The organism is Cupriavidus sp. F041 (assembly GCF_057814235.1).
Genome location: NZ_JBVASY010000002.1, coordinates 4,577,511 through 4,618,840 on the forward strand (window position 1 = coordinate 4,577,511; position 41,330 = coordinate 4,618,840).

Consider the following 41,330-nt stretch of genomic DNA (forward strand, 5'->3'; position numbering starts at 1 on the left):
TTGTGAATATCGTCATTCTCGCTGCAGGCATGGGCAAACGGATGAACTCCGCGTTGCCCAAGGTACTGCATCCTCTCGCTGGCCGGCCATTGCTCGCGCATGTGATTGATACGGCACGTAAATTGTTGCCGACGCGGCTTGTAGTGGTGGTGGGACACGGCGCCGATCGCGTGCGCGAAGCCGTTGGCGCGGAAGACGTCGCCTTCGCCCTGCAGGCCGAGCAGCTGGGAACCGGTCACGCCGTGGCGCAGGCGCTGCCGCTGCTCGATGACAGCCAGCCCACGCTGGTGCTTTATGGCGACGTGCCGCTGACCGAGCCGTCCACGCTGCAGCGCCTGGTGGCCGAGGCCGGCAACGGGCGCTTCGGCATCCTGACCGTAGAGATGGATGATCCCGCCGGCTACGGCCGAATCGTGCGCGAAGACGGCCGCATCGTGCGCATCGTCGAGCAAAAGGATGCCAGCGAACAACAGCGCGCCATCCGTGAGATCAATACCGGCATCATCCTGGCGCCCACTGGCCACCTGCGCCGCTGGCTGTCCACGTTGCGCAACGACAACGCCCAGGGCGAGTATTACCTTACCGATATCGTCGAGCGCGCGGTCGCGGACGGCGTCGAGGTGGTCTCGGCACAGCCCGCCGCGCTGTGGGAAACGCTTGGCGTCAACAGCAAGGTGCAACTCGCCGAGCTCGAGCGTATACACCAGCGCAGCCTGGCGCAGCGCCTGCTGGAAGCCGGCGTGACGCTGCTGGATCCGGCGCGGATCGATATCCGCGGTGAACTCACCTGCGGGCGTGACGTCACGATCGATGTCAATTGCGTGTTCGAAGGGCGCGTGCACCTCGAAGACGGCGCGCATATCGGCGCCAACTGCGTGATTCGCAACAGCACCGTGGGTGCCGGCGCACGGGTGCAACCGTTCTGTCATTTCGAGGACGCCAGCGTCGGCGCGGAAGGCCGCATCGGCCCGTACGCGCGCCTGCGCCCCGGCACGGTGCTGGCCGAGGACGTGCATATCGGCAACTTCGTCGAGGTCAAGAACAGCCAGATCGCGGCGCACAGCAAGGCCAATCACCTTGCCTACGTGGGCGACGCCACAGTTGGCTCGCGCGTCAATATTGGCGCTGGCACCATCACCTGCAACTATGATGGGGCCAACAAGTACCGCACCGTGATCGAGGACGATGTCTTTATCGGCTCCGATACGCAGCTGGTCGCCCCGGTGACCGTGCGCCGCGGAGCCACCATTGGCGCCGGCACCACGCTGACCAAGGAAGCGGCGGCGGACAAGCTGACGCTGTCGCGCGCCAAGCAAATGACCATCGATGCCTGGCAGCGGCCGGTCAAGCAAGCAAAAAAATGAGTCCCGCCGCCGACCTGCCCGGATAAGGGCGGGCGGCACGGGCAATCCTCGGGCGACGGCACCGCCGTCCTCGCAGCAATCATCCGGTGCGGCCATGTCCGCACCCCGTGGGAGAAGAATATGTGCGGCATCGTCGGCGCGGTTTCCTCGCGCAATATCGTTCCGGTCCTGATCGAAGGCCTGCGTCGCCTCGAATACCGCGGCTATGACTCTTGCGGCGTGGCAGTCGTGCGCGATGGCGCGCTCGAACGCGCCCGCACGGTGTCGCGCGTGGCCGACCTGGACGAGCAGACCCGCGCGTCCGGCCTGTCCGGCCTGACCGGCGTGGCGCACACGCGCTGGGCCACGCACGGCAAGCCCGACACCACCAATGCTCACCCGCACTTCTCGGGCGAAACCATCGCACTGGTGCACAACGGCATCATTGAGAACTACGAGCCGCTGCGCGAAGAGCTGCGCGCCGCCGGCTACGGTTTCGAGTCGCAGACCGATACCGAGGTGGTCGCCCACCTGATCCACCAGGTCTACACATATCCTAGCAGCGCCACGCGCGGCGATCTGTTCGCCTCGGTGCGCGCGGTGACCAAGCGCTTGCACGGCGCTTACGCCATTGCCGTGTTCTCCAAGGATCACCCTGAGCGCGTGGTCGGCGCCCGCGCCGGTTCGCCGCTGGTGGTGGCGCTGGGCGACAACGAGTCGTTCCTGGCTTCCGACGCGCTGGCCGTGGCGGGCACCGCCAACCACATCATCTATCTGGAAGAAGGCGACGTGGTGGAGATCACCCGCGAGGGGGCCACGATCCACGACGTGCACGACCACCTGGTCGAGCGGGAGGTGCGCGTGGTCGAAACCCACGCCACTGCCGTGGAACTGGGCCCGTACCGCCACTTCATGCAAAAGGAGATCTTCGAGCAGCCGCGCGCGCTCGGCGACACGCTGGAAGGCATCGAAGCCATCACGCCGGAACTCTTCGGCGCGAATGCGCAAAGCGTGTTCAGCGAGATCGACAGCGTGCTGATCCTGGCCTGCGGTACCAGCTACTACTCGGGCTGCACCGCCAAGTACTGGCTCGAATCCGTCGCCAAGATCCCGACCCAGGTCGAGGTGGCGAGCGAGTACCGCTACCGCGAGACCGTGCCGAACCCGCGCGCGCTGGTCGTGGTGATCTCGCAGTCCGGCGAAACCGCCGACACCATGGCCGCGCTGCGCCATGCCAAGTCGCTGGGCCACACCCACACGCTGGCGGTGTGCAACGTCGCCACCAGCGCCATGGTGCGCGAGACCGAGCTGCGCTTCCTCACCCGCGCCGGCACCGAGATCGGCGTGGCCTCGACCAAGGCCTTCACCACCCAGCTCGCCGCGCTGTACATGCTGACGCTGGCGCTGGCCAAGGTGCGCGGCAAGCTCACGGCCGAGGCCGAGGCCGCCGCGCTGGCCAACCTGCGCCACCTGCCTGTGGCGCTGCACGGCGTGCTGGCGCTGGAGCCGCAGATCATCTCCTGGTCTGAAGACTTCGCGCGCCGCGAGAACGCGCTGTTCCTGGGCCGTGGCCTGCATTACCCGATTGCCCTCGAAGGCGCGCTCAAGCTCAAGGAAATCTCCTACATCCACGCCGAGGCTTATCCCGCCGGCGAACTCAAGCACGGCCCGCTGGCGCTGGTGACCGAGGCCATGCCCGTGGTCACGGTGGCGCCCAACGACGCCCTGCTGGAAAAGCTCAAGTCCAACATCCAGGAAGTGCGCGCCCGTGGCGGCCGGTTGTATGTGTTCGCCGACAGCGACACCCACATCCAGTCCACCGATGGCATCCAGGTGATCCGCCTGCCCGAGCATTACGGCGACCTCTCGCCGATCCTGCACGTGGTGCCGCTGCAACTGCTGGCCTACCACACGGCCTGCGCGCGCGGCACCGACGTGGACAAGCCGCGCAACCTGGCCAAGTCGGTCACGGTGGAGTAAGGGAGGTAAGTCGCGCCGCCCGGCGGCATGGTAGCAACTCTAATTTGTTGTTGCGACGCCGGCGGCAAGTAGTTGCGGCACTCTGTTGACGCCACCGTCCTGCACGTAGAACTGCCCTCGTCAAGGGGCAGGCATGCAGCCGTAGCCTCTGCGAGGGACCAGAGCGAGCCACAGTTTGGGGTGGACCGCCACGCGCGTGTGGTCACAGAAGCCCCCTCCGCGCCAATGAGCGCCGCCACTTGCAGGACTACAGAGCGGACCGATGGATTACGCGTGCTATCGAAACGGTCGGAAAGACAGGCCAGGACACCCTCGGCAGGCAGGCGTAGCCATGCTGCGCGCAGCTCGTCATCCAGCTGCCATCGTGTCACGGTGTAGTCCAAGAGTAAATCAGGCGACTGCTGGACTTGCTTCAAGGTCGGGGCTGGGTACAGGTCGGCCTGGTCGACATCTTCTTCAGGCTGGCTCGCTTCGCCGTCGTCGTCGTAGAAGTCGTCGTGCAGCAGGAAGTTCGCCCACCCATGCCTCTTTGCCAGGTTGAACTACTCGAGCGGACGAAGCGAGCGGCTCATCAGCCGGACGTGGCATTGTTGGCAGACCAGGTACGGCTCATCTGGGTCGTCCGCCCGCTCCTCTAGCGAGGAAGGGCGTCGCTCGCACGCCCGGCAGGGTACTGTCATGGTGGGGCAACTCAGCGGCAAGCCTGGTGTGTCCACGATTCCTTATAGGTAGCCACAATACCTCCGTGCGATTGATATTGAGGCCATCGTACCTTATTCCTCATGCTCATTTTCAGCTCCATCAATCAACGCACCTGGACGGATAGTGGAAGCCCTTCACCAGCAACAGGCGCTCGGAATCTACTCAGACTCACTTCGACTCGATGTCCGTCACAGTAGCCATTCCGTTGACTTTGTCAAAGGTTGCATGGACCTTGTCGCCTACCTTGAGCTTGGCAAGGCTCGCCTTATCCTTCACAGGAAAGGTCATTGTCATGGCCGACATCCCGAGGTTCTCTATGGGGCCGTGCTTGAGGGTAACTTTCCCATTCATCGTGTCCACCTTCCGGACTTCAGCGTCGACAGGCTTCGGTGTGACCATGGGCGCCGGTTGCTTCATGTTCATGCCAGCCATGTCATCGGCCGCATAGACCGGGAGAGTGAATGTTGCACATACGGCAGCGAGCGCAATCAGGGTGCGTTTCATGGGGAACTCCTACTTCAAGGTTGGGGAAATACCTGCTTCGTCCTCGGCCGACGGAGCAGAAAGAAAACGGCGGGAATAACGAACAGAGATAGCAACGGAGCGGTGACCATACCGCCGACCATGGGGGCGGCGATACGTTGCATAACTTCGGAGCCGGTTCCACCCGTCCACATGATGGGCAGCAGACCCGCCAGAATGACGGCTACTGTCATGGCCTTGGGCCGAACCCGCAGAACTGCGCCTTCCTGAATCGCTTCCAGCAGCGCGGACTGGTCGGTATGGCCGTCCTCTATCTTCTTGAGCCAGGACTGCCTGAGATAGAGCAGCATGATGACGCCGAATTCCGCCGCAACGCCGGCCAGCGCAATGAAGCCTACAACGCTTGCTACTGACAGGTTGTGGCCGAGCAGGTACAGCAGCCAGAATCCCCCAACCAGGGCGAACGGTAGTGTCGCCATGATGAGCAGGGCTTCATCGAACAGCCCGAAGGTGACATACAGCAGCAGGAAAATAATGAGTAGGGTGAACGGCACCACCACTTTCAGCTTTTGCGTAGCACGCTCCAGATATTCGAACTGTCCGGACCAGCTGATGGAGTAGCCGGCGGGCAGTTGCACAGTTTTGGCTACCACGGATTGCATCTCCCGGACCACCGAGCGCAGGTCACGGTCGCGGATGTCGACATAGACCCAACCGGCCAGCCTCGCGTTCTCGCTGCGCAGCATCGGCGGCCCTTGTGTCACCTGGATGCGTGCAACATCCGACAAAAGTATTTGCTGTCCCTGGTCGGTTACGATGGGCAGCATGCGCAGTTGCTCGACGGAGTCGCGGTAGTCTCGTGGGTATCGAACATTGATGGGGAAGCGTGCCAGGCCGTCCACCACCTCGCCGACGCTCTCACCGCCAATAGCGGATGACACAATGCTCTGCACATGCTCGATATTGAGCCCATAGCGGCCGGCTGCCGCGCGGTCGATGTCGACGTCGACATAACGCCCGCCGGTAAGCCGCTCGGCTAGCGCCGAGGTGACGCCTGGTACCGACTTGACGGCTTGCTCTATCTGACTGGCCAGTTTGTCGATTTCCTTTAATTCGGTGCCAGCTACCTTTATGCCCACCGGACTCTTGATGCCGGTGGCCAGCATGTCGATGCGGTTGCGAATCGGCGGCACCCAGATGTTGGACAGACCCGGCACGTTGACGGTCTTGTCGAGTTCCTCCACCAGCTTGTCTGGCGTCATGCCGGCGCGCCACTGGTCGCGTGGCTTGAACTGGATAGTGGTCTCGAACATCTCCATCGGTGCCGGGTCGGTGGCAGAGTCGGCCCGTCCGGCCTTGCCGAAGACGGTCGCTACCTCAGGAACCGTCTTGATGAGGCGGTCGGTTTGCTGGAGCAGTTGCGCAGCCTTGCCGGCCGACAGCCCAGGCAGCGCAGATGGCATGTACAGCAGGTCACCCTCGTCCAGGGGGGGCATGAACTCACCGCCCACTCTCATGATGGGCCATGCGGTCGCCACCAGCAATAAGGCACCAATTGCCACGGTGCTTTTCGGGAAGCGCAGGACCAGCGCTAGCACGGGTTGGTAAAGCCGGATGAGAAAGCGATTGAGCGGATTCGACTGCTCCGAAGGAATCCTGCCGCGAATGAGATAGCCCATCAGGACGGGAATCAGCGTCACTGCCAGGCCTGCCGCAGCCGCCATCGAGTAGGTCTTCGTAAAGGCCAAAGGCGAGAACAAACGCCCCTCTTGTGCTTCCAGTGTAAAAACAGGAATGAACGAGAGCGTGATGATGAGCAGAGAGAAGAAGAGCGCAGGCCCCACTTCGGCCGCTGATTCCCCAATCACGTGCCACTGCTCGTCGCCACGAAGATGTCGGTCAGGATTTTCCTGATGCCAGTGCTCTATGTGTTTATGCGCGTTCTCAATCATCACCACGGCTGCGTCGACCATCGCGCCGATGGCAATGGCGATGCCACCCAGCGACATGATGTTGGCGTTCACGCCTTGATAGCGCATCAGCAGGAAGGCAGCGAGCACGCCAAGAGGTAGGGAAACAATGGCGACCAGCGCGGACCGCAAGTGGAACAGGAACACCAGGCAGACCACGGCCACTACGATGAACTCTTCCAGCAATTTGTGCGAAAGATTCTCGACTGCTCGATTGATCAAGCTGGACCGGTCGTAGGTCGGCACAATCTCCACGCCCGGAGGCAGGCTCTTCTTCAGTGCTTCGAGCTTCGCTTTGACTGCTTCGATGGTTTCGAGGGCATTCTTGCCGGAGCGCATCACGATGACACCGCCGGCGACCTCACCCTGGCCGTCCAGTTCGGCGATGCCGCGCCGCATTTCCGGGCCGAGCTGAATGGTCGCCACCTCCCCAAGCCGCACGGGGATGCCGGCATTGTTCACATTGAGAGGTATGTGCCGGAAATCGTCCAGCGTCTTCAGGTATCCCGAGGCACGGACTATGTACTCGGCTTCGCCGAGCTCCAGCACGGAGCCGCCAGTTTCCTGGTTGGCACCCTTCAGCGCTTCCAGGACCTTGCCCTGTGAAATGTTGTAGGCGCGTAGCTTGTCTGGCATCAACACGACCTGGTACTGCTTCACCATGCCGCCGATGGACGCCACCTCGGCGACATTGGGCAGTGATTTCAGCTCGAAGCGCAGGAACCAATCCTGTAGCGCCCGAAGTTGCGCGAGGTCGTGCTGTCCGGTTTTGTCGACTAGCGAGTACTCATAGACCCAGCCCACTCCGGTAGCATCGGGTCCGAGCGCAGGCTTGGCGCCGGCAGGGAGGCGTGACTGGACCTGGTTCAGGTACTCCAGTACGCGGGACCGGGCCCAATACAAGTCGGTGCCATCCTCGAACAGCACGTAGACGAAGGAATCCCCAAAGAATGTGTAGCCCCGCACCGTCTTGGCCCCCGGCACTGACAACATGGTGGTCGTCAGCGGATAGGTGACCTGGTTCTCAACGATTTGCGGAGCCTGGCCAGGGTAGGTGGTGCGGATGATGACCTGGACATCGGAGAGGTCCGGCAAGGCGTCCAGCGGCGTGCTGCGTGCGGCCCAGATGCCCCAGGCCGTCAGGATGACGGTGGCCAGGAGCACCAGGAACCGATTCCGGATTGACCAGTGGATGAGGTTCGCAATCATGGCTTGGCTCCTGGAGCACCTGCTGTTGCGGGCTGCACCGAAGACAGCACCGGCTCGCCATCGCTGTTCATGTGGAACCGGAACCGGACACGGTCGCCTTGCTTGAACCCCTTCGGCAATCCGGTGGGCGGCGCGGCGAAGTCCATGGTCATGGCTCCCCAATTTATAGAGTCGATGGGCCCATGAGAGATGGTGAGGCTCTCTGCGCTCATGGCCTCGATTCGGCCCACGCCTTCATGTTCCGCTGCCGGGACGGCGGGGGTAGATGCGCCTTCCGGTTCGGCCATCCGATTGGTGGTGCCGCGCAGGCTGGCTTCTGAGTCGATGAGGAATTGTCCCGAGGTGACGACCTTCTGGCCGGCTTTGAGTCCGTCCAATACCTCCACCAAGCCTGAGGCTTCTCGACCAGTCTTGATATCCGCCGCGACAAAGCCATTCCTACCGGTATCGACCATGACAATGTTCCGCTGCCCGGTGCGGATGACAGCTTCGGACGGAATAAGCAGCGCTTCCTTCTCCTGGCCGGCATCGAATCGAACCGTCGTGAACATGCCGGGCAGCAACTGCCGCCCCTTATTGGGCAACACGATGCGGACCTTAATGGTTCGGGTGGCCGGATTCACGTCGGGTAAGACGGTGTCGATCTTGCCAACGAGCGCCTCGGGTGCACCAGTCGGCGACACGCTGACGGGCAAGCCGGGCGCGATGCTGTGGCTTTGCCCTTCCGGTACTTCCGCGATGACCCAGACCTGGCTCAGGTCTGCCAGGCGGAACAGAGTCATGCCGGGCGCCACGGTCATGCCATCACGGACCCCAACCTCGGTCACGATGCCGTCCACCGGGCTAACTATCGCCAGATTGGGCTGCAGCTTCCCCGAGGACTCGACGGCGCTCACTTGGCCGGGCGTCATCCCAGCCTGGAGCATGCGTGCCTTGGCTGCGCTACGCAGGTCGGCTTGGCCGCTTGAAGACATACGGGACACTGCAAGGTATTCCTCCTGCGCTGCTACCCAGTCGGGGGAGTACAACGTCACCAGCGGTTGCCCACGCTTGACCGTGTCGAGCGTTGCCCTGACTGAGACATGCTGCACAAAGGCGTTGGTCCGCGCCTGGGTAACTTGGACGCTGCGCTCATCGATAGCAACGTTGCCGGGCACTTCCAGCACGGCGCCCAGCCGGCCAGCCTTCACCTCGGTTGTTCGAATGCCTAGATTCTGTGCAACACGGCTGTCCACGGTCACGCCGTTGCTACTAGCTTCACTGTCCGCATAGACGGGCACGAGTTGCATGTCCATGAACGGCGACTTGCCCGGTTTGTCGAAGCGCTGGCCCGGAACCATGGGGTCGTGCCAGTAGAGAACACGTTTTCCGGTCTTCGGCTCCGTCTCGCCGGCCTTGTGGACTGCCTCTGCCGCGGCCGGCGCCGGGGATTGGGTGGACTTCGCGCCTTGCGTGACACCAAGGTAATAGGCGCTATAGAGTGCGCCCCCGGCGATGATGACACCCACCGCGACGGAAATGGCCTGTTTCTTCATTTGGGCTCCTTCACGGCAGGCTCGGTTTGTGCGGTCGGAAGCGGGATGAGGAAGGTCAATTCGGCCCACAGCTTTGCCGTTTTGGCTTCAAGTGTTAGCCGCTCGAGCGCCGTGTCGATGGCTCGGTGGTTCGCTTCGGCAACCGCGAGCAGGGGCCCAGTGTTGGCCCGGTATGCCGTTAGTGCTGCGTCCGCCCTGGCGTTCGCAAGCGGCACGATTCTCTCGTCGTAGCGTCTGAGCCGGTCGAGATTGCGCTGCAACTCGGCGAGCTTGGCCTCGACCATGGCCCTGGTATTGCGCGCGATGACTTCCGACTTGGCTCGTGCTTCCTGTGCTTGTGCGAGCCTGGCAGCGACTTCGCGGTCCTGTCGATTGCCCTGGTCCCAAGGCACGGGAAAGCTGATGTTCAGAGAGCCCATATTGGAAAAGGCGGAGCCGCGCTGGCTGTACATCAACTCGACGGTCAAATCCGGCTTCTTATTCTCAGTGGCGGCCCGAATGTCGGCTTCTGCCAAGGCGATTTGCCGTTGGGAAGCCGTCATCTCCGGCAGGGCATCCAGTTCAGTCTGCGCAAACTGCTGCAGGCGCGGGGGAACAACGAGATTCGGCCGGTCCGAAAGTGGGCGACTTGCGGCTTGGCCGACCCAACGCTCCAGATTCGCGCCGGTCGCGTCGACGGCGGCTTGGTTCTCGTCACGGCGGTCCTGCAGTCTCTGAATTTCCATCTCCGCCGCAAGCACATCCGCTCGCGTGCCACGCCCGCTTCGATAGGCGGCCGTGGCGGCCTGACGTTCGAGTTCCAGGGGGTGGCGGTGGTGGCCGAGCAGCACGTCCGTTTGCTGGGCATACCAGCGGTCGAGCCAGGCGGTGGCTACGCTGCGCTGAACATTGGCCAGACCGACGGCTCTCTGCGCCTCTGCGGCGGCGGCTTCCGCTTCATAGCGCTCCGTGCGCGCTCTGCGCTTGTCCGAGCGCGTGAACTCCTGAACAACGCTGACAGAGCGCTGCGTCATGGAGTCCCTGCTAAGAGAGAACTGGTCGGGGCCGGTTACTGGGACGTTGTTGAGCCCGAGCTTGAGGACTGGGTCCGGAAGCTGGCCGGCCGCGACCGCCATTTGCACGGCGGCTTCAACGGCGCCGTTAGAGGTCTCGGCGTTGCCGGCACGCGTGGTGGCCAGCGCAACGGCTTCTTCGATAGAAAGAGGGGGTGCCGACTGGCCGTGCACCGGCAGCGGCACGGCCATGCCAAGCACAGGCGCGCAAAGCAGCGCCTGCATCAAACGACGAGGGAAAAGCATAAAGCCTCCTGGAGCAACGACAGCTGTCCCGGTCTAGCGAGACAGCACCCGAATTGCGTTGCTCAGGAGGCTAAGTGCGATAACAACAGTGGAGAATGGAGAGCCGTGGCGGTGGCGCGCGCGGAATGGCGTCGCCGTACACCAGTGCAAAGTGGTCAACCGTGGGCGCCGGCGTTGGCGCTACCACGTTCAACAGCACGGGCAGAAACGCCGGAACTTGCGGTGATGCATGGTCGACAGATTTTGAGCCAAGCTGGCAATGCTCAAGGCAAAGTCCGTCATGCGCCCCCGTGTCCTGTTGGGCATTCTTCGCCATCTCCGGGCACGACTCCATCATGCCGGCCATATCGTCCGTCTGCTCAAGCGAATAACGGCTTCCCGTACAGGCGTAAGCCGCCGCTGCCAGTTGCACTGTCAGGAAGGCGGTGATGAGGAACCCGGCAAGCCATAGCCGGCGAAGAGACGTGCGCACGAGAACTGTTGCTTATTTTGACAAGAATAGTATCAGCGTTCAGCCATGATTGGGATGGACCTGCCGCGGCAGGTTGTCGCACAGTTACCGGGCCTCCCTCCGTCACGCCGAGGCGCCCCGGCGTGACGTCCTCGTCCCGCCGGAGCCTCTGACGCAGCCTATTTGGGCTGCATCGGCATGGGCGGCGCCATCATCTCCCGGCAGGCTTTCATCATGACTGCCTGGTCACCAGCCTTCTGCCGCATCTCCGCCTGTTTGGCTGCGCGTGCTCTCTCAATGACGTACCAGTCTGGCCCCGCGTGCGCGGTCTTCGTCGCGCTTGCTTGTCTCAGGTGCCCGGCAACCAAGCCAAGTGTGGCGCGCATTCGTTTCCTCCAGGGCTACCGGTGCTCGGCAGAGCGGAGAAAGCTCGACGAGATTTCCCGCGTCAGAAGATCGAACGATTCCATTTCACCGTCGGACAGTCCGCCCGCGCAAATCGTCGTGCCCCAGTCTCCGCAGATCATCGCGACACAGCGGTTCTTGATCATCACGGGCGCCACCAGGATGGACCTGGCATCGGGCATCTGCTCGCGATACCAGCGCGGGACGCGGTGTGCCAATTCCTTGTCGAAGGAGTCTTCAAAGAGCAGCGGCTTGTGCGCGATGGCCGCGAAGTGAAAGATATCGGGGACAAATCCCTCTTCAAACGATAGCGCCTCCATCTTCTCGCGCATGCCTTCGCCAAATCCGACGCGCGCCCCAAAGCGTTTCGCCATCGGATTGAGCAGCATGAGAAAACAGTGCGAGAAATTCAGCGCCCGCATGGCCGATTCGAGCACCAGCGGAGCCAGTTCGGATACCGGCAGTCCGCTGCCCTCGCGTTGTATCTCAAGGAGACTCTGCTGAAGCCGCTTGAGCGCATCCTTGGGCTTGCCTGCGTTCCGGGGAGGGTTCGCATCGCCCGCATGGTCTGTATCCGGGGACTCCGCATGTGCCATGGACACGTTCAATGCCAGGGCCTGCTTCACCGCGCCTTCGACCGCGGCGGTTTGCAGGCCCAGCGCCTGCGCATGAGTCAGGAGCAAGGCCTGGACGGCTGCCTCGGGCGCATCGCTGGCGAGCATTGCAGCGCCCCGGGCGGAAACGTCGGCGATGGCGCCCAGCCAGTCGGCATGGGATTCCAGTACGGAATCCGCATCGAAGCGCTTGCGCAGCATCGAGTTCGCGATCACGGCGGGCAGGCGCCATTTCATGGCAGCTGCCTGCGCGATATCCTCCAGGGTCACGTCAAGGACTCGCTGGCAGGCTTCGCTTTCCTGCATGGCATCTCCCTCGCACAAGGCCCGGATCTGTTCCCACTCTTCAGGAAAGTAGAAGATGAGGAGAAGGCGGCTCATGTGGTGCATCAGCGTGCAAACGACGGCCTCCTCGGCCTGTCCGATGCCTTGCGCGTTGCTAAGCGAGCGCGTGAGTTCGCCGGCGATCAGGGCCTGCTTGAGTTCGTGGGAGGCCTGGGGGCGGTTGATTGCCACGCCGGAGAAATAGTCCAGCAACTGGACCCCCAGCGTGAGATGGCTAATCGCGTCGACGCCCAGGACCAGGATGGCGCGCGACACCGTCGTGACCTCGCCCCCGAAAGAGCGGTACATGGCGGAGTTGGCCAGGCGAATGACCTTTTGCGACAGGCTGAAGTCGGAGAGCACGGCAGCGGCCATCTCGCCGACGCTGATGTCGCTGCTCAGCGTCTTGAATACGTTGTCGATGCAGAACTGTAGCGTGGGGAAATCCCCTTGCTGGGCCATCCGGTTCCATAGCGCATCGAAGAACTGCTTGTTTTGCATAGCGGCGTCTACTTCGAGAATACTTGCGAACTGCCAAGGCGCAGCTTTCCGCTTTGCGTTTGATTCACGAACTGGATCGGGTTCATTGCCTTTGCGTAGCGCCACCCCTGCACCAGTTCACACCCTTGTTCGGCCAGCAACAGGCTTTGCTCCTTTGATTCCACGCCTTCCGCGATGGCGACCAGCCCGAGTTCCCGCGCCAGGGACAACACGGCAAACACAATGGTCCTGGCGTGCGGCGAGTCCATCATGTCCGCGACGAAGCTCCTGTCGATCTTCAAAGCCGAGAGCGGGAAGCGGCGGAGGTAAGACAAGCTGGAATAGCCCGTCCCGAAGTCGTCCACCGCGAACCGGACTCCCAGGGCGCGCAGTTCCATCAGCAAGTCCTGCGCCGCTTCGGGGTCGGTCATCAGTGCGCCTTCCGTGATCTCCAGGACCAGCCGGTGCGAACTGATGCCGGCGTCCTTGATCGCCCTTCTGACGCTATCCGCGAATCCCGGGTGCCTGAACTGAACAGGCGAGACGTTGACGGATATATATCCCACATGCAGGCCCAGCGCATCCCAGCTTGCCAGCTGCGCGCAGGCGCAACGAAGGGCCCATGCCCCAAGGTGGTTGATGAGGCCGTTATGCTCCGCAACCGGGATAAACACGCTCGGGGGGACTGGCCCCGTCGGGTGCTCCCATCGCATCAGCGCCTCGACTGCGCAGACCTCGCCTGAACCGGGCCACACGATGGGCTGATAGTGGAGAAGGAACTCGCCGTTCTGGACGGCCTCGAACATGCCCTGCTCTATCCGGAATTGTTCATCCAGGCGATGCTCAAGCTCCGGCGTGTAGACGCAATAGCGGTTCTTTCCCTGCGCCTTTGCGTCATACATGGCGAGGTCAGCGCGCTTGAGCAGTTGCGACTCGGACTGATGGGCGTGCGTGCCGAAGGTCAGTCCGAGGCTAGTGGTGACACGGATCTGGCAGCCTGCGAGATGAAAGGGCTGCCTGCAGGCATGTATCACTCTTTCGACCAGGCCAATGGCCGCCGCTTCCGCTGCGATCCCGTCCAATAGCAGCACAAACTCGTCGCCGCCCAGCCGCGCGACCACATCCTTGGGACGAACGGCGTCCAGCAGCCGCACGCTGACTTGCTTTAGCAAGGCATCGCCAAATTCATGGCCCAGCGAGTCATTCACCTTCTTGAACCCATCGAGGTCCATCAAGGCGACCGCAAACGGCGTCTTTCCTGTTCCGTCTTCGGCAAAGTAAGCGGAAATGCGCTCGCGCAGGAATGCGCGGTTGCCCACGCCGGTCAATGGGTCGCGAAAGGATGCCTCGATAAGCCGCTGTTCATTGTCAACCCAGTGGGTAACGTCGTAGCCAAACAACAACAGACAAACGCTGCCGTCTTCATTTGCGTACCGGCAGACCCGGAGGTCCAGCCATCGGCTTTCGCCCACCCCGCCGGAGAACCGGATCCGGCCGCGCTGCAAGGAACCCTCTTGTTCGCAGGCCAGGAGCAGATCGGCAAGCTGTTCGCGTTGTTCGAACGAGACCACATCCAGTATCGAGGACTTGAGCAGGTATTCGCGGGGATAGGCCAGCAACTGAGCCGATGCTTCCGTTGCCAGCACGATGTTGCCCGTGACATCGATTTGCAGGGCAAGTCCGCCTGAGGCTTCGAGCAGCGCCCAGGCGTCGCGCGCCGATACATCGGCCGACGAGGGCGTGCTCCGGTCGGATGCCGGCCATCCAGGAGGCTCGTCCGCTAGCACAGCATCATACGTAAACGACGTCATGGAGCTCTTGTTGAAATCCAGGCTGGATTGAGAATCCCGATAATTAAACGCCGCCGGCGCAAGCTTGGTGCCGCTATGCCGGGCATTGGTCTTTGTCACGTGCGCGGCCGTCCCTGGCTTTAAAGTGATTTTAAGTGCATGTTGACCATACAACGCATGTCAGTTTAACGCTTAACCGCGACGGCGCATTGTCTCAAATGCGCTGGGGAAATGGAGATCGCGTCGCCGTGGCCGGCGCCGCGCCGGCCGCAACCCGCCGGGCCCGGGTTTTCCGGGCAAGACGGGCCACGTGAACCCCCGGGGGACTGGTGCCTTAGAATGCGGGATAAACAACATCGGAGACCGTGCATGCTGTGGAAATCGACCCCGTCCCTGAAAGACCTCCAGGCCCGTCACAAGGACACCGCCGTCGAGCAACTGGGTATCGAGTTCACTGAGATCGGCGAGGCGTCGCTCAGTGCGCGCATGCCGGTGGACCGCCGCACCGTGCAGCCGCACGGCATCCTGCATGGCGGGGCTTCGGTGCTGCTGGCCGAGACGCTGGGCAGTTGCGCCGCCAGCCTGTGCCTGGATAGCGCAACGCAATACTGCGTAGGGCTCGATATCAATGCGAACCATGTGCGCGCGGCGCGAACCGGCTATGTGACCGGCACCGCCACGCCGGTCCATATCGGCCGCACCACCCATGTGTGGGCCATCGACATTCGCAACGACGAAGGCAAGACGGTGTGCGTCTCGCGAATCACCATGTCGATTCTCTCGCGCTGAAAGCCGGCCGGGTGCCGTGCAGAGTTTTTTATTTCCGGCTACACTGCGCCCCGCACTGTAGCGGATGCCAATCGAGGCCTCCCGGCAGCGGCGGGGTGGCAGAGTGGTTATGCTACGGTCTGCAAAGCCGTACACGGCGGTTCGATTCCGTTCCCCCGCCTCCAGCAAGGCCCTGATTTTTCAGGGCTTTTGTTTTTTCTGGTGGTATCAGGTTCCACCGGAAGGCGATTGCCGACGGTCCGGTCGGACTCGCCGGATGCATTCCCAAAACCCGCGGAAGTCCCTTCAGGCATCCATGCCGCGCGCGCAGAAGCGCAACCTCCGCGCGCCGGCTCAGGATCCGCTCCCCCTGTCTCGCCCGGCATGACGCACACAAACGAGCGTCGCATCCGGCGAATCAGATACGAGTTATGCCGTTTTTCCCGGCTGGAACATGTCGCCCGAATCATGTAGTGTGAAGTCAACGCAGTCCACCCATGACAACCTCCGCCATCGTGCGTGGCGGGGAGATAAATGCAATGACAAGAGATCTGCGTCTCCGCGTCGCACAATCGGCCGATTGGCCGGCAATCGCGGAAGTCCTTGAAACCTGTGGCCTCGCCAGCGACGATCTCGATCCCTCGCTGGCGTTGTTCCATATTGCCCTGCTCGACGGCGTGATCGTCGGTTGCGCCGCCGCCGAAGGCTATGGGGAAACCATTGTCATGCGTTCGGTCGCCGTGCTGCCGCCCTATCGCGATCATGGCATCGCTTCCCATATGGTTTCCGCCGTGCTGATGCGCGCGCGCGCCAACGGCTGTACGCGCGCCGTGCTGCTGAGCGCCACTTGCCCCAGCTACTTTGCCCGCTACGGGTTCTCGCTGATCTCGGCGGATCGCCTGGCGCCGGAAGTGCGCGCCTCGCGCGAGTTCCGGCGCCAGGAGGGGACGTTGCCGCTGTGCATGTGCTGCGAACTGAAATGACCTGCATGACGTACCGATGAACCAGACGAGCCAGACAAACCAGACAAAGCAGACAAGCCCCGATCCTTTCGGATACCTGGTCTGTATCGGTCGTTTCGAGCCCTTCCACAATGGCCATTTCGCCATGCTGCGCCAGGCGCTGGCACAGGCCCGCACGGTGATCGTGGTGCTGGGTTCGGCGGGCGGGGCCCGTACCGTGAAAAGTCCGTTCACCGCCGGCGAGCGCCGCCAGATGATCGAGGGCGCGGTGGCCGGATGGGATGCCGCGCGTGTTGCCGATCTGCGCTTCGTGGCGGTGCGGGACTATTGCGAGAGCGTGCGCTGGACGGCTGCGGTGCGCGCGGCAGTGGACGCCGTGCCGGATGCCCGGCCGGCATTGGCGGCGGCTGCGCAAGATGCCCCGCGCGTCGGCCTGTTCTGGCATGTCAAGGACGCGTCTTCGGGTTATCTCAATGACTTTCCCGGCTGGGGCCTGGTGCCGCAGCCAAGCTTCGGACAGCTCAATGCGGCCGACGTGCGCCAGCAGTGGTTCGAGCAGCAGGGCGAACTGGGCGAGCTGGTGCATGTACTGCCGCCGCCGGTTGCCGCCTTCCTGCGCGAGTTTGCCGCGGGCGGGGCCTTCGCGACGTTGCTGGCGGAGTATCGCTTCCTGCAGGACCACAAGAAGCGGTGGGCGGCCGCGCCCTATCCGCCGGTGTTCGTGACCGTGGATGCCGTGGTGCGCTGCTGTGGCCAGGTGCTGCTGATCCGCCGTGGCGGACAGCCGGGCCGCGGCGCATGGGCGCTGCCCGGCGGCTTTCTCGATCAGCACGAACGCGTGGCCGATGCGGTCCTGCGCGAACTCGACGAGGAAACGCGCTTCGGCTTGCCGAAGGCGGCGTTGCAGCAATCGTGCCGCGCCCAGGCGCTGTTCGATCATCCCGAGCGCAGCCTGCGCGGACGCACGCTGACCCACGCCTTCTTCTTCGACCTGCCGCTCGATGCGCTGCCCGTGGTGGCCGCGGCCGACGACGCGGCCGCGGTGCGCTGGGTGCCGCAGCAGGAACTGCTGGGGCTGGAGGAGCAGATGTTCGAGGACCACTTGTTGATCCTCGATCGCTTCCTGCATCTGTTCGACGGCGAGGCGCAGCCAGCAGGCTGATTCGCCTTGTGCCGGGACGCCCGCCGGATGGCCTAGTGGCCGCCGAGGCAAGCCTGCGCCAGCGCGTCGGCGGGACCGCTCGCCATCACGCGTTAGCAGCCCGCAGCCAAAGCATGCCTAGTGGCTGATCATCCAGGGCCGCCCGGCCGGATTTCCTTTCGGCGCATTCGCCGCCGCGCCGGGCGCCCCGGCCAGCGTCACCTTGCTCCCGCAGCAACCACAACCCGGCCCATGCCCGCCGCGCGCCGATTCGCGCGGCGCGGCGGCGCTGCGCTCGTTGATGGCATGCGCCCGGCGCGATGCCGCCGGCATGCTGGCCAGCGATGGCGCGGCAACCAGGGCGCGGTCGGCGAAGCCGCCGCAGGCGGGGCAGGCGCATGGCTCGTCGCGTCGCGCGATGGGACGCATGGCAGCGAAATCGCCGCAGCCCGGGCAGCGGTAATCGTAGGTTGGCATCTGGCAGTCTCCGTGTCTCGAATGGGCCCGGGCGCGCCGTGGTGCGAGGGCGCGCCCGGCAGGGCCGTCAAACGTCCTGCGAAATCGGCAGATCCACATCGCCCGTGATGTGCTTCACGGGCCCCTGCGCGCTCGGCCGGATATCGAAATCGAAGATCTGCGTCGGCAGCCACAGCGTGGCGCAGGCATTGGGAACATCGACCACGCCGCTGATATGCCCCTGCACCGGCGCCGTGCCCAGGATCGAGTACGCCTGCGCCCGCGAGTAGCCGAACCTGGTCATGTACTCGATGGCGTTCAGGCAGGCCTGGCGGTAAGCCACATGCACATCCAGGTAATGCTGCTGGCCGGCCTCGTCCACCGAGATGCCTTCGAAGATCAGGTAGTCGTTGTAGTTCGGCGTGATCGGGCTGGGCTTGAAGATGGGATTCCTGATGCCGTACTTGGCCATGCCGCCCTTGATCAGGGACACGCGCATATGCACCCAGCCGGCCATTTCGATGGCGCCGCAGAAGGTGATTTCGCCATCGCCTTGCGAGAAGTGCAGGTCGCCCACCGACAGGCCCGCGCCGTCGACATAGACGGGGAAATACACCTTGGCGCCGCGCGAGAGATCCTTGATGTCGCAGTTGCCGCCATGTTCGCGCGGCGGCACGGTGCGTGCGCCGTGCGCCGCGGCCTGGTCGCGCGCATCGCCCTGCAGGCGGCCCATGTGCGCCGTGGCGGCGAAGGGCGGGTTGGCCAGCGCCGGCACGCGATCGGGGTCGGTGGCGATGAAGTCGATCTCGCGCTTGTTCCAGGTCTCCAGCAGCGATTTGTCCGGCATGCAGCCGATCAGCCCAGGGTGGATCAGGCCGGCGAAGTTGACGCCGGGTATATGGCGCGACGACGTGTAGAGACCGTGGAAATCCCAGATGGATTTCTGCGCGAGCGGGAAGTGGTCGGTCAGGAAGCCGCCGCCGTTTTGCTTGGAGAAGAAACCATTGAAGCCCCACTGGCTCTCCGCCTTGGCACCGATGTCGAGCAGGTCCACCACCAGCAGGTCGCCGGGCTCGGCGCCTTCCACGCCGACGGGGCCGCTCAGGAAGTGAACGATGGACAGGTCGATGTCGCGCACGTCGTCGGCGGAGTCGTTGTTCTTGATGAAGCCGCCGGTCCAGTCGTAGGTTTCCAGGATGAAGTCGTCGCCGGGCTTGACCCATGCGGCCATCGGGATGTCCGTGTGCCAGCGGTTGTGGACGTTGGGATTCTCGTACGGGGATTCGGCCAGATCGACCTTGATCAGGGTGTCCGTCATGACATGCCTCCTGGTGGGTGTTGGGCGTGAAGAAATCGTGGAAGGAATTGAAAAAAGCGCTGCCGGCTAGACCGAAAGCAGTTGCCGGATGCGCTCGACGTCGGTGCCGTTGCGCTGGGTCTCGTGCACGAAGCGGCCGCCTTCGATCACCAGCAGGCGGTCCGCTACATCGAGCGCGAAGCTGAGCACCTGCTCGGAGAAGACGATGGTGATATCGCGCGTGCGGCGGATCTCGTTGAGCGCGCGTGCGATGTCCTTGATGATCGATGGCTGGATGCCCTCGGTGGGTTCGTCCAGCAGCAGCACCTTGGGATTGGCCACCAGTGCGCGCGCTATCGCCAGTTGCTGCTGCTGCCCCCCGGAGAGGTTGCCGCCCTTGCGCCGGCGCATCTCGAACAGCACCGGGAACATGGCGAAGATTTCCTCGGGGATGCGGCGGCTCTTGCCTTGCTCCATGCCGGTCAGGATGTTCTCTTCCACCGTGAGGTGGGAGAAGATCATGCGGCCCTGCGGCACATAGGCCAGGCCCGCGCGCACGCGCCTGTAGCTTTCGTCCTGCGCGACGTCGCGCCCGTCCACGCAGACCTGTCCGGAGCGCACCGGCAACATGCCGATCATGGCCTTGAACAGCGTGGTCTTTCCCATGCCGTTGCGGCCCATGATGGCTACCGTCTCGCCTTGCGCGGCGGCGAACGACACGCCGTGCAGCGCTTCGCTTTGTCCGTAGTTCACGACCACGTTGTCGACTGTGAGCATGCTGGTCTCCCTGGGCTCAGTGGCCAAGATAAACGTCGATCACGCGCGGATCGCTCTGCACCTGCTCCATCGAGCCTTCGGCGAGGATCTTGCCCTGGTGCATCACCGTGACCTTGTCGGCGATGCGCTTGACGAAATCCATGTCGTGCTCGATCACGATCACCGCGCGGCCGCGGCTGATGCGCTTGAGCAGCTCCGCGGTCTGTTCGCGCTCGCGCACGCTCATGCCGGCGATGGGCTCGTCGAGCATCAGCAGTTGTGGCTCCTGCATCAGCAGCATGCCGATCTCCAGCCATTGCTTCTGCCCGTGCGAAAGTTGCGCGGCCTCGCGCTCCAGCGCATCGGCCAGGCCGATCTCGGCTGCCACGCCGGCCACGCGCTGGCGCACCTCGGGCGTGGTGCGGAACGTGAGCGCGCCCAGCACGCCACGGCCGCGCGGGAACGAAACGGCGAGGTTCTGGAACACGCTGAGGTTCTCGTAGATCGAAGGAGTCTGGAACTTGCGGCCCACCCCGGCGCGCACGATCTGGTATTCGGGCAGGCCGGTCATCTCGCGGTTGCGGAACTTGATGCTGCCGCCGGTGGCGCGGGTCTTGCCGCACACGAGATCGAGCAGCGTGGTCTTGCCGGCCCCGTTGGGGCCGATGATCACGCGCAGCTCGTCGCGATCGACATACAGCGTGAGCTTGTCGATGGCCCGGAAGCCGTCAAAGGAAACGGTCAGGTCTTCCACCGCCAGCATGAAATCGGTATTGCTCATGGCGTCTTCCTCGCTTTGGACGGATGGCTTCAGGCGGTACGGCCGGGAATCCCTTCGGCGGGCGGCGTCGGTACTGCGGGCGAAGTCGCCTCCGTAGCGGGGTCGGCGGGTTCGGACGGGCTTCCGATGGCCCGGCGGCGCGACATGTACTTGCTGTAGAGGCCGGCCAGCCCGTCGGGAAAGGCCACCACCACGCCGATGAACAGCGCCGCCATCAGGAACAGCCACAGGTCGGGAAAGCTCTCGGAGAAATACGTCTTGCCGAAATTGACCAGCAGCGTGCCCCACACCGCGCCCACCAGGCTCATGCGCCCGCCCACGGCGGCAAAGATCACCATTTCGATGGAGGGCACGATGCCGACGAAGGACGGCGACATAAAGCCCACCTGCAGCGTGAACAGCGCACCGCCCACCGCCGACAGCGCGGCGGCCAGGCAGAACACGAAGACCTTGAACATGGCCACGTCGTAGCCGGAGAAGCGCACGCGGTCTTCCTTGTCGCGCATCGCCAGCAACAGCACGCCGAGCTTGCTGCGCTGGATCCCGCGGCACATGGCGATGGCGCCGAACAGCAACGCCACGTTGGCGAAGTACAGGATCACCTTGGCGCTGTCGCTGCGGATGTCCCAGCCCAGCATGGTCTTGAGGTCGGTGATGCCGTTGACGCCGCCGGTATAGCCCTGCTGGCCGATGATCAGCACCGAGAGGATCAGCGCCACCGCCTGCGTGATGATCGCGAAGTACACCCCGCCCACGCGCCGGCGGAACATGGCGAAGCTGACGATAAAGGCCAGCGCCACCGGAATCGCGATCACGCCGGCCAGCGCAAAAGGCAGGTGGCGGAACGGCTCCCACCACCACGGCAGCGCGGTGAGCTGGTTCCAGTCCATGAAGTCGGGGATGCCGGGCGTGGACTGGATCGCGGTACTCTTCGCGTCGGACGCTTCGAGCTTGAGGAACATCGCCATGGCGTAGCCGCCCAGGCCGAAGAACACGCCCTGGCCAAGGCTCAGCACGCCGCCGTAGCCCCACAGCATGACCAGGCCTATGGCGACGAAGGCGTAGCTCAGGTACTTGCCGATCAGGTTGAGCCGGAACACGTCGAGCGCCAGCGGCATGACGACAAGGAGCGCCACGGCCAGCACCAGGTAGCCGGCGAATTCGCCGCGCAACAGGCGGGCGGTGGAAGAGGAGGGCGACATCACAAGCTCCTGTGCAGGTTTGGTGAGTGGCGGTGCGGCGGCGGCGTCTTCAGCGCCGCACTGCCGGCGCGAACAGGCCTTGCGGACGGATCATCAGGATCGTCACGATCAGCAGCAGCGTCAGCACGCGCGCCATCGACCCGGTGAGGAAGAACTCGCTGATCGATTGCGCCTGGGCAATGCCAAATGCCGATGCCACCGTGCCGAGCAGGCTTGCCGCGCCGCCGAAGGTGACCACCAGGAAGGAGTCGACGATGTAGAGCGAGCCGCTGGTGGGGCCGGTGGAGCCGATGGTGGTGAAGGCCGCCCCCGCCACGCCGGCGATGCCGCAACCGATCGCGAATGTGAGCCGGTCGGTTCGCCGCGTATTGATGCCGGCCGCGTTGGCCATGGCGCGGTTGAGGGTGGTGGCGCGCACCCGCAGCCCCCAGCGTGAGCGATACAGCGCCAGCCACACCATGCCTGTGACGAACAGTGTCAGCGCCATCACGAACATGCCGTTGATGGGGATATCCAGCCCCGGCGCCGGCGCCCACGAGCCCATCAGCCATTCGGGCAGCGTGGGGCTGACCTCCTTCGGGCCGAAGGTGGAGCGGAAGGTTTGCTGCATGCCCAGCGACAGGCCCCAGGTGGCGAGCAATGTGTCGAGCGGGCGGCGATAGAGATGGCGGATCAGTGCCCACTCGGCCAGCCAGCCGGCACAGAACGCCAGCGCGAAAGCGGCGCCGATGGCCAGCGGAAAGTAGAAGGGCATCCACGACGGCGCGAGGCGCTCGGTCAGCGTGGACGCCAGGAAGATGGTGTAGGCGCCGATGGTCATGAACTCGCCATGCGCCATGTTGATCACGCCCATCTGGCCGAAGATGATGGCCAGGCCCAGCGCCATCAGCAGCAGTACCGAGAACAGGCTCAGGCCGGCAAAGCCCTGCATCAGGCCGATATTCAGCATGTCGGATAGATTCATGTCGCGCTCCGCCATCGGGGAGAAGAAAGGGTGCCGGCAGCGCAAATCGAAGCTGGCGAGAAGCGCCAGTGCCGCTTGCGATGCCCGACGGTGTTTGCTCCCTCTCCCCTCAGGGGCAGAGGGTTGGGGAGAGGGGGGCCAAACCGGTGGTCAGTCAACCCGCTTACTGATAGCCCTTCGGGAACGGATTGGGCGGAATCAGCGAAGGCGATTCGGCTACCACCTTGAACTGCCCGTCGATCTGAGCCAGGCCCACGCGCGTCTTGCTCCACAGGTGGTGGTTGGGGTCGACCTTCACATAGCCCTCCGGCGCGGTCTTCAGCTCGATGCCGGGGGAGGAGGCCACCACCTTGTCGATATCGAAGCTGCCCGCTTTCTCCACCGCGGCCTTCCACAGCCAGGGGCCGAGATAGGCAGCCTGCGTGACGTCGCCGATCACCGACTTGCTGCCGTACTTGGTCTTGAAGGCATCCACGAAAGACTTGTTGTTGGGATTGTCGAGCGACTGGAAGTACTTCATGGCGGCGTAGAAACCGGCGATGTTCTCGCCGCCGATGCCGAGCACTTCATCCTCGGTCACCGAGATGGTCAGCAGGAATTGCTTGTCCGCCGTAATGCCAGCGGCCTTGAGCTGCTTGTAGAAGGCCACGTTGGAGCCGCCCACCACGATGGCGTAGATGCAGTCCGGCTTGGCGATCTTGATCTTGTTGATCAGCGAGTTGAAGTTGGTGTGGCCAAGCGGGTAGTACTCCTCGCCCACCACCTTGAGCTTCTGGAAGTTCTCGATATGCTTGCGCGCGATCTTGTTGGAGGTGCGTGGCCAGATGTAGTCCGAGCCGATCAGGAAGAAACTCTTGGCCCCTTTCTGCCTGGCCGCCCAGTCCAGGCCCCAGATGATCTGCTGCGTGGCTTCCTGGCCGGTGTAGATGACGTTCTTCGATTGCTCCAGCCCTTCATAGAAGGTCGGGTAGTAGAGCAGGCCATTCTCTTTCTCGAAGATCGGCAGAACCGCCTTGCGCGAGGCGGAGGTCCAGCAGCCGAACACGGCCGCCACGCGGTCGTTGACCAGCAGCTTCTTGGACTTCTCGGCGAAGGTGGGCCAGTCGGAGGCGCCGTCTTCCTTGATGACCTTGATCTTGCGCCCGAGGATGCCGCCCGCCGCGTTGATCTGGTCGATGGCCAGTTGTTCGGCCTGGATCGAGCCGGTCTCGGAGATCGCCATGGTGCCGGTGGCGGAGTGCAGCTGACCCACGGTGACTTCGGTGTCGGTGACGGCCAGCCTGGTGGTGTTCGCTACCGAGGTAGGCACCGCGGCGCGCGCCTGGCCGCTCAGGCCGGCCATGCCGGCAAGAGACAGGGCGGGCAGCGCGGCGAGGCCCTGCATCATGCGGCGCCGCTGCGGCGAGACGGCATCGGCATCTTGGGAGGGAACGGACCCGTTCGTTTCTTTGTCACGCATGATTGACGCTCCTTGGAGGCGTGGTGAGGTAGGACGGCGTTGGCCACGCACGTTGACCGAATACGTTGACCGCATACGATGGCCGGGCAGGCAATGAATCACACTGTGGCCGGATCATGGTGCAGTGCAACCGCGCCTTCCATACGTCATTCAACGTAGGCGCATGCGCACCCCGGCTGCGCTACGATTCGCGCGCTGCGTCGCGGGGGCTTGCGCCGGGCGCCGCGATGCATCGTGGTGCACGGCACGGCTCTTGCATCTGCGCGGCACGACCCACGCGAGCGTCTTCCGGAGTCCCGACCCCCATGCCAGCCGCCAGCCAGCCCGTACAGCGCATCAGCAAGATCCGGCGCGACTACAACCGCTGGGTGGCCGACGAGACGCTGGAGGACTACGCGCTGCGTTTTGCACCAAGGACGTTCCGCAAGTGGAGCGCCTTTCGCGTGGCCAATACCGCTTTTGGTGCGGTGGCCTTCCTGGCGCTGGAAGCCATCGGCGCGGCCATCACGCTGAGCTATGGCTTTACCAACGCCATGTGGGCTATCGGCGTGGTCAGCCTGGCGATCTTCCTGACGGGGCTGCCGATCTCCTACTACGCGGCCCGCCACGGCGTGGACATGGACCTGCTGGCGCGCGGCGCCGGCTTCGGCTACCTCGGGTCGACCATCACCTCGCTGATCTACGCCAGCTTCACGTTTATCTTTTTCGCGCTGGAAGCGGCCATCATGGCGCAGGCCTTCGAACTGTTGTTCGGGCTGCCGCGTTCATTGGGCTACCTGCTTTCTGCCATCGTGGTGATCCCGCTGGTCACGCACGGGGTGACGCTGATCTCGCGCATCCAGTTGTGGACGCAGCCGCTGTGGCTGTTGCTGCTGGCGCTGCCGTATGCGGTGATCTGGTGGCGCGAGCCCGGGCTCTACACCGATTTCCTTTCCTTCAACGGGCGGCTGGCGGAAGGCGACGGCTTCTCGTGGCACGCCTTCGGCGCCGCGGCCACGGTCACGTCCGCGCTGATCGCGCAGATCGGCGAGCAGGTGGATTTCCTGCGCTTCATGCCGGAACTCACGCCGCGCAACCGCTGGCGCTGGTGGAGCGCGCTGATCGCCGCCGGGCCCGGATGGATCGTGCTGGGCGCGGCCAAGATGGCGGGCGGTGCGCTTCTCGCCTTCGTCGCGCTGCAGGCCGAGGTGCCGATCGCACACGCGCTGGAGCCCACCCAGATGTACCTGGCAGGCTTCTCGCGCGCGCTCGGGGGCGCGTGGCCGGGCTGGGCGGCGGTGGTGCTGACCGGCCTCTTCGTGTTGCTCTCGCAAACCAAGATCAACATCACCAACGCCTACGCCGGCTCGCTGGCATGGTCGAACGTGTTCGCACGGCTCACGCACAGCCATCCGGGCCGGGTGGTGTGGCTGGCCTTTAATGTGCTGATCGCCGTGATGCTGATGGCCATGGGCGTGTTCGAGGCGCTGGAGCAGGTGCTGGCGCTCTACGCGCACCTGGCCGTGGCGTGGGTCGGCGCCATTGTCGGCGACCTGGTCATCAGCAAGCCGCTCGGGCTGTCGCCGCGCACCATCGAGTTCCGCCGCGCCTACCTGTTCGATATCAACCCTGCCGGCTTCGGCGCGATGATGCTGGCGTCGGCGGGATCGATGCTGGTGCACCTGGGCGCGTTCGGCGAGACGCTGCGGCCGGCTTCGATCGGGGTGGGGCTGGTGCTGGCCATCGTTATCCCGCCGGTGATCGCCTTCGCTACCCAGAGCCGTTATTTCATCGCGCGCTCGCCGGTGGACTTCGGCCCGCGGCACAAGGTGGTCCGCTGCACCATCTGCCGCAATCCCTTCGAAGTGGAGGACGTAGCAGCCTGCCCCGCGTATCGCGGCCCGATCTGCTCGCTGTGCTGCACGCTGGACGCGCGCTGCGGCGACCGCTGCAAGCCCGGCGCCAGCGCGCAGGAGCAGATCGTCACCGCGCTCACGCGCGTGCTGCCGGCCGGCACGCCGCCGGTGATGGCGCGCCGTATCGGCCAGTTCTGCCTGGTGCTGGCGGGCATGGTGTTCGTGTTCGGCACCTTCCTGTGGCTGCTGTACACGCAGGAGCAATTGTCGGGCGCGCTGGCGGCGGCCACGTTGCCGCGCGCCGGGCTGTTCCTCAAGATCTTTGCCGGGTTGCTGTTGTTCGCGGCGGTGGCGGCGTGGTGGCTGGTGCTGGCCAACGAGAGCCGGGGCGTGGCGCAGGAAGAATCGGAGCGGCAGAACATGCTGCTGCAAAAGGAAATCGACGCGCACCGCCATACCGATGCGTTGCTGCAGGGCGCGAAGGAAGTCGCGGAGAAGGCCAACGTGGCCAAGAGCCGCTTCATCACCGGCATGAGCCACGAGATGCGCGCGGGGCTGAATTCGATCCTCGGCTATTCGCAACTGCTGTTGCGCGCGGGGCCGCTGCCGCCGGCATTGCGCGAAGACGTACGCACCATCGGGCGTGCCGGCGAGCATCTCTCCAGTCTGGTCGATGGCCTGCTGGAACTGTCGCGCATCGAGGCCGGCAAGCTGCGCTTGGCGCAGGAAGCCGTGGCGCTGGAAGGCCTGTTCGATGAACTGGTGCGCATGTTCCGCCCGCTTGCCGCGGCGCGCAGGCTGGCCTTCCATTACCGCGTGGAAGGCGTGCTGCCCGCGTACGTGCACGGCGATCCCAAGCGGCTGCGCCAGATCGTCATCAACCTGGTCAGCAACGCCATCAAGTTCACGGAGCAGGGCGCGGTGACGCTCGCCGTGCGCCACCAGCGCGAGATGGCCACCATCGTGGTGAGCGATACCGGCCCGGGCATCGACGCGGCCGACCAGGAGCGCATCTTCGACCCTTTCGAGCGGGCCTGCGGCCACGACGACCGCGACGGCATCGGCCTGGGGCTGGCCATCGTGCGGCTGCTGGCTGACCTGATGGGCGGCGAGATTCGCGTGCGCAGCGCGTCCGGTGCCGGCAGCGAATTCACGGCACGGCTGTACCTGCCCGCCGTGACGGCGCCGGTGGCGCGCCGGGCGCCCGCGCAGCGCACCCGCCTGCCGGCCGATGCGCGGGTGCTGGTGGTGGACGACCGCGCCGCGCATCGCGCGGTGCTGCTCGGCTACCTGGCGCCGCTGGGGCTGGCGGTGGATGAGGTGGGGGAGGGCGCGGCGGTACTGCCGGCGGTGCAGCGCTTGCGGCCGCAACTGGTGCTGCTGGACCTCAACCTGCCCGATGCGTCCGGCTGGGACCTGTGCCGCCTGCTGCGCGAGCAGGAACGTCCGCCGCTGGTCGTGATCGTCTCCGCCAATGCTCACGAGAATACCGAGGAAGCGCGTGCCACGCACGGCTATTTTGCTTTCGTCAGTAAGCCGGTGCGCGAGGCGGAACTGATCGAGGTGGTCCGGCGCGCGCTGGCGAGCGCGGTGCAGCACGAGAGCAAGGCCGCCGCCGTACACGCGCTGCCTTCGGCCGAATTGCTGCGCGAGCTGCTGCTGCTCGGCGCCACCGGGCGGCAGCGCGCGCTGGAGGCGCAGCTTTCCGAGCTGGCCGAAGGCGCGGACGCTGCCGCCGCATGGGCGGCGCGCATGCTTGCACTGGCACGCAGCGATGGCGCTGCACTGACTCACTCTCTTGGCGAGGCGCTTCATGAATCCCGCTCCTGACCTGCAGACCCGCGTGCTGGTGGTGGACGACAATGCCAACGCGCGCGGCTTCCTCACGCGCGCCCTGGGCGGCGAGGCCATGGCGGTGCATGCCGCGCACAGCGGCGACGCCGCGCTCGATGCGCTGGCGCTCTTCGAGCCCGACGCGGTGCTGCTCGACGTGGACATGCCGGGCATGGACGGCTTTGCCACCTGCGCGGCGCTGATGGACCGCCATGCCGACCTGCCTGTGATCTTCATGACAGGGCTGGGCGAGACCGGGCATATCGTGCGCGGATTCGAGGTGGGCGCGTGCGACTACGTGACCAAGCCGGTGGCGATTGCCGAGGTGGTGGCGCGGGTGCGCTCGCATGCCGCCAAGGCGCGCCTGGCGCGCAGCGCGCGCGCGGCCGTGCTGGGCAGCGCGGTGGCGATGCTGGCGGCCGATACCGCTGGCCAGCTGATGTGGATGAACACCAGCGCCGCGGCCTTGATGCAGGCGCAGGGCTGGGTGGCTTGCCCGCCGGGCGCGCTGCTGCCGGCGCCGCTGGTGGCAGCGCTGCGGGCGCTGCAGCAGGACGTGGCCACGCCGGGCTTGCTGCCGGGCGGGTTGTCCCTGCGCCGGCTGACAGGCGTGACGGCGGGTGTGATGGTGGTGGAACTCGCCGCGCACCCGGCGCACGCGGCCACGAGCGCGACGCCGTCGGAACTGACGCCGCGCGAGGCCGAGGTGATGGTCTGGGTGGCGCGCGGCAAGACCAACCGCGACGTGGCCGAGATCCTCGGCATGAGCCCGCGCACGGTCAACAAGCATCTCGAACACATCTACGAGAAACTCGGGGTGGAAACCCGCACGGCGGCCGTGGCGGCCGCGCGGCGCGGGCTGGCGTAGTGCGTCAGTGGATCATGCGTGCCGGTGCGCCGCGGTGGCGCCGTCATGATCGCAGCGGTGGATCTCCACCGTCACGTGCACCAGTTCCTCGTGGACCGACAGCGCCTGCCTGACGCGCGCGGGTGTCAGCGCGGCGTCGTGCGTGACCAGGCTGGCGATGACGGCGAATTTCTGCTTGCCCACGCGCCATACGTGCAGGTCCGTCACGCGCGTGCCTTCGGGGCCCTGGTCGAAGCCGGCCAGCACCTCGCGCACTTCGTCCACCACCGGGTGGTCCATCTCGCGGTCGAGCAGCACCGTGCCGGTCTGCCTGAGCAGGCCCAGTGCCCAGTGGCCGACCAGCGCGGCGCCCACCAGCCCCATCACCGGGTCGAGCCAGCCCAGGCCGAGCCACCAGCCGCCGGCCAGCGCCAGCACCGCCAGCACCGAGGTGGCGGCGTCGGCCAGCACGTGGAGGTAGGCGGAGCGCAGGTTGAGGTCATGCTGGTGGCCGTGATCGTGCCCGCGATCATGGCCGTGGTCGTGATCATGATGGGCGCCACCGAGAATCAGCGCGCAGCCGAGGTTGACCAGCAATCCGACGATGGTCACCGCCATGGCTTCGCGGTAGTGGATGGCCTGCGGGCTGAACAGCCGCTCGACCGAGCCGAACACCATCAGCGCGGCCACGCCGAGCAGGAAGATCGCGCTGGCAAAGCCGGCCAGCACTTCGATCTTCCACGCGCCGAAGGCAAAGCGCTTGTCCGCGGCATAGCGGCGGGCCGCGGCGTAGGCGAAGGCGGTGAGGCCGATCGCCAGCGCGTGCGAGCTCATGTGCCAGCCGTCGGCCAGCAAGGCCATCGAGTTGAACCACAGGCCGGCGGCGATTTCGGCCACCATGGTGACGGCGGTGATCAGCATCACCAGGCGGGTGCCACGCTCGGCAGCGCGGTTGCCGGTGTCGAATACGTGGCTGTGGGTCCAGCGGGACAGGTCGTTGCTATGCATGGATTTCCTTGGGGGTGGCGCAAGGGTATCAGCCCCAGCGTTGCAAAGCCGCTTCATCCCTGACGGCGGTGTGGGTTGCTGACACAAGTCTCTGCTATCTTAGGCGCCCGACCTGCCGCTGGCGAACCATCCCAAGAACCGCACTCATGCAAGCAACGAGCACCGCGCCAGACGCCGTCGCCCCGGCCGCCATTACCTTGCGCCAGGCCTTCTGGTACTGGCTCAAGCTGGGCTTTATCAGCTTTGGCGGGCCCGCCGGGCAGATCGCCATCATGCATGAGGACCTGGTCGAGCGGCGCCGCTGGATCTCCGAGAGCCGCTTCCTGCACGCGCTCAATTACTGCATGGTGCTGCCCGGCCCGGAAGCGCAGCAACTGGCGACCTATATCGGCTGGCTGATGCATCGCACCTGGGGCGGGGTGATCGCGGGCGGGCTGTTCGTGCTGCCGTCGCTGCTGATCCTGATGCTGCTGTCGTGGATCTACATGCGCTTTGGCGAGGTGCCGGCGGTGGCGGGTGTGCTGTACGGCATCAAGCCGGCGGTGACGGCCATCGTGGTGTCTGCCGCCTGGCGGATCGGCTCGCGGGCGCTGAAGAACAGCTGGCTGTGGGCGATCGCGGCGGCCTCGTTCGTCGCGATCTTCGCGCTCGGGTTGCCGTTCCCCGCCATTGTGCTGGCCGCGGGCGTGATCGGCCATGTGGGCGGCCGGTTCGCGCCGGCGCGCTTCAACAGCGGCGGCGGGCATGGCGCGGGCAAGGCCGGCTTCGGGCCCGCGTTGCTGGACGACCACACACCCACGCCGGCGCATGCCGTTTTCACCTGGAAGCGCTTCGTGCGGGTGCTGGCGGTTTTCCTGGCGATCTGGGCCCTGGCGACCGGCGCGCTGGCATGGCGCTACGGCTGGCAGGGCACGCTGACGCAAATGGGCTGGTTTTTCACCAAGGCCGCGCTGATGACCTTCGGCGGCGCCTATGCGGTGCTGCCGTACGTCTACCAGGGCGCGGTCGAGCATTACCACTGGCTTACCGCGCCGCAGATGATCGACGGACTGGCGCTGGGGGAAACCACGCCCGGACCGCTCATCATGGTGGTGGCCTTCGTCGGCTTCGTCGGCGGCTGGACGCATACCGTGCTCGGCGCCGATGCGGCGGTGGCATCGGCCATGGCGGCGGCAACGGTGGTGACCTTCTTCACCTTCCTGCCGTCCTTCCTGTTCATCCTGCTGGGCGGCCCGTTCGTGGAAAGCACGCACGGCAACCTGAAGTTCACCGCGCCGCTGACCGCCATCACGGCGGCGGTGGTGGGCGTGATCGTCAACCTGGCGGTGTTCTTCGCCTATCACGTGCTGTGGCCCGCCGGGCTGCACGGGCGCTTCGACTGGCCTTCGGCCCTGATCGGGCTGGCCGTGGCGGTGGCGCTGTTCCGCTTCAAGGCCGGGGTGATCCCCGTCATCCTCGGTTGCGGGGCCGCCGGGCTGGCGCTGGCATTCCTGCGCGGCTAGCCTGGCGGCTACCACCCGCTATAAGGAGCGCCCTGCACGCGGTGCGCCGCGAAGTGCTCCGCCAGGAAATCGACGAAGGCGCGCACCTTGGCGGTGAGGTGGTCGCGTGTGAGGAATACCGCGAACACGTCGGCGGGCGGCGTTTCCCAGTCGGGCAGCACTTGCCGCAGCCGCCCGGACCGGAGCATCGGCGCCACCTCCCATTCGGAGCGCATCAGGATGCCATGGCCTTGCAAGGCCCAGCCGAGCGCCACTTCGCCGTCGTTGGTGCTTGCCGGCCCGCGCACCTTGACGGTCTCTTGCCGGCTCGCCGAGCGCAGTTGCCAGGTGCCGTAGGTGGCATCGCTTTCCCGGATCACGATGCAGCGGTGCTGTTGCAGTTCGCGCGGCGAGCCCGGCGCGCCGTGGCTGGCCAGGTAGCGCGGCGATGCGCACAGCAGGCGGCGATTGTGGGCAAGGGGCCTGGCGGCGAGGCGCGCATCGGGCAGGTCGCCCACGCGGATGCCGACATCGAAGCCGGCTTCGGCCAGGTTGAGCGGCCGGTCGGTCAGTTCAAGCTGCACCTCCACCTCCGGGCAGGCCAGCAGGAAGGCGCCCACCGCCGGCGCCACGTGACGCCGGCCGAAGCCGAGCGTGGCGTTGACCCGCAGCAGCCCGCGCGGCGCTACCCGGCTGCCGCCCAGTCCCTGTTCCAGTTCCACCAGTTCGGCCAGGATGCGCGCGCCCTGCGCGAGGTAAGCCTCGCCCTCCTGCGTCACGCTCAGGCGGCGCGTGGTGCGGTTGAGCAGGCGCACGCCAAGGCGCGTTTCCAGTGCCGTCAGCCGCTTGCTGGCCGCCGATGGCGTGATGCCGGACTGCTGGGCCGCGCCGGCCAGGCTGCCGCGCTTGACCAGGATGACGAAGAAGGCAAGGTCGGAGAAGTTGTCCACGATGCGGAACGATGCGCTAGGCCCGGGATTGGTGAATTTGGAGACTGAATGAAAGTCTGCAGATGAAATTATAGCGATGGGTTCAATGGTTAAACTGGCCTCTCGCTATTCTTCAACCCAATTCAACGCCATTCAACGCAGGCAGAGCCCCATGTCAGGCCTTACCTTCTATCGCAAGCTGGTGGATTCGCATACCGTGGCCGCGCTCGACGCCGATCACGTGCTGCTCTACGCGGATCTGCACCTGATGAACGAGTACACCAGCCCGCAGGCATTCGCCGGGCTGGCCGCGCGGGGCCGGGGCGTGCCGTCGCCTGGCCAGCAGGTGGCGGTGGTGGACCACATCATCCCCACCCATGCGGAAAGCCCGCGCCGCATACAGGATCCCGCCTCGGCGCTGCAGGCGCGCAATCTCAAGCGCAACTGCGTGCGGCACGGCATACCCCTGTTCGACACCGACGACGCACTGCAGGGCATCGAGCACGTGATCGCGCCCGAGCACGGCATGATCCGGCCCGGCATGGTGGTGCTGTGCGGCGACAGCCATACCACCACCTACGGCGCGCTGGGCGCGCTCGGTTTCGGCATCGGCACGTCGGAGGTGGAGCATGTGCTGGCCACGCAGACGCTGGTCTACCGCCTGGCGAAGGATATGCGCATCCGCGTGGACGGTTTGCTGCCGCGCGGCGTCACCGCGAAGGACCTGATCCTGCACATCATCAGCCGCATCGGCGCCCAGGGCGCGCGCGGTTATGTGGTGGAATTTGCCGGCAGTGCCATCGATGCGCTCACCATCGAGGCGCGCATGACGCTTTGCAATATGACGGTGGAAGCCGGCGCGCGCGGCGCGCTGATCGCACCGGATGCGCGCGCCATCGACTACGTGCTGGCACGCGCAGCGGACATCGACGCAACGATGCGCGAGCGCGCGCTGGCGTGCTGGCGCGACCTGCATTCGGATGCGGATGCGCGCTTCGATAGCGAGCTGGGCTTCGACGCCGGCAACGTCGCGCCCTACGTGAGCTGGGGCACCAGCCCCGACCAGTCCATCCCCATCGACGCGCGCGTCCCACTGGTGGAGGAAGCCGCCGACGAGACGGCGCGCAGCGCCGCCGCCAAGGCGCGGGGCTACATCGGCCTGCAGGCGGGCGCCTCGCTCGAGGGCTTGCCGGTGCAGCGCGTGTTTATCGGCTCGTGCACCAACGGCCGTATCGAAGACCTGCGCGCGGTGGCTGCCATCGTGCGCGGGCGCAAAGTGGCCGAAGGCGTGCGCGCGATGGTGGTGCCCGGCTCGGGCGCGGTGCGCCGGCAGGCCGAGGACGAAGGCATTGCGCGGGTACTGCTCGATGCCGGCTTCGAATGGCGCAAGCCCGGCTGCTCCATGTGCCTGGCCATGAATGACGACGTGCTCGCGCCGGGCGAGCGCTGCGCCTCCACCACCAACCGCAATTTCGAGGGACGCCAGGGGCGCGCCGGGCGCACCCACCTGATGAGTCCCGCGATGGCCGCCGCCGCGGCGCTGAGCGGCTGCATCACCGATGTACGCCGCCTGGAGAAAACCGATGCCTGATCCGATGCCTGACCATGATTCCGATCTGATCGCCGCCCTCGGCGCGCCCCTTCCCATCGGCAATCTCGACACCGACCAGATCATGCCCAAGCAGTTCTTGCGCATCATCGACAAGGCCGGGCTGGACCGTGGCCTGCTCTACGATCTGCGTTTCGACGCGCAGGGCGCGCCGCGCCGGGAGTTCGTGCTCAACCAGCCACGCTACCGGGGCGCTGGCGTGCTGGTGGCGGGACCCAACTTCGGCTGTGGTTCGAGCCGCGAGCACGCGGTGTGGGGCCTGCAGCAATTCGGCATCCGCGCGGTGATCGCGCCGAGCTTTGGCGAGATTTTTTACTCGAATGCGATCAACAACCGCCTGCTGCTGGTGATGTTGCCGCAGGCCGAAGTGGATGCGCTGATGGCCGAGGTGTCGCGCGAAGTGCCGGTCCGGATCGAGATCGACCTCGCGGCCATGACAGTGAGCGCGGGCGCCGTGCGCGCCGGCTTCACGCTGGCCGAGCGCCATCGCACCCTGTTCCGCCAGGGCCTGGACATGATCGGCGCGACGCTGGCACAGTCGTCGCTGATCGCCGGGTTCGCGCGGCGGCATCACCATGCGCAGCCCTGGCTGCGGGACGTCGCTGCCAAGACCATGGCGCGGCTGTCCGCCTGAAGGAGGACCGATTGTGTTCGAAGGTTTTACCCCGCGCCGCATCCGCTGCGGCGAAGTCGAGATCAACGCCGTCGTCGGCGGCCAGGGCTCGGCCTTGCTGCTGCTGCATGGCCATCCGCAAACGCATGTGATCTGGCACAAGGTGGCCGGCACGCTGGCCCGGCATTTCACCGTGGTCGCCACCGACCTGCGCGGTTACGGCGACAGCGGCAAGCCCGCCGGGCTGCCCGACCATGCCAACTACAGCAAGCGCAGCATGGCGCAGGACCAGGTGGCGGCGATGCGCGCGCTGGGCTTCGAGCGCTTCCTGGTGATGGCGCACGATCGTGGTGCGCGCGTGGCCCACCGCATGGCGCTGGACCATCCGGATGCCGTGCGGCGGCTGGTCACGCTCGATATCGCGCCCACGCTGGCGATGTACGAGCAGACCAACCTGCAGTTCGCGCTGGCGTACTACCACTGGTTCTTCCTGATCCGGCCCGCGCCGTTTCCCGAGACGCTGATCGAGGCCGATCCGGCGCTCTACCTGCGCAACACCATGGGCAGCCGCAGTGCCGGGCTGGCGCCGTTCACGCAGGCGGCCATGGCCGAGTACCTTCGCTGCATCAGCCTGCCCGGCGCGGCGCACGGCTTGTGCGAGGACTACCGCGCCAGCGCCTCGGTCGATCTTGATCACGACCGTGCCGACCTGGCCGCGGGGCGCAAGGTCGAGTGCGCGATGCTGGCGCTGTGGGGCGAGCAGGGCGCCGTGGGCCGCTGCTTCGCGCCGCTGGAAGAGTGGCGCAAGGTGGCGCGCAACGTGGATGGCAAGAGCCTGCCTTGCGGGCATTACATCGCCGAGGAAGCGCCGGCATTGCTGCTGGAGGAGACGTTGCCCTTCCTGTTGGGCGCAGGCTGAGCGCGCCGGACGCGCGGCAGGCAGTGGATGCATGACGCGCCGGGCTGGCTTACACTCGCTGTCTTCGCACCCGTGCCCAACCGATCGCGTCTCACCCATCCATGCCGCCCCGCAAGAACCCCGCCGCCGATAAGCTTGCCGAAAGCCGTGCCACCAGCGACCAGGCCATCCAGTTGCTGGACGCCGCCGTGCGCCATGTGCTGGAGCACGGCATCGGCGACCTGTCGCTGCGCAATATCGCCGAAGCGGTCGGTACCAGCCACCGCATGCTGATCTACTACTTCGGCTCCGGCGACCAGTTCTGGGAGGCGGTGCTGCGCCGCATCCGCCATGCCGAACTGGATGCGCGCGCCAGCCTGGCCGCCAGCGAGACCGATCCCGCGCGGGCGCTGGAAGTGGCCTGGGCGCGCTACTCGGCGGACAACTATCTGCCCATCATCCAGTTGCTGTTCGAGATATACGGGCGCGCCATTCGCGATCGAGAGCGCTTCCATGTCTTCCTCGATGACGTGATCGGCAGCTGGACCGGCGCGCTGACCGAGCGCTTTCACAAGCAACTCGGGTTGAGCACCAGCGAGGCGAAGCTGCGTGCCCGTGTCGAGGTGGCCACGATGCGCGGGCTGCTGCTGGATCTCGTCACCACGGGTGATCGCAAGGGCACCACCGCCGCGCTGAAGTATTTCGCGCGCATGCAGAACGCGCCCAGGGCGGCGGGCGCAAAGCCCGGCCACGAAGCCTGATCCCGACGCGGCGCCATCACGGCGCCGCGCTGCAGTTGTTGCCGCTGCCGCGGCAACGCGTCTCCGCTTCCATTTCAAGCTTTCTCACCGGCTCTTGCCGCGATGGCAGGCCCTGTGCCGGTCCTATTTTCTTTATCGTGTACCACATGGTACAGTAAACCGGACGCGTCCGTCATGAGGCGCGTCCAGGGGATTCGAGAGGAGAACGATGTGAAGAGACGAACGCTGATAGTGGGTGCCACGCTAGCCGTGGCGGGAATGTTATATGGCGCCGCCGGCCGGGCGGAGGCGTGGCCGCAGCGCCCCGTGCGGCTCGTGGTGCCGCAGGCCGGCGGCACCGGCAACGATGTGCTCGCGCGCGCATTGGCCGAAGCGCTTGGCAAGCGCTGGGGGCGCAGCGTGGTGGTGGAAAACAGGCCAGGCGCCAATGGCGTACTGGCGATCAACTACGTGCTGCAACAACCGGCCGATGGCTACACGCTGTTCTTCGCCGGCGTTTCCAACCTGGCTTTCAATCCCTTCCTGTATCCCTCGCTGCCCTATGCGCCGCAGCGCGACCTGGCCGGCGTGGCGATGCTGGCGAACTCGCCCTTCGTGCTGGTGGTGGCGCCGGCCATGCATGCCGCCAGCTTCGCGGAGTTCGTGCGGCTGGCCAAGGCGCGGCCGGGCGGCATCAGCTATGCCTCCGGTGGCATCGGCAACTCCACGCACCTGGCCATGGAACTGGTGGCCGAGCGTGCCGGCATTAGGCTGCAGCATGTGCCGTTCAACGGCGCCGGCGGATCGACCAGCCTGATGTCGGGCGAGACCCCGGCGATGATGAACGTGCTGGCGGGCGTGCAGCCCTATATCACCGGCAAGAAGCTGGTGCCGCTGGCGGTGACCGGCGAGCGGCGCCTGGCGGCGCTGCCCGATGTGCCCACATTCAAGGAGCTTGGCTACGACGTGGCGGTGCCGGGCTGGTACGCCATCGTCGCCAGGTCCGGCACGCCGGCGCCGCTGGTGCGCAAGATCAATGCCGACATCAATGCGGCCATGGACGAGCCCGCGTTCAAGGACAAGTTGGCCAACCAGTTCCTGGAGCCGATCAAGGGCCCGCCTGACGAAGTACGGCGCTATATGCAGCGCGACGCGCAGGCCTGGGGCCCGCTGATCCGCAAGCTCGGCATCGCCCTTTGATCCGCGCCACGCCTGGCCTTACTGCACCGACTTTCAAGGAGACAAGACATGCCCCAGATCACGACCGCCGTGCGCGACTACCGACTGTCCATGATGCACGCGCTGATGGACCGCCTCCGCGTTGACGCGCTGGTATTCGCCACACCGGACTTCTTCCAGTTCGCCACCAATTTCCAGCTTGATGTCTGGCCGTGGGAGCGTCCCGTATTTGTGTTCGTGCCGCGCAACGGCGAGCCCTTCGCGGTGATGAACGAGCTGTCCACCAACCATATGCGCTTGTGCGCGGAAAAGGAGAAGGTCTGGCTGCGCGATGTGACCTACTACGCCGAGCATCCGCGCGTCTCGCAGCGGCTGGCGCTGGCGCCGCAGTTGCCCGAGGTGGTGGCGTCGCTGCTGGCTGCGCACGGGCTGGGCGGTTCGCGCATTGCCGTCGATGTGGCGCACCCGATCCTCGCGGCTGCGCAGCGCTACCTGCCCGAGCTTACGCTGCTCCCGGCCCTGGCCGAGATGCGCGGCATGCGCTGGGTCAAGCATGCCGAGGAACTGCAGGTGATGCGTGAACTGGGCGCGCTGACCGACTGGGTGCAGGACCGCTATCGCGAGAATATCCGCGCAGGCCGGCTGGTGCAGGAACTGGACCACGCCATGTCGGCGCTGATGGTGGAGGAAGCGGCGCGCCGTTTCCCCGGAGAGGATTTCGACATTCTCAAGTGCTGGACACTGAAGGGGCCGGCCTCGGCGTCGCCGCATGGCGACGGCGCCGCGTGCGGTGCGCGCATCGCGGCCGGCGACACCATCGTCAACCTGATCCTGCCGCGCCTGAATGGCTACTATGTGGAGAACGAACGCACCTGGTTCTGCGGCAGGCCGGATGAGCGCCAGGCACATTGCTACCAGGTCGCCGCCGAAGCCACCGATGCCGCGGTAGCGGCCGCGGTGACCGGACGCCGCGTCTGCGATATGGACGCTGCGGCACAGGCCGTGATCGAGCGCGCGGGCCTGGGCGAGTACATCTTCCACCGCACCGGCCACGCGGTTGGCCTGATGCTGCACGAGTACCCGGAAGACATGGCCTTCAATACGCGGGCGCTGTTGCCGGGCGAGGTGTACTCGGCCGAGCCCGGCATCTATGTCTACGGATTGGGTGGCTTCCGGCTGGACGATACGGTGGTGGTGGGCGAACGCCCCGAGGTCATCGTGAAGACGCCAAAGACACTGGAATACGCAACGGTGGGGTGAGAGGCGGGTGCCGCCGGGCACCACAGGCCAGAAGGGTTGACGCGGCGCGGCAACAGGCCTTTGGTACCGCAAGCATTACGCGGCCCGGAGGCGCATAATCCCTGACCATTACGTCAGGCCCTAGCCGGATCCGTGTCAGTCCTCAACATACATTCATGGATGGATGTATAATTCCGGAATTATTCGCTTGTCCCCAGGCGTTTGTTGTGGAAATTGACATGACTTACCGATTTATTGCCGGATGCATGAGCGCCTGGCTCGCGATCTGCGTGACCGCGGGCTGGGTGGTGGAACGCCTCTGGTCCTGAGTGCGGGTGGTCGGCCTTGCCGCTGGGAGGTGGCAAGGTTTTCGCTAGGACTTGCCATTCTTCGCGGTATTCACCACCCACCATGTACATGACCAGAGATAAGAAGAACGCCGGCATTGCCCACCGGCTTGTAACGCATATCAAGGCGCTTGGCGCCGTGGCTGCCCTTGGTACCAGCGCGCTGGCGCATGCCGATCCCGGGGTGCACGTGGCCTTCGGCCGCGATCCTGGCCACAACATCAACAAGTACGAAATCGGCGTCAACTGGGATTCCGGCTTTGCCTGGGGCAACCCGCAGGGCTGGCTGGTCAAGCTGCAGTGGGAGGCCGAACTGGCTGAATGGAATGCCCGCAGCGGCACCAATGCCCAGAATGTGACCGAGTTCGGTTTTTCGCCGATCTTTCGCCTGGAAAAGCGCGGCGGCTCGCTGGTCCCCTTCCTAGAAGCTTCGGTTGGTGTGCGCATGATGAGCCACAAGGCCACCTCCGACGAGCACCGCTCCGGCAGCCTGTTCCAGTTCTCCGACATGATCGGCGTAGGCATGGCATTCGGCCCCAAGACTGCTTATGAAGCCGGCTTCCGCTACCAGCATGTCTCCAATGCCGGTATCAAGCAGCCTAATCCGGGTAGCGGTTTTTACACGGGTTACGTGCGTTATCGCTTCTGAACCGGCAACGGCGGCTGGCTCCGGGCCGTCGCTCAGGCCAGCTTGATCATGCCTGCACGCGGATTGCGCGCGGTGCGCGAGGCCGGCTCGGGAAGTTCGGCCTCCGCCCCCTGGCTATCCGCGCTGCGCAGCGTGTCGAAAAAGCGCCATAGCGCGGGCGCGTCGGTGGTCGCGACATTGAACCGTATCCAGGGCGAGTCGCCTTCTTCCGGCTCGAAATAGGAGCCTGGTGCCAGCCAGATGCCATGCTCCAGTGCCAGCGTCGCCAGCCGGTTGCCTGACAGGGCGGCCTGCTCGTTCACCCCTTGCGGGCGCATCCGTGCCCAGGCAAACATTCCGCCTTCCGGGCGCAGCAGCACTTCCAGCCCGTGCGCTTCCATCTTCTCCGTGATCCGGTCCTGCTGGGCGCGCAGCCGTTCGCCCAGCGCCGCCACGTGGCGGCCGTAGTGGCCGCTGGTCAGCACCGAATACACGAGCCGTTCCGTCACTTCCGATGACGTCAGCCCCACCGCCATCTTGGTGCGGGCCAGTGCCTTGGCCAGTTCGGGGCTGGCTGCCAGGTAGCCCACCCGCAGCGACGGCGTGATGGTCTTGGAAAAACCGTTGATGTAGATCACGTGCGAGAGGCCGTCCATGGCCGCCAGCATGGGCGAGCCGGCGGGCGCCAGCTCGCGGTAGATATCGTCCTCCACGACCAGCAGCCGGTATTGCTCGGCCAGTTGCAGCACGCGGTGCGCGTTCATGCTGGTAAGGGTGCCGCCGGTGGGATTCTGCAGCACGGTGTTGACGAACAGGGCACGCGGTGCATGGCTCCTGATGGCGTGGTCGAGCGCGTCGGTGTCCAGCCCGCTGGCGGTGCGGCGCACGCCGATCACCTGCAGCCCGGCCAGGCGCAGGATCTGCAGCAGGTTGCAGTAGCACGGGTCTTCCACCAGCACGGTGTCGCCTGGCCGCAGCAAGGTGCGCACCACCAGGTCAAGCGCCTGCGTGGCGCCCTGGGTCAGCACCACCTGCTGGGCCTGGACCGGCATGCCGTACTGGCTGAGGCCGGCGGCGATATGCTCGCGCAGCGCGCCAAAACCGTAAGGATGGCCATAGCCCGAAACCTGCGCCGCGGGCACCCGCGCCGCGGCGCGCATGGCCTGGTGCAGTCCCTCCTCGTTGAGCCAGTCGCCGGGCAGCCAGCCCGCGCCCGCCTTGATGGGCACCGAATGGTCGGCGAACACGTCTGACAACAGCCAGGCGGCATTCAGCCCCGGTGCCTCCCAGCGCGCCGCTGGCGCCTGGCCGGCCGGCGCGTGGCGGTGCGCCACCGTATAGCCGGAACCCACGCGCGCGCTGAGGTAGCCCAGCGCGGTCAGGCGGCCGTAGGCCTCGGCCACGGTGAAGGTGCTGACCCCGTGTTGCTGGGCGAAGCGCCGCACGGAGGGCAGCGCCACGCCGGCGCGCAGCACGCGCCGGTCGATCAGGCTGGCGATGCCGGCCACGATCTGTTCGGCCAGGGTGTCCCCGCTGCGCCGGCTGCGGACCAGTTCAAGGTTTAGCATGCGTCATATGTAAGGTTCAACCTGTACAGTTTAGTGGCCGTAGTGGCGCGATGGGAAGCGTCTTCATCCAGCGTGGCAATGCGGCACCGCAGCGCGAACATGACTTCCGGGGCGGGATTGCGCGCCGCGGGGCGTGCCGGGGCCGGACATGGCGGCAAGCCGGCATGTAGCGCGCCTTTTGAATTCTGTACGGTTGTCTTAGGGCC

At 65.5% G+C, this 41,330-nt stretch carries 33 protein-coding genes and 1 tRNA gene; 16 read left to right on the plus strand and 18 right to left on the minus strand.

Translation table 11 applies throughout. From position 1 onward, the window contains the following. The first annotated feature begins 2 nt into the window (after window positions 1–2). Together glmU and glmS are read left to right on the plus strand one after the other, a co-directional pair. Window positions 3–1,364, plus strand: a complete 1,362-nt coding sequence (gene glmU / locus ACZY0R_RS38440; RefSeq protein WP_488865940.1) for a bifunctional UDP-N-acetylglucosamine diphosphorylase/glucosamine-1-phosphate N-acetyltransferase GlmU — start codon at window positions 3–5, stop codon at window positions 1,362–1,364. Window positions 1,365–1,484: 120 nt separating this feature from the next. Next, on the plus strand, window positions 1,485–3,323 hold the full coding sequence (gene glmS / locus ACZY0R_RS38445; protein ID WP_488865942.1) for a glutamine--fructose-6-phosphate transaminase (isomerizing): 1,839 nt from the start codon (window positions 1,485–1,487) through the stop codon (window positions 3,321–3,323). Between the two features lie 870 nt (window positions 3,324–4,193). Here the strand turns inward: glmS and ACZY0R_RS38450 are convergent. The 8 genes from ACZY0R_RS38450 to ACZY0R_RS38485 all read right to left on the minus strand — a co-directional run bounded on the left by ACZY0R_RS38450 (window position 4,194) and on the right by ACZY0R_RS38485 (window position 14,605). Next, on the minus strand, window positions 4,194–4,529 hold the full coding sequence (locus ACZY0R_RS38450; RefSeq protein WP_488865944.1) for a copper-binding protein: 336 nt from the start codon (window positions 4,527–4,529) through the stop codon (window positions 4,194–4,196). Between the two features lie 14 nt (window positions 4,530–4,543). Continuing rightward, window positions 4,544–7,687, minus strand: a complete 3,144-nt coding sequence (locus ACZY0R_RS38455) for an efflux RND transporter permease subunit (protein WP_488865946.1) — start codon at window positions 7,685–7,687, stop codon at window positions 4,544–4,546. Beyond that, window positions 7,684–9,222, minus strand: a complete 1,539-nt coding sequence (locus tag ACZY0R_RS38460) for an efflux RND transporter periplasmic adaptor subunit (protein WP_488865948.1) — start codon at window positions 9,220–9,222, stop codon at window positions 7,684–7,686. Before ACZY0R_RS38460 ends, ACZY0R_RS38455 begins: the two co-directional genes overlap by 4 nt. Then, window positions 9,219–10,520 carry a TolC family protein gene (locus ACZY0R_RS38465; protein ID WP_488865950.1) on the minus strand — a complete coding sequence of 434 codons (1,302 nt, stop codon included), beginning with the start codon at window positions 10,518–10,520 and terminating at the stop codon, window positions 9,219–9,221. The genes ACZY0R_RS38460 and ACZY0R_RS38465 overlap by 4 nt, the downstream gene beginning before the upstream one ends. A 70-nt stretch (window positions 10,521–10,590) precedes the next feature. Continuing rightward, complete coding sequence (locus ACZY0R_RS38470; RefSeq protein ID WP_488865952.1) at window positions 10,591–10,992, minus strand: copper resistance protein; 402 nt, start codon at window positions 10,990–10,992, stop codon at window positions 10,591–10,593. A 158-nt stretch (window positions 10,993–11,150) separates the two neighbouring features. Then, window positions 11,151–11,357 carry a hypothetical protein gene (locus ACZY0R_RS38475; protein WP_488865954.1) on the minus strand — a complete coding sequence of 69 codons (207 nt, stop codon included), beginning with the start codon at window positions 11,355–11,357 and terminating at the stop codon, window positions 11,151–11,153. Between the two features lie 15 nt (window positions 11,358–11,372). Then, window positions 11,373–12,815 carry an HDOD domain-containing protein gene (locus ACZY0R_RS38480; protein ID WP_488865956.1) on the minus strand — a complete coding sequence of 481 codons (1,443 nt, stop codon included), beginning with the start codon at window positions 12,813–12,815 and terminating at the stop codon, window positions 11,373–11,375. A gap of 8 nt (window positions 12,816–12,823) precedes the next feature. Next, complete coding sequence (locus tag ACZY0R_RS38485) at window positions 12,824–14,605, minus strand: putative bifunctional diguanylate cyclase/phosphodiesterase (RefSeq protein ID WP_488865958.1); 1,782 nt, start codon at window positions 14,603–14,605, stop codon at window positions 12,824–12,826. A 348-nt stretch (window positions 14,606–14,953) separates the two neighbouring features. Between ACZY0R_RS38485 and ACZY0R_RS38490 the strand changes: the two genes are divergently transcribed. The 4 genes from ACZY0R_RS38490 to ACZY0R_RS38505 all read left to right on the plus strand — a co-directional run bounded on the left by ACZY0R_RS38490 (window position 14,954) and on the right by ACZY0R_RS38505 (window position 17,476). Beyond that, entirely contained in the window at window positions 14,954–15,373 is a 420-nt protein-coding gene (locus tag ACZY0R_RS38490) for a hotdog fold thioesterase (RefSeq protein WP_045236150.1), read from the plus strand. A gap of 89 nt (window positions 15,374–15,462) precedes the next feature. After that, window positions 15,463–15,537: transfer RNA gene (locus ACZY0R_RS38495), tRNA-Cys, on the plus strand. 354 nt (window positions 15,538–15,891) lie between these two features. Next, window positions 15,892–16,335, plus strand: a complete 444-nt coding sequence (locus ACZY0R_RS38500; protein ID WP_488865960.1) for a GNAT family N-acetyltransferase — start codon at window positions 15,892–15,894, stop codon at window positions 16,333–16,335. Between the two features lie 16 nt (window positions 16,336–16,351). Beyond that, window positions 16,352–17,476, plus strand: a complete 1,125-nt coding sequence (locus ACZY0R_RS38505) for a bifunctional nicotinamide-nucleotide adenylyltransferase/Nudix hydroxylase (RefSeq protein WP_488865962.1) — start codon at window positions 16,352–16,354, stop codon at window positions 17,474–17,476. Between the two features lie 117 nt (window positions 17,477–17,593). On the opposite strand, the gene ACZY0R_RS38510 is transcribed toward ACZY0R_RS38505, so the two are convergent. The 7 genes from ACZY0R_RS38510 to urtA form a co-directional block, all read right to left on the minus strand. Next, window positions 17,594–17,932, minus strand: coding sequence for an FmdB family zinc ribbon protein (locus ACZY0R_RS38510; protein WP_035869953.1), 339 nt, complete (start codon window positions 17,930–17,932; stop codon window positions 17,594–17,596). A gap of 67 nt (window positions 17,933–17,999) precedes the next feature. Next, on the minus strand, window positions 18,000–19,229 hold the full coding sequence (gene fmdA / locus ACZY0R_RS38515) for a formamidase (RefSeq protein ID WP_488865965.1): 1,230 nt from the start codon (window positions 19,227–19,229) through the stop codon (window positions 18,000–18,002). 66 nt (window positions 19,230–19,295) lie between these two features. Next, the gene (gene urtE / locus ACZY0R_RS38520) at window positions 19,296–19,985 is read right to left on the minus strand and encodes an urea ABC transporter ATP-binding subunit UrtE (RefSeq protein WP_276287593.1); all 690 of its coding nucleotides are present in this window, start codon (window positions 19,983–19,985) and stop codon (window positions 19,296–19,298) included. 16 nt (window positions 19,986–20,001) lie between these two features. Continuing rightward, window positions 20,002–20,745 carry an urea ABC transporter ATP-binding protein UrtD gene (gene urtD, locus ACZY0R_RS38525; protein WP_488865967.1) on the minus strand — a complete coding sequence of 248 codons (744 nt, stop codon included), beginning with the start codon at window positions 20,743–20,745 and terminating at the stop codon, window positions 20,002–20,004. A gap of 29 nt (window positions 20,746–20,774) precedes the next feature. Then, the gene (urtC, locus tag ACZY0R_RS38530; protein WP_488865969.1) at window positions 20,775–21,947 is read right to left on the minus strand and encodes an urea ABC transporter permease subunit UrtC; all 1,173 of its coding nucleotides are present in this window, start codon (window positions 21,945–21,947) and stop codon (window positions 20,775–20,777) included. 49 nt (window positions 21,948–21,996) lie between these two features. Next, window positions 21,997–22,911, minus strand: coding sequence for an urea ABC transporter permease subunit UrtB (urtB, locus tag ACZY0R_RS38535; protein ID WP_441635652.1), 915 nt, complete (start codon window positions 22,909–22,911; stop codon window positions 21,997–21,999). Window positions 22,912–23,074: 163 nt separating this feature from the next. Continuing rightward, the gene (gene urtA / locus ACZY0R_RS38540; RefSeq protein WP_488865972.1) at window positions 23,075–24,370 is read right to left on the minus strand and encodes an urea ABC transporter substrate-binding protein; all 1,296 of its coding nucleotides are present in this window, start codon (window positions 24,368–24,370) and stop codon (window positions 23,075–23,077) included. A 305-nt stretch (window positions 24,371–24,675) separates the two neighbouring features. Between urtA and ACZY0R_RS38545 the strand changes: the two genes are divergently transcribed. Together ACZY0R_RS38545 and ACZY0R_RS38550 are read left to right on the plus strand one after the other, a co-directional pair. Continuing rightward, the gene (locus ACZY0R_RS38545) at window positions 24,676–28,035 is read left to right on the plus strand and encodes a hybrid sensor histidine kinase/response regulator (RefSeq protein ID WP_488865974.1); all 3,360 of its coding nucleotides are present in this window, start codon (window positions 24,676–24,678) and stop codon (window positions 28,033–28,035) included. After that, window positions 28,019–28,906, plus strand: a complete 888-nt coding sequence (locus ACZY0R_RS38550; RefSeq protein WP_488865976.1) for a response regulator — start codon at window positions 28,019–28,021, stop codon at window positions 28,904–28,906. Before ACZY0R_RS38545 ends, ACZY0R_RS38550 begins: the two co-directional genes overlap by 17 nt. 12 nt (window positions 28,907–28,918) lie before the next feature. On the opposite strand, the gene dmeF is transcribed toward ACZY0R_RS38550, so the two are convergent. Beyond that, a complete protein-coding gene (dmeF, locus tag ACZY0R_RS38555) occupies window positions 28,919–29,893 on the minus strand; it encodes a CDF family Co(II)/Ni(II) efflux transporter DmeF (protein ID WP_488865978.1) in 975 nt (324 codons plus the stop codon). 146 nt (window positions 29,894–30,039) lie between these two features. Here dmeF and chrA point away from each other — a divergent pair, with 146 nt between their 5' ends. Continuing rightward, on the plus strand, window positions 30,040–31,395 hold the full coding sequence (gene chrA, locus ACZY0R_RS38560) for a chromate efflux transporter (RefSeq protein WP_488865980.1): 1,356 nt from the start codon (window positions 30,040–30,042) through the stop codon (window positions 31,393–31,395). 8 nt (window positions 31,396–31,403) lie between these two features. On the opposite strand, the gene ACZY0R_RS38565 is transcribed toward chrA, so the two are convergent. Beyond that, window positions 31,404–32,324: a LysR family transcriptional regulator gene (locus ACZY0R_RS38565; protein WP_488865982.1), complete on the minus strand. Its 921-nt coding sequence runs from the start codon at window positions 32,322–32,324 to the stop codon at window positions 31,404–31,406. Between the two features lie 151 nt (window positions 32,325–32,475). Here ACZY0R_RS38565 and leuC point away from each other — a divergent pair, with 151 nt between their 5' ends. The 7 genes from leuC (at window position 32,476) to ACZY0R_RS38600 (ending at window position 39,577) form a co-directional block, all read left to right on the plus strand. Continuing rightward, window positions 32,476–33,894: a 3-isopropylmalate dehydratase large subunit gene (gene leuC / locus ACZY0R_RS38570; protein WP_488865984.1), complete on the plus strand. Its 1,419-nt coding sequence runs from the start codon at window positions 32,476–32,478 to the stop codon at window positions 33,892–33,894. After that, window positions 33,887–34,546, plus strand: coding sequence for a 3-isopropylmalate dehydratase small subunit (gene leuD, locus ACZY0R_RS38575; protein WP_488865986.1), 660 nt, complete (start codon window positions 33,887–33,889; stop codon window positions 34,544–34,546). The genes leuC and leuD overlap by 8 nt, the downstream gene beginning before the upstream one ends. A 13-nt stretch (window positions 34,547–34,559) precedes the next feature. After that, complete coding sequence (locus ACZY0R_RS38580; protein WP_488865988.1) at window positions 34,560–35,444, plus strand: alpha/beta fold hydrolase; 885 nt, start codon at window positions 34,560–34,562, stop codon at window positions 35,442–35,444. A gap of 101 nt (window positions 35,445–35,545) precedes the next feature. Continuing rightward, window positions 35,546–36,184, plus strand: coding sequence for a TetR/AcrR family transcriptional regulator (locus ACZY0R_RS38585; RefSeq protein WP_488865990.1), 639 nt, complete (start codon window positions 35,546–35,548; stop codon window positions 36,182–36,184). Between the two features lie 210 nt (window positions 36,185–36,394). After that, window positions 36,395–37,363, plus strand: coding sequence for a Bug family tripartite tricarboxylate transporter substrate binding protein (locus tag ACZY0R_RS38590; protein WP_488865992.1), 969 nt, complete (start codon window positions 36,395–36,397; stop codon window positions 37,361–37,363). A 48-nt stretch (window positions 37,364–37,411) separates the two neighbouring features. Then, entirely contained in the window at window positions 37,412–38,602 is a 1,191-nt protein-coding gene (locus ACZY0R_RS38595) for a M24 family metallopeptidase (RefSeq protein WP_488865994.1), read from the plus strand. Between the two features lie 396 nt (window positions 38,603–38,998). After that, entirely contained in the window at window positions 38,999–39,577 is a 579-nt protein-coding gene (locus ACZY0R_RS38600; protein WP_488865996.1) for an acyloxyacyl hydrolase, read from the plus strand. Between the two features lie 32 nt (window positions 39,578–39,609). On the opposite strand, the gene ACZY0R_RS38605 is transcribed toward ACZY0R_RS38600, so the two are convergent. Further along, window positions 39,610–41,124, minus strand: a complete 1,515-nt coding sequence (locus ACZY0R_RS38605) for an aminotransferase-like domain-containing protein (RefSeq protein ID WP_488865998.1) — start codon at window positions 41,122–41,124, stop codon at window positions 39,610–39,612. Window positions 41,125–41,330 lie beyond the last annotated feature (206 nt).

Bases quoted from the DNA above. Each gene is read 5' to 3' on its own strand.
- glmS (WP_488865942.1), top strand. From the start codon at position 1,485: ATGTGCGGCATCGTCGGCGCGGTTTCCTCGCGCAATATCGTTCCGGTC.
- ACZY0R_RS38450 (WP_488865944.1), bottom strand. From the start codon at position 4,529: ATGAAACGCACCCTGATTGCGCTCGCTGCCGTATGTGCAACATTCACT.
- ACZY0R_RS38455 (WP_488865946.1), bottom strand. From the start codon at position 7,687: ATGATTGCGAACCTCATCCACTGGTCAATCCGGAATCGGTTCCTGGTG.
- ACZY0R_RS38460 (WP_488865948.1), bottom strand. From the start codon at position 9,222: ATGAAGAAACAGGCCATTTCCGTCGCGGTGGGTGTCATCATCGCCGGG.
- ACZY0R_RS38465 (WP_488865950.1), bottom strand. From the start codon at position 10,520: ATGCTTTTCCCTCGTCGTTTGATGCAGGCGCTGCTTTGCGCGCCTGTG.
- ACZY0R_RS38475 (WP_488865954.1), bottom strand. From the start codon at position 11,357: ATGCGCGCCACACTTGGCTTGGTTGCCGGGCACCTGAGACAAGCAAGC.
- ACZY0R_RS38480 (WP_488865956.1), bottom strand. From the start codon at position 12,815: ATGCAAAACAAGCAGTTCTTCGATGCGCTATGGAACCGGATGGCCCAG.
- ACZY0R_RS38485 (WP_488865958.1), bottom strand. From the start codon at position 14,605: ATGACGTCGTTTACGTATGATGCTGTGCTAGCGGACGAGCCTCCTGGA.
- ACZY0R_RS38490 (WP_045236150.1), top strand. From the start codon at position 14,954: ATGCTGTGGAAATCGACCCCGTCCCTGAAAGACCTCCAGGCCCGTCAC.
- ACZY0R_RS38500 (WP_488865960.1), top strand. From the start codon at position 15,892: ATGACAAGAGATCTGCGTCTCCGCGTCGCACAATCGGCCGATTGGCCG.
- ACZY0R_RS38505 (WP_488865962.1), top strand. From the start codon at position 16,352: ATGAACCAGACGAGCCAGACAAACCAGACAAAGCAGACAAGCCCCGAT.
- ACZY0R_RS38510 (WP_035869953.1), bottom strand. From the start codon at position 17,932: ATGCCAACCTACGATTACCGCTGCCCGGGCTGCGGCGATTTCGCTGCC.
- fmdA (WP_488865965.1), bottom strand. From the start codon at position 19,229: ATGACGGACACCCTGATCAAGGTCGATCTGGCCGAATCCCCGTACGAG.
- urtE (WP_276287593.1), bottom strand. From the start codon at position 19,985: ATGCTCACAGTCGACAACGTGGTCGTGAACTACGGACAAAGCGAAGCG.
- urtD (WP_488865967.1), bottom strand. From the start codon at position 20,745: ATGAGCAATACCGATTTCATGCTGGCGGTGGAAGACCTGACCGTTTCC.
- urtC (WP_488865969.1), bottom strand. From the start codon at position 21,947: ATGTCGCCCTCCTCTTCCACCGCCCGCCTGTTGCGCGGCGAATTCGCC.
- urtB (WP_441635652.1), bottom strand. From the start codon at position 22,911: ATGAATCTATCCGACATGCTGAATATCGGCCTGATGCAGGGCTTTGCC.
- urtA (WP_488865972.1), bottom strand. From the start codon at position 24,370: ATGCGTGACAAAGAAACGAACGGGTCCGTTCCCTCCCAAGATGCCGAT.
- ACZY0R_RS38545 (WP_488865974.1), top strand. From the start codon at position 24,676: ATGCCAGCCGCCAGCCAGCCCGTACAGCGCATCAGCAAGATCCGGCGC.
- ACZY0R_RS38550 (WP_488865976.1), top strand. From the start codon at position 28,019: ATGAATCCCGCTCCTGACCTGCAGACCCGCGTGCTGGTGGTGGACGAC.
- dmeF (WP_488865978.1), bottom strand. From the start codon at position 29,893: ATGCATAGCAACGACCTGTCCCGCTGGACCCACAGCCACGTATTCGAC.
- chrA (WP_488865980.1), top strand. From the start codon at position 30,040: ATGCAAGCAACGAGCACCGCGCCAGACGCCGTCGCCCCGGCCGCCATT.
- leuC (WP_488865984.1), top strand. From the start codon at position 32,476: ATGTCAGGCCTTACCTTCTATCGCAAGCTGGTGGATTCGCATACCGTG.
- leuD (WP_488865986.1), top strand. From the start codon at position 33,887: ATGCCTGATCCGATGCCTGACCATGATTCCGATCTGATCGCCGCCCTC.
- ACZY0R_RS38585 (WP_488865990.1), top strand. From the start codon at position 35,546: ATGCCGCCCCGCAAGAACCCCGCCGCCGATAAGCTTGCCGAAAGCCGT.
- ACZY0R_RS38595 (WP_488865994.1), top strand. From the start codon at position 37,412: ATGCCCCAGATCACGACCGCCGTGCGCGACTACCGACTGTCCATGATG.
- ACZY0R_RS38600 (WP_488865996.1), top strand. From the start codon at position 38,999: ATGACCAGAGATAAGAAGAACGCCGGCATTGCCCACCGGCTTGTAACG.
- ACZY0R_RS38605 (WP_488865998.1), bottom strand. From the start codon at position 41,124: ATGCTAAACCTTGAACTGGTCCGCAGCCGGCGCAGCGGGGACACCCTG.